A 57,516-nucleotide genomic window follows, 5' to 3' on the forward strand; every position below is an offset into this window, starting at 1 on the left:
CAGTTTATATCGATATAAACTGTTCTGATGTAACAAAAGATCCATGGAGTATAAAAATAAAAACGTCAAAGTTAATCCTAATCGCTACAATGCTGATGCCAATCTCAGCTAACGCTGGTTTCAATGCTTTTATAAATGGCCAGAAGCTTCACGACAAGTCAACCGTCTATAAAAGCGGTGATATAGACAATGCGGAGCTCTATGATGCCGGAGCTTATGTTTATTATGTCATGGGTGTTGTTGACGCAACTATTGGGTCAGGTTTATTTTGTCCACAAAATATCACTTCAGATCAAGCTGCAAATGTTGTATCTAAATACCTAAATGAGCATCCAGAATTATGGAGTTCAAGTGCCGAGTCACTTGTTAAAGATGCACTCATGAAAGAATGGCCTTGCCCAAAGTAATCGTAGATGTAAAAAAGACAAGATTGACGTGAGCACTTAGCTCATCACTAATCATATTTAAGTATATAAAGAGGGGCAACATTGAGTTTGCAAAAGACGGGGTCAGGCATTATTCCGGCCAGAACTCAGGATTCATGATCTGATTGAAGTCCCAAGGGCAAGATTCAGGAAACACGTTCAATATCCCGGTTTCGTTCTCTGCAATGCGTGCAGCATCGGCCCATGACTCCGACCAAAAATCAGGATTTTCAAGGTCGGGTTTTAAACTAGGAGTTTTGCTGAGTCTGCGCATAAGCATAGTACGCTGGTCTTTGATGGTTCGTTCCCAGCTTTTACCTCGATGGCTTGGCTGATACCGCCATTTAATTAAGTGCGCAAGTAACACCGCCATTCTGTTTTCAAATTCACGTTGCTCACTTTTGCCCACGTCTTCAATCTCATCCGCAATATGTTCAAGGTCGAGCAAGTCAAAGCGACCAGAACGAATAAACGCCGCTTGTTCATTTGCCCATGCTATTACGTCAGTTTCGTAGTTTTGCATCAATAATGCCCTCTGTGTCTCGATAGAGTTTAGACCTTTTCAGAATACCATCCGGTCGCAAGCAAAACAACCCTATTGAGACACGAAAACTGTCTCGTAGCAGCTGTGCTAATTAGGTATACCTATTTGGTACAAGGCAGTCTAATTTCATTTGCAATTAATGTGAGTCGGCGAAAATGGAATGCAAGCCGGTGCCGATCAATGCAAGCTCATTTGCAGATAATGTGAGCCCAAGGGCTTTTTCATTTGCAATTAATTCGAGCCCAAAATTGCGCTAAATGCGAGCCCGACTGTTTTCAAATGCAAGCCGTTACAAATAGATGAACGCCTTCCACCTTGTCCGTATTTTTTGACATCATGATTTAAATCAATGAATTGTGAAATTCCAATATGTGCATTGACTTGCGTATTTGATCGTTTGGCGTAATCATTTAATCGGAAAGTTTCTATATCAACTAAGGAAGCCAGTCCTTCATCAGAGATTAGCACCCCCTCACGTTTATCGATTACAAGATGCGACAATGCTTCTAGCACCTTCTTATCTTCGTGCCATTCTGCGATGTTCCCCCAATTGTTCCAGCGAGCTCCCGGTATCTTTTTGACTGCATTACGGAAAGACTCGTTGTCAATCAATTCAAGTTTATTTGTAAGCGCCCAGCCGCCGCGCCATCTAATCAAGTCCAATAAAAACTGGCATCCTCTGTATTTTTTGAAGAAAAGACGGCAAAAAGACGGGGTCAGGGGTCAGGCCTTACATTTGACATGAAATAGCGTGGAGAATGTCAAATGTAATAAGGCCTGACCCAAGCAGTTTGATGATTCGATAAAAAATCTTGCAACTCTTTGTTTATAAATCGTGTGAGTTTGCTACATAATATCAAAAATGAGCAGTCTTGAAGAATTGGAACAAGCTTTCAATCAGGCAACGCAGGCTTTAAGGCTGTAGTAGTGTAAGCATAAAACCGAATTTTACCTGACAGACACTTTTAAAAAATCAGTAACTGTCAGAGTAGGTTTTAACTACTACATTTTAGGTTCTGAGGGAACCATGTGATTGCGCTCTACACCGCCAAACCAAACCACTCGCCAGATGCGTACATCGTTGGGGAACTCCTTGATTCTTCGGATTGCTTTTCGCATGATTGTTACTCACTAGCCTTTAGCGGTGTAGAATACAAATTAACGATGTTCAGTACGATTTAGCATTGGAATTGTCAGTCACGGCTATACCACAGGACATGCTCCCGCCAGCTTTTGTATCACACCTTTAACGTAACAGATTTCAGATAACACTTTCCGCAACCAAACCTCCAACTGATTCTGGTCATTAAGCATAAACACTAGACATTTGAATATTCTTCGGGGTCCTTCAATCTAAATTTTTACAGCTAATCTGAATTCGTTGTGGACGCAAATTTATTCGCCCGCTACCAAATCAAATCATCAGGAACCTGGTACTGCGCATAAGCATCATCGACAACATCCTCAGCTTTATTTTGCTCATTAAAAACAATTACATCGGCAGCATCGCGCTGCTGTATTTTTCTTGCCGCGTCGGCCGGGACCACTTCATAGTTTGCGCCGAGTTTTACGATGGCCAACCGTCCCTCGGCAATCTGATCGCGCATCGTCTCCGAGACATACAGCCGCTTGACCTTATTATTATCGGTAAAATTATAGGCCAGTCCTTCAGCATCTCTGGGTAGGCGGTTTAATTCAATAATCTGTTTTATTTGAGCAACCAACTGTTTTTTCTCGTCCTGCTGCTGGCGCAACTGATTAAGCTCCCTGTCCCTTTCGATTTTTTCAGCCTGGGCTTTTTGAGCCAGATTTTTAGCCTCATCAACCACCTCGACATTATTCTTGCGCTGCTGCTGGGTTTGTTTGCGCTTATCGGATTTAACGCTTTTGGCTTGAGCAACGCTGACTAAGCCGGATTTTAATAGTTGCTCTTGCAGTGATAATTTTGCCATTATCTATTCCACTGTAACCGACTTCGCCAGGTTCCTAGGTTGATCGACATCCGTGCCTTTTAAAACAGCGACATGATAAGCCAACAGCTGTAAAGGAATGGTGTACACAATCGGTGAAATTTCATTGTCGACTTGGGGTACTTTCACAATCTGTACATTTTCATCATTGACTGTGGCTAAGGTCTCATCCATAAAAACAATCAATTGCCCGCCTCTGGCGCTGACTTCCTGAATATTTGATTTCAGTTTTTCCAGCAGGCTGTTGTTTGGCGCTACGGTCACTACAGGCATGTCGGCATCGATTAAGGCCAAGGGGCCGTGCTTCAACTCGCCAGCCGGGTAGGCCTCGGCATGGATATAGGAGATTTCCTTTAATTTTAACGCGCCTTCCATGGCTATCGGGTAATGGGTACCCCTGCCTAGAAATAAGGCATGCTGTTTTTCGGCAAATTGCTCGGCCAAGACTCTGATTTCATCATCCAGCTTTAACACTTGTTCAATTTTTCCGGGCAGGCCGAATAATTCCGAGGTAATTTTTTGCTCGACTATTTCGGTCAGATGAAAACGTCTGCCCACGGCAATAACTAACAGCATTAATGTTGCCAATTGTGTAGTAAATGCCTTGGTTGATGCGACGCCGATTTCAGGGCCGGCGCGGGTCATTAACACCAGGTCGGATTCCCTGACCAACGAGCTTTCAGGCACGTTGCAGATGGCTAATGAATATCTTGCACCCAACTTTTTGGCCTCCAGCAATGCCGCCAGGGTGTCTGCGGTTTCGCCGGATTGCGAGATCGTGACTATCAGGGTATCCGGTGCCAATACCGGATTTCTATAGCGAAACTCACTGGCTACTTCAATGTTACAGGGGACATGGGCTAACGTTTCAAACCAGTAGCGCGCCACCAAACCGGCATGGTAACTGGTGCCGCAGGCTAAAATCTGAATGGCTTTTATGTTGTCGAACACTTCAGCGGCATTATGTCCGAATGCATTTTCCTGCAGACGATTGTTGACGAATCGACCTTCCAGCGTTTGTGAGATAGCAAACGGTTGCTCATAGATTTCTTTGAGCATGTAATGACGGTATTCACCTTTATCAACCGAATCCGCGGTCAATTGGCTTTGTTTGATCGGACGTTTGACGAGTTGGTCTTGCGCATCATAGATCAACAGTTCGTTGATACTTAGCTTGGCAATGTCGCCTTCTTCGAGAAAGATAAAGCGTTGCGTAACCGGCAATAAAGCAGCAACATCAGAAGCAATAAAGTATTCACCAAAGCCGACGCCTATCACTAGCGGACTGCCTTTTCTGCAGGCTATCAAGGTATCGGGTTCATCAACACTCATTATCCCCAGAGCATAGGCGCCTTCCAGTTTTTTAAGGGCCTTTTTAACGGCACTCAGCAATCCATCCGTAGATTCCATGGCGTGATTAATTTCATGCGCGATAACTTCAGTATCCGTTTCCGAGGTGAAAACGTAACCGTTTTTCTGTTGTACTTCTCTTAAATGCTCATGATTTTCAATAATGCCGTTATGGACGACAGCCACTTTATTCCGACAAATATGCGGATGTGCATTAGCCGTACTGGGTTTTCCGTGGGTAGCCCAACGGGTATGCGCTATACCAATATTGCCTGAGACGGGATCGGCCTCCAGCAACAATTCAAGGCCTTTTACTTTGCCCAGTTCTCGTTTCCGATAGATTTGCTGATTGTTGATGACCGCAAGTCCCGCTGAATCATAACCGCGATATTCCAGCCGTCTCAAACCCTCCAGTAAAATAGGGACTACATTTCGTTGCGCTATACCGCCTACAATTCCACACATATTATTTTTCCTCGATAATTGTTTTCGACATTACACTCGGCAACTGCTCCTGCGTTGCTCTCGATCGCTGTTCCAGACGCGATTCTACCTCCCCCATCTTTGGGGTTGCACCTCCTCCATCCCTGGCGTCGTGCTTGACGGGTCGTTGCCATCCTGTAACAGAAATCTGTTTGGCTCGGCTTAAGGTCAATTGATTCTCAGGACTGTCTTTGGTGATGGTTGATCCTGCGCCTATCGTGGCATTTTTGCCTATAATAACCGGGGCAACCAACTGGCTATTTGATCCTATAAAAGCGCCGTCTTCGATAATGGTTCTGAACTTATTAACGCCATCATAATTACAGGTAATGGTTCCTGCGCCAATATTGACTTGTGTGCCCACCGTGGTATCGCCGATATAACTTAAGTGGTTTATTTTACTGCCTGCGGCAACCGATGATTTCTTGATTTCCACAAAATTTCCGATATGGACATTTTCTGCCAACACGCTTTCAGGCCTTAATCTGGCGTATGGGCCTATTTTACTGCCTTGCCCAATGACGGCATCTTCAATAACGCAGTTTGCTAAAATTTCTACATGATTACCGATAATGGAATTTTTAATCTGGGTGTTGGCACCTATTTTGACATGGCTGCCGATACTATTGCGCCCCTCTAAAATCACATTAATATCGATTATTATGTCCTGTCCCAAGCTTGCTATTGTACCTCGTTGATCAAAGCGCATCGGGTCTTTCAGGGTGACGCCCTGCTCCATCAAGCTTCTGGCCTGCTCTTGCTGATACACGCGTTCCAGATGACTGAGCTGTATACGGTTATTAACCCCCAGCACTTCATCTTCGGTTTCCGGCTGGCTGGTAACGATAGCGATGTGATCGGCAACCGCCATTTCAATCACGTCGGTCAAATAGTATTCGCCCTGGACGTTGCTGTTATTTAACTGGCTCAGCCACTTTTTTAATTGCTTGCCCTGCACCGCCATGATGCCGGTATTGACTTCATTAATCTGTTTTTCAGCCTCTGTCGCATCTTTTTCTTCGACAATTTTTACAACCTGCCCGGCCGTATTTCTGACTATTCTGCCGTAACCGGCCGGATTAGCAAGATTTACGGTGAGTAAAGCCAGAGACCGGTCGTTGACATTGTTTATCAGTAACCCAACGGTTGCCAATTTCAACAAAGGCACATCGCCATACAATATCAACACATTATCAGAATCGGCAATTTGATCACTGACTTGTTGTACAGCGTGACCTGTGCCTAGCTGCTGAGTTTGTTCTACCCAACCGGCATCCAAATTCTTTAAGGTTTCAGTGACCAACTCTGCACCGTGACCGACAACAATCTTGATGGTATTATTTTCCAAGTGCTTAGCTGTGTCGTATACATGCTGTAATAATGATCTATTGGCAATTTCATGCAAAATTTTGGGAAGTTCCGAGCGCATACGGGTTCCTTTACCCGCAGCCAGAATAATAGTCGTTATTTTCATTTGATATTCCATTTAAACCAAAAAAGCCCGACAGCGTATGAATACGTTACCGGGCTTTTTCAAAAAGGGTAAAATGCGGTGTGCAATATCTCAATTACCCGCCGCGCTTTCTAAGTCTATCCAAGGTTCTTAATTGCATGACGGCTTGATGCAATTGCGCCTGAGCTTTCACAAAATCAATTCGACCGGATTTGTCTGCTAATGCTTCTTCAGCCCTGATTTTGGCTTCTATCGCGGCCGCCTCATCAATATCTTTCGCTCTTATCGCCGTGTCAGCCAGGATGGTAATCATATGCGGTTGTATCTCCAGCATACCTCCTGACACATAGAACGAATAAATTTCCTTGTCGCTGACTTTTACCCGAACTTCACCGGGCTTAAGTCTGGATATTAATGGCGCATGCCGAGGCGAAATGCCCACTTCGCCAAGTTCAGCAGGGGCAAATACCATTTCCGCCAATCCGGAAAATATTTCCTTTTCTGCACTAACGATGTCTACATGTACGGTCATGGTCATAATTATTGTCTACAAGTTTTATTTCATGCCTTTTGCTTTCTCAAGCGCTTCGTCTATGGTTCCCACCATATAAAAAGCCTGCTCAGGAATAGCATCATACTCACCAGCGATAATACCTTTAAAACCGGCAATGGTATCTTTCAGTGACACATACTTGCCGGGAGAACCGGTAAATACTTCGGCAACGAAGAAAGGTTGAGACAGGAAGCGTTGCATTTTGCGTGCTCTTGATACCGTTAATTTATCTTCTTCGGATAACTCATCCATACCCAGAATCGCGATAATATCACGTAATTCCTTGTAACGTTGCAAGATTCCCTGAACATTACGAGCGACGTCATAATGCTCTTGTCCAATGACCAAAGGATCCAACTGACGACTGGTAGAATCCAATGGATCAATCGCAGGGTAAATACCCAATTCGGCAATTTGACGAGACAATACCACGGTCGCGTCCAAATGCGCAAAAGTCGTTGCCGGCGACGGATCGGTTAAATCATCCGCTGGTACATAGACTGCCTGGATAGAGGTAATAGAACCAGTCTTCGTTGAAGTAATACGCTCTTGCAATACACCCATTTCTTCGGCCAATGTAGGCTGGTAACCCACGGCAGAAGGCATACGGCCTAATAGAGCCGACACCTCGGTACCCGCCAATGTATAGCGATAGATGTTATCAACAAAGAATAGTACGTCACGGCCTTCATCACGGAAATATTCCGCCATGGTTAAACCGGTTAACGCAACACGCAGTCTGTTTCCTGGCGGCTCATTCATCTGACCGTAAACCAGCGATACTTTGTCGATTACGTTTGAATCGGTCATTTCGTGATAGAAGTCGTTGCCTTCACGAGTACGCTCACCGACACCGGCAAACACCGAGTAACCACTGTGCTCAATCGCGATATTTCGAATCAGTTCCATCATGTTAACGGTCTTGCCAACACCGGCACCACCGAACAAGCCGACTTTACCACCCTTGGTAAACGGGCAGACTAAATCGATAACCTTGATACCGGTTTCCAATAACTCGGTTGCCGCCGCCTGCTCAGCATAACTTGGCGCTTCACGGTGGATACCCCATTTTACTTTTTCGCCGATAGGGCCTTTTTCGTCGATAGGCTCGCCCAGAACATTCATAATGCGACCTAATGTTTCCTGGCCGACCGGTACTGCAATAGGCGCATTGGTATTACTAACATTTAAGCCTCGACTTAATCCATCGGTAGTACCCATGGCAATAGTTCTGACCACGCCATCACCTAATTGCTGCTGAACTTCCAGCACCAAGCCTTTGCCTTCTACATTTAAGGCGTCATATACTTTGGGCAGGTCTGCACGTGAAAATTCCACGTCAACGACCGCGCCGATAATCTGAACGATTTTACCCGAACTCATTGAGTTGTCCTCTTGTGTTGTGTCATTTTACTTGGGCTTAAACAGCTGCGGCACCGGCAACAATTTCTGAAATTTCCTGCGTGATAGCGGCTTGTCTGGCTTTGTTATAGACCAGCTGTAACTCGCTGATAATATTTCCGGCATTATCCGATGCACTCTTCATCGCCACCATTCTGGCTGCCTGTTCGCAGGCATTATTTTCAACCAATCCCTGGTAAACGATGGATTCGATATATCGGGTTAGCAGATGATCCAGAACTTCCTTGGCATCAGGCTCATAAATATAATCCCAATGACCTTTCAGATCGTCTTCAAGCTCACCGGCCACGACAGGTAATAATTTTTCAATAGTAGGCTTCTGAGTCATGGTATTAACGAATTCATTGCTAATCACATGCAACTCATCGATTCTGCCTTGCTCATACGCATCTAACATGATTTTAATAATACCGACAATATCATGCTGGTGCGGAGTGTCACCTAATTTAGAAACCTGACCTACCAGATTTGCTTTCAAATTACCAAAAAAACCGAAAGCCTTGGTACCTATCGTGCAAATGTCTACTTCAATATTGGCGTTGTCCCATTGTATGACTTGGGTCAGCGTTTTTCTGAATAAATTCGAATTCAGTCCGCCGCATAAACCCCTGTCAGAGCTAATTACAATGATTCCAACCCGCTTAACCTGGCGTTCAACAAGAAAAGAGTGTTTATACTCAGGATTTGCTTGAGCCAGATGTTTGATAATCTGGCCAATTTTTTTTGAGTATGGCCGTGTTGCCAACATTTTCTCTTTTGTTTTACGCATTTTACTCGCGGCAACCATCTCCATTGCCCGGGTGATCTTTTGAGTATTTTTGATACTCCCGATCTTGGTGCGTATTTCTTTACCAACAGCCATCTTAAGACCCTTTTACCAGCTATGTGTTTTGACGAAAGTCTGGATAGCTGTAAGCATACCCTTTCTTATGTCATCACTAAAATCGCCAGTTGCATTAATATTGTTCATTAATTCAGAATGCTCTGACGTCATGTACGACTGTAAAGCAGCTTCAAAATCAAGTACCTTGTTAACTTCTAAGCTATCAAGAAAACCTTCATTAGCAGCAAACAATGAAACCGCCATTTGCGCGACTGACATCGGCGAATATTGATTCTGTTTCATCAGTTCGGTTACGCGTTGACCGCGTTCGATCTGCTTACGGGTGTTTTCATCCAAGTCGGATGCAAACTGGGCGAAAGCCGCCAACTCACGATATTGCGCCAAATCAAGACGCACACCACCACCTAACTTCTTGATGATCTTGGTTTGAGCTGCACCACCGACACGCGATACCGATAAACCGGCATTCACCGCCGGGCGTATGCCGGAGTTAAACAAATCACTTTCCAAAAAGATCTGACCATCGGTAATGGAAATTACGTTAGTCGGTACGAAAGCCGAGACGTCACCGCCTTGAGTTTCAATAATCGGCAATGCCGTTAATGACCCTGTTTTACCTTTTACCTTGCCGCCGGTTAATTTCTCAACTTCTACTGCATTAATGCGTGATGCTCTTTCCAACAAACGGGAATGCAAATAAAACACGTCTCCCGGGTAGGCTTCGCGACCTGGCGGACGGCGCAATAACAGGGAAATCTGACGATAAGCCCAGGCTTGCTTGGTTAAATCATCATAAATGATCAACGCATCTTCGCCACGGTCTCTGAAGAATTCGCCCATCGAACAACCGGTATAAGGCGCGATAAACTGTAGCGCGGCCGATTCCGATGCAGATGCCGCAACCACAATAGTGTGAGCCATTGCGCCATGCTCTTCGAGCTTACGAACCACGTTGGCAATCGATGCGCGTTTTTGACCGATAGCTACATAGATACATTTAATGCCTGTACCTTTTTGATTGATAATCGCATCAATCGCGATAGCCGTTTTACCGGTTTGTCTATCGCCAATGATTAACTCGCGTTGGCCACGGCCTACCGGAATCATCGCATCGATAGATTTCAATCCCAATTGAACGGGCTCGTCAACCGATTGACGAGCAATTACACCGGGAGCAATTTTTTCAATCGGCGAAGTTTCGGTGGTTTCAATAGCACCTTTGCCGTCGATAGGATTACCCAGCGCGTCAACGACACGACCCAGCAATGCTTCCCCAACAGGTACTTCCAGAATTTTACCGGTACATTTTACGGTATCGCCTTCGGAGATATGCTGGTATGAACCTAATACCACCACACCCACGGAATCTCTTTCAAGGTTAAGCGCCATGCCGAAGGTATTGCCGGGAAATTCCAGCATCTCGCCTTGCATCGCTTCCGAAAGACCATGTACGCGTACAATACCGTCAGTCACACTGACTACGGTACCTTCTGTATGAGCCTCAGCGCTCAGGTCGAAGTTTTCGATCTTCTTTTTAATCAGATCACTTATTTCAGATGGGTTTAATTGCATGTTCTTTTCTCGCTCTAGTTTAGAGTCGTTTTGCTAATTGTTGAAGCTGGCCTTTAATGGAACCGTCAATCACTCTGTCGCCTGCACGTACCAGCACGCCACCAATTAATGATTTATCCACGGTCACATTCATATGGACTTTTTTGCTTAGCGTTTTTTCCAGCGCTGAAGTAAAACGTTGCTTTTCTTCTTTGGAGAAGGCGTAAGCCGTAGCGACTTCAACGTCGACATAACCTTCACTTTCTGCCTTATAGACTTCGAATAGCTTCGCAATAGCCGGCGCCAAAGTGAGTCGGTTGTTTTGAACCAGCAATTTCAGAAAATTTGCACCTTCTTCATCTACCTGCCCCTGACAAATATCGAGCATCAGCGCCGATAACCTCTCTTTACTGACTTTTGGGTTATCCACTACAACAGAAATTTCTTTGTCATTCAGCACAGCCGCTATAAACGCCAAACCTTCCGACCACTTTTCAGTAGTTCCGGTTTCTTGGGATCGTTTAAACACCGCCGCTGCATAAGGCCTTGCCAATGTTGCCAGTTCGCTCATTATGCTTAACCCAATTGATTAGAGATTTTGCTCAGGATGTCCTGGTGCTTGGTTTTATCGATTTCTGCACTCAGAATCTGTTCCGCTGCCCGCAAAGCCAAGGCTGCGACTTCTTTACGCAAACCTTCTTTAGCCTGCTGTTTTTCTTGCTCAATTTGCGCCTTTGCTACAAGAATCAAACGCTCGCCTTCTTTTTTAGCGGTGTCTTTTGATGCTTCAACAATTTCAGTGGCACGTTTTTGAGCCAGATTTACAATCTCTGAAGATTGTTCTTTAGCTTGTTTTAAAACACCCGTGGCTTTTTTCTCTGCCAAGTGCATTTGTTCCTGACCTTTTTCAGCCGCAGCCAAACCATCAGCAATTTTCTTTTTACGTTGTTCTAAAGAGTCAAATAAAGGCGGCCAGATGTACTTCATGGTAAACCATACCAGAAGTGCAAAGGTAATCATTTGCCCAATCAGAGTAGCATTGATGCTCACGATGCGTTCCTCTTGTTGCTAATAAAGTTAAACAGCCTGTTAACCCGCTGCCGCAGCTGTTACAGCAGACAGGAATGGATTAGCAAAAGTAAAGAACAGCGCCAAACCAACACCGATCATGGTTACCGCGTCCAACAAGCCCGCAACAACAAACATTTTTACTTGCAGCATAGGTACCATTTCAGGCTGACGGGCTGCGCCTTCCAGGAATTTTCCACCCAACAGACCAAAGCCTATCGCCGTACCTAAAGCGCCCATACCTAGAACCAGACCCACTGCAATAGCAGTCATGCCTTGTACATCAGCAATTAATCTTGCAATTTCCATGAAACCTCCAAACGGTTAGTTAATGATAAAAAAGTTAAAAAATTAGTGATCTTCGTGCGCCATGCCCAGATAAACAATGGTCAATACCATGAATATAAAGGCCTGAAGCGTGATAATTAAAATATGAAAGATAGCCCAGGGAAAACTCAACACCGGCTGAATATACCACGGCAGCAAGGCAATCAAAATAAAGATCAACTCACCCGCATACAGGTTTCCGAATAAACGAAGCGCCAGTGAGATCGGCTTGGCAATTTCTTCGACTAATTTCAGCAGCAGATTAAAGGGCAACAACCAGGGGCCAAACGGCTGAAACATCAGCTCTTTGGCAAAGCCCCAAGGGCCTTTTATTTTGATGCTGTAGAAAATGATCAAACAGAAAACGGAGATGGACATCGCGAATGTCGCATTTAAATCGGTGCTTGGCACAACGCGCAAATATTCAATGCCCATCAGCGAACCGACTAACGGCAATATATCAACCGGGAACAAATCCATGAAGTTCCACAGGAACACCCAGCAAAAGATGGTCAATGCCAATGGAGCAATTAACTCATTTTTACCGTGGAAACTATCTTTAACCTGATTATCGACAAATTCAATCAGCATTTCTGCAAAATTTTGCACCAAACCCGGCACGCCTGCTGTCGCTTTATCTGCTGCCATCTTAAAAAACCAGACAAACAGGCCGCCCAACACTGCGGAGAAAAACAACGTATCCAGATTCAACGCCCAGAAACCCTCGCCCACAGTCAGCGGAGTTAAATGGTGAATAATATAACCGGTTGCACCTTCGGCGGCATGAACTTCGGTAGCCATCGTTCCTCTCTAAATATATGTGTGTCAGCGCATCAACAGCGCAAACCAAAAAACCGATAATGCTGCTATGTATACTGCCAGCAGCGGTAATATTTCTATGTTTGGAAGTTGGAAAATCATGAAGAACAGCGCGGCTGTTAACAATAACTTGCCTGATTCTCCCGCATAAAAAGATCTTACAATCTTTCTTGCTTCCTGCCCCGCGGATTTATGTATGCGCAATGCAAAATACAGATTGGGAATAAATGCCGCCGCTCCGCCTAAAGCGGCCGATAGGGCGTAAGATCTTCCTCCTGCCAGGGCAAATCCTGCTGTCATTATTATTATCATCAGAATTTGATAACTTATAATTTTACTGACAGCAGAGCGATTTCTAGCTGTCACGCCCAACTCCATACCCAACAGCTCGGGAATTATAGCTATCGACCTCCATTAAATCAAGGAAGATTAAATTTAACTTACAAATTTTATTGTTTTTCATTTACAGGTTCATTAGCTATCACACTATTTAATTTGCCCGAGAATTCCATCCAACTCTTCTAAACTGGAATATGCGATGACCAGCTTTCCGGTGCCGTTTTCTTTATGATCAATCAGCACTTTTGCACCCAGTTTTGCGGTCAAATCTTCCTGCAAACGTAAGGTGTCTTTATCAATTTCCCTGGCTTTAGTTATCTTAGGCTCGGACTGACTGTCTTTAACCAGACGCTCTGCCGCCCTGACCGTTAAGCCTTCTTTGACAATCTTGTTAGCCGCTGCCACCTGTTTTGGTCCGTCCAGAGACAGCAGCGCTCTTGCATGCCCCATTTCCAACTGCCTAGAGATCAATAACTTTTTCACTTCAGGGTGCAAATCCATCAATCTCAATAAATTAGTCACTGTGGCGCGTGACTTGCCAACCGCATCAGCAACTTGTTGATGGGTCATTGCAAACTCTTCCAGCAATCTTTTTAAGGCTTCCGCTTCTTCCAAAGGGTTCAGGTCTTCTCTTTGGATATTTTCAATCAGCGCTATTGCCATCGCGGCGCGATCGTCTATTTCTTTGATGACCACCGGCACCTGCTGCAATCCGGCTAATTGCGCAGCCCGCCAGCGGCGTTCTCCTGCCACTATCTCGTATTTTTCCAGCCCAATTTTACGCACTACAACCGGCTGTATGACTCCCTGTGCTTTTATAGAATCCGCCAGCTCCTGAAGTTTTTCAGGGTTCATATCTTTTCTTGGCTGATACTTGCCTCGCTGCAGATACTCGATAGGCAAGGTGTGCAGCTGATGGATTTCACCATCGTCTCCATGATTACCTTTATCAGTAATATTGCCTAATAAAGCATCCAGTCCTCGATTTAATCCCCGTTTTTTCACAGCCATAACTTTTAACTTTTCTCTTTATTTAATCATTTAACCGGCTAATGCCACTTTCGCTGATTTATGACTGATCAGCACGGAGTATCGACTCAAACTCTTCAATCAATTTTTTTAAAGCCTCCGCTTCTTCCAGCAGAAGCAGGTTTTCTCTTTGTATATTTTTAAATAACGCAACCACCATTCCCGCTTGCCCATCCACTGCCTCAATTATCTCAGGCTTAGACTGCATTTCATCTTTAACTGGCCGATTATCAGCCGACGGCTTCGTTTGCGGCGGATGTGTTTCTTTTTTAGCAGAATCATCCGCTAGCAAGGCTTCAAGGCCGCGCCCTAACCCACGTTTTTTTAAAGTCATGTGCTGCTGTGCTTTTCTTTTCTGATCATTTCACCCGCCAAGGTAATATAGGCTACAGCTCCTCGCGAGGACTTATCATAGCTCAGCACCGGCAAACCATGGCTCGGAGCTTCGGCCAAGCGGACATTTCTGGGGATACAGGTTCTAAAAACCTTATCGCCGAAATAGCGAATCAACTGCTCGGAGACGTCTTTGGTCAGCCGGTTCCGGTCGTCATACATGGTGCGCAGGATGCCTTCCAAATACAGCTCCGGATTGACGGTGTCCTGAATATTCTTCAAGGTACTCATCAATGCCGACAAACCTTCAAGGGCATAATACTCGCACTGCATCGGAACCAGCACACTGCTTGCCGCGACCATCGCATTTAAGGTCAGCATATTCAATGAGGGAGGACAATCAATCAGGATATAGTCGTAATCCGATTTTATCGGGATTAAGGCATCGGCAAGCCGCCGCTCCCTGTGATCGGCCTGCATTAACTCCACTTCAGCCGCAGTAAGGTCACCATTACCGGGAATCACCGAAAAACCGATATCCGGAATCTTAATGACTGTTTCTGACGCAGGCACTTCTTCCATCAACAAATCGTAACTGGAATATTTAACCGCCTGTTTATCGACGCCGCAACCCATAGCCGCATTGCCCTGCGGATCAAGATCTACCAGCAACACGCGCCGGTTAGCCGCAGCCAGTGAGGCTGCCAGATTTACGCTGGTGGTAGTCTTTCCTACACCGCCTTTTTGATTGGTTATTGCAATTACTTTTCCCACTACCTTACCTCTGCCTCTTCAGGCAATTCTATTCGCACTAAACATCTGTCAACATCAGTTCCAGGAACACTGACCGAAATAACCGTTTTTTTTGCTGCTATCGGTTCCAGTTCCGCATCCAGATTCTGCCCTTTCATTGCCAGCAATACACCCTTCCTGGCCAACAGATGCGAGGTCAACTTCACTATGTCGGACAAGCCGGCAAACGCCCTGGTAAGGACTGCATCATACGCTGTTTCGGGATGATAATTTTCCGCACGACTATGAAGAACTTGCACATTTTTAAGCTTTAATTCCAAGACGACCTGCTGCACGAAACGGGTTTTCTTGGCATTACTATCGAGCAGAGTAAAGTGGATTTCAGGCAAGCATATCGCCAACGGAATACCCGGCAATCCTGCGCCGGTACCGATATCGATGATCCGCGCGCCTTCAATATAAGGAAGGATCGCCAGGCTATCCAGTATATGCAGCCGAGCCATCTCCTCCCTATCCCGTATCGCGGTCAGATTATAGGCTTTATTCCATTTTTCAATCAGCTTTATAAAACTCAGTAACTGTTCTATCTTCTGATCAGTTACGTTTAAATTTAATGCGGCTATCCCGGAAACCAGGATTTTTCGACAGTTTTCCATCAGGCGCTTTTCTTCTTTAAATAAACCAATAACAGGGAAATAGCGGCCGGTGTAATACCAGGGATACGTGATGCCTGCCCCAAAGTTTCAGGCCGCTGTTTTTTAAGTTTTTCACTCACTTCATTGGAAAGACCGGGGACACCGTTATAATCAATGATCTCCGGCAAGCGCAGGTGATCGTAACGCAAGGCCCTGTCTATCTCGGTTTGCTGCCGGTCTATATAGCCTGCATATTTGGCTTGAATCTCAACCTGTTCGGCTACCTGCAGATCCATATCCTCAACGCCGACCATAAATGACAACAATTGCTTAACATCGACTTCCGGGCGACGCAGCAAATCCATCAAATTGGCTTCCCGCAATAACGGCTTACCCCAATATTGCTCGACCTGAGTTGCCTCTACCGTTTCCGTTCTGACCCATTTCTTTTTCAGATCGTCCTGCAATTGGGATACGGCTGCCCGTTTAATTTCGAAAGCCTGCCAGCGTTGATCATCAACCAAGCCCAATTCCCGGCCTTTTTCGGTCAGGCGCAAATCGGCATTGTCTTCCCTTAACAGTAACCTATATTCCGCGCGACTGGTGAACATCCGATACGGCTCCTGGGTGCCGCAGGTAATCAGGTCATCAATCATCACGCCGATATAGGCCTGATCGCGTCCCGGACACCAGCTGTCCAGTCCCTGAACCAAACGCGCCGCATTTAATCCTGCGATTAAGCCTTGCGCCGCCGCTTCTTCATAACCGGTGGTACCGTTGACTTGCCCGGCAAAAAACAGCGCATCCATATGCTTGGTTTCCAATGACGATTTCAAATCCCTGGGATCGAAAAAGTCGTATTCAATCGCATAACCGGGGCGCACGATTTCGGCATTCTCAAAACCCAGCATCGAGCGCACAAACTCATACTGCACATCGAAAGGCAGACTGGTTGAAATGCCGTTGGGATAAATCTCATGGGTATTCAAACCCTCCGGTTCGACAAAAATCTGGTGCGAATCCCGGTCGGCAAAGCGCACGATTTTATCTTCAATGGACGGACAATAACGCGGTCCGATACCCTCAATAATCCCCGAATACAGCGGCGAACGATCCAGGCCGGAACGGATAATATCGTGAGTTTTACTGTTAGTGCGGGTGATATGACACGGAATTTGCCGGGGATGCTGCTCTCGTTTGCCGATAAACGAAAATACCGGCACCGGATCGTCACCATGCTGCTCTTCCAGCTTGCTGAAATCAATCGTCCGGCCGTCGATACGCGGCGGTGTGCCGGTTTTTAAGCGGTCGATTCTAAACGGCAACTCCCTTAAACGCTCGGACAGAGCAATCGAGGCCGGATCGCCGGCACGACCGCCGCTGTAGTTTTCCAGGCCGATATGTATTTTGCCGCCTAAAAAAGTGCCGGTGGTTAAAACCACGGCTCTTGCGGTAAAATTCAAGCCCATTTGGGTTTTAACGCCGACAACCCTGTCGCCCTCGACCATCAAATCGGATACGGTTTGCTGAAATAAAGCCAGATTGGGCTGATTTTCCAGCGCCGTTCTTACCGCCTGCTTGTAAAGCTGACGATCTGCCTGAGCGCGAGTCGCCCTGACTGCAGGGCCTTTGCTGGCATTCAAGGTACGGAACTGAATACCGCCATGATCGATAGCCCTAGCCATCACCCCGCCTAAGGCATCAACTTCTTTAACCAAATGCCCCTTGCCTATGCCGCCAATGGCAGGATTACAGCTCATTTGTCCCAGCGTGTCGATATTTTGCGTCAGCAACAAGGTGTTCGCTCCACATCTTGCCGATGCCAGCGCGGCTTCTGTTCCCGCATGTCCGCCACCCACCACGATGACATCAAAGTCTTTTCTAAATTTCACTAGCGCTATGTACTCTTAAAAAATGGTATATTATTATCGTGTGGGTTCACACAAACTTGTCCTATTATAAGAGGTAAATGATGAAAAAACGTAAAAATCAAACAGGAACCGATGGTGTTCCGAACCAAAACCCGGTCGCGAAGTACGCGCACCGGTTTAATAAAGCGCAAACTTTTTGCGATAAAAGCAAATACAGCCGCAAAGCAAAACACACAAGGCAGAAGGCTATTCCAATGGTTCTGGACAGAATTATCGGAATAGCTTCTTGTTTTATCGTTCAGGCCTGAAGTACCCAACAGGCTCTACACTATATATGAAGCCATATACGATCATCGACAAATGGACTGGTTGGCTGATCGTCCCTAAGCTGAACAAACACAAGTAATCGTTATTATTCTTTTGGATAAAAATTTTTTCTGCCGCACCCTTTAGGCATCAACCTTCTGCGCACACCGCAGGTAAAGATAAAATACGCCGACATCCTTACGCAGGCCGCTTAGTTCGAAAACTGAAATACCTCTCGTTCCCACCCGCAGCGTTGAAAGATAGGCCGCAGCGCAGAAAACCGGCTAATGATTTGTTGACAGATAATGGCAAAAATTGATGGTGAAAACAGCCGATGGCAATAAATATAATTCATTTTATTAAAGACGATATTTGGCTGCTAACCGAGCATGAATTTCCCCTGCTTAAAGCAACCTTTATAAAGTCGTTAAAAATAGTTTTATTGGCTTGCCAAGGATTTATGCGCGACCTTTGTTCGTTGCGAGCCTCCGCGCTAACACTTTATACCTTACTTGGCGTTGTGCCCGTCATCGCCATGCTGTTTGGAATCGCCAAAGGTTTTGGTCTTGAAAAAATGCTGGAGCAACAGCTGCTTGAACAAATACCCCATCAAGATACTACCGTACTCAAATTAATTGGCTTTGCTCAAAATCTCTTGGAAAAGACCCAAGGCGAAGTGGTTGCGGGGATTGGCGTGGTTGTGCTGCTTTGGTCGGTGACCAGCATGATTGGCAATATCGAGGATTCGTTCAATTATATTTGGAAAATCAGCAAAGGCAGGCCATTAAATAGGAAATTAAGTGATTATATGTCGTTTATGTTATTAGGGCTGGTCTTATTAACATTATCGAGCAGTATTACGGTATTTCTAAGAACCAAAATAACGGGGTTGAGCACGGTCATTGCCTTACCGGAATTTAGCGAGGGTTTGTTGCTTGGCGCCTTGAGCTTATCACCCTTGTTGCTGATGATGAGCTTATTCTCGATTACCTTTATTTTTATGCCTTACCAGAAGGTAAACCCTGTTGCGGGTATCATTGCCGGTATTGTAACTGGGATTATGTATCAAGTTATACAGTGGCTCTATCTAGGTTTGCAGATTGGCGTATCCAGCTATAACGCAATTTATGGCAGCTTGGCCGCGCTCCCGTTATTCGTGATATGGGTGCAAATAGGCTGGATGATTGTTTTATTCGGTTGTGAACTGGCTTTTTATATCCAGAATTACCCGAGTTATCGGCATAATCATACATTTTCGGAATTCAGTTTCGCCTTAAAAAAAATTGTCGCGCTACATGTCACCTGTTTGATTGTTAAGAATTTTGTTAATTTAGGCAAGCCGCTAACTGCTGATGAAATTGCTTTAGAGTTGTTGCTCTCCAAAGCCGTTGTGCAAAGTATTTTAGACTTTCTGGTCGCGAGTCATCTTCTTATCCGGCTAAAAACCGAAGATGGCGATGATGTTTATTTGCCCATTGTAGATACCAATAAACTGACAGTTGCTTTAGTCATTAATGCCCTGGAACAGTGCGGTCAAAATAACCTTCCGGATTTCAAACAAGAACCCTCGTTTGTCAATATGCTTAACAATTTCGGACAATGGCTGGAAACTTCAGAACAAAACCGTTTGCTGAAAGATATTTAACAGATGTAATGTCAGCGACACCGAAAACACCCACTTGATTGGGTTATTTCCATTTCGGCGGTGACGGACCTGTAACATATTTATTCACGTTTTTCAGCCATGACCTCTAAATCATTACGAACATTTTATTGGATGTTAGAATACGGTTAAAAACGTGTATTGGATCGAATAGCGGTCATCTAAAAAATGCACAAAACGGGCATCGTCAACAACAATTTTCTATATTTAAAGAGGACACTATGCGGAACCTGAAGCTTTTACCCGCGCTGATTGGAGCGACACTTGTAATTGCTATCATTTTATATGTCGCCTTTTATTTCATATTTCTTGATCTGTTTGTTGACTTATGGTGGTACCAATCATTAAAACTCGAAGCCTATTTCTGGTTAAGATTGCTGTACAAGTTTTTTCTTTCCGGGGGAGTGACCCTGGCGTTCTTTATCATTTTCTTTTTTCATTTTTGGATTGCCTCACGTTATCTGGGCCTAAACCCACCGGATGAAATTCTCAGCAATGCCAATAAACGTCGGCGCTTCCAACGCTTTGCCGATACCTTCATGAGCGGGTCGGCAAAAATATACACGCCGATTTCCTTAATTCTAGCCTTTTTTATCGCTATTCCTTTTTATCATCAATGGGAAACCGCGTTGCTTTACTTTTTCGGCAGCGCTTCGGGAGTGACCGAGCCGGTTTACGGTCAGGACGTCAGCTTTTATCTGTTGTCCTACCCGATCTACATGCTGATCCAGCAAGAGATGCTAATCACCGCCAGCCTGATCTTCTGCATGGTCGGCGTATTGTATTGGCTGGAGCATATTTTTGTGCCCAACCAGAGCAAGGAATTCCCTTTGGGCGCAAAAATCCATTTGGTCATTCTCATAGGCTTTGTGGTTTTATTCGTGGTCTGGGGGTTCATGCTGCAACGCTTTTCGCTGCTTTATACCGACAGCCACGAACCTGTCTTTTACGGTCCCGGCTTTACCGAACTCCGTTATCAATTGCCGCTGATTTGGCTAGGTATCATTACCTTTCTGGCGACCGCCATTTCCGCCGGTCTGTTTATTTTTTCAGAAAAACACCGCATTAAAGCGCCGTTTTTAATATCACTTGCCGTTTTTCTCGTTGTCCTGGGTCTACCCAAGGTTCAGTTTATCCCTAATTTAATCCAAAAATATATCGTCAACCCGAATCCGGTTAGAACGGAAAAGCCGTTCATGCAGCACAATATCGATGCCACCATCGATGCCTATGATTTAAAAAACATCAAAATCGTTGACCTCCCGATCAAACTCAATGCCTTTGACGACATTGAAACATGGAGTACGCAAAAACATTTTGAAAACATTCCGGTTTGGGACAGGGAAATCCTGATTGATACTTATAAACAGTTGCAATCGATAAGGCCCTATTACACCTTCCTGTCTGTCGACGAGGATCGTTATTTCCTTCGCGACCACGTCAGACAGGTCAACCTTGCCGCCAGAGAAGTCAATATATCGAAATTGCCGCCTGAAGCGCAGAACTGGGAAAACACCCATTTGCGCTATACCCACGGCTACGGCGCCGTGGTCACGCCTGCCGCACAAGATGCAGGTCGGCCTCTGCTCTGGTATTTGCGCGATTTAAACCTGAGCTCAAATATCGGCTTAAGCGTTAAATATCCGGACATTTATTATGGTCAGGAAGAATACAAGTACGCCATCGTACCTAACAAGCTGAACGTGGTCGGCATTTCCGGCAGCCTGACCGACCCCGGCATGGAAGGCCCTTATAAAGGCAAAAGCGGCATACCGATTCCCTCTCTGTTCAGAAAAGCGTTATTTGCCTTCTATTTCAGGGATCCCAAAATATTCTTTTCCACCAATATCTCGAAAGAAAGCCGGTTATTAATACGCCGAAATATCACCGAGCGCATTAATACCCTGACCCCCTTTTTGCGCCTGGATAGCGACCCCTATCTGGTCATGACCAACGACCGGTTTTACTGGATACAGGACGCCTACACCTTGTCTAACCGCTATCCCGTTTCCAAGCCTGCAAGCGACGATTTCCTGGACGGCAAACAGGAATTCAACTATATCCGCAATTCTGCCAAGATAGTGGTAGACGCTTTTGATGGCGATATTCAATATTATATTTCCGATCCCTCGGATGTGATCATTCAGGCTTACAACATCGCCTATCCCAGCCTGTTTAAGAACATTGAGGAAATGCCCGCCGACCTGAAAGCGCATTTGCGTTATCCCAGAGATCTGTATTATCTACAGATGAAGGTGTATGCCAAATATCATCAACAGAAACCCGAATTATTTTACGAGCAGGCAGAAACCTGGCAATTTGCTAAAGTCCGGGGTGAGCCGGTAAGGCCTTATTATCAAACCATCGATTTTGGCAACTGTAATAACGCAGAAGAATTTGTCATGCTGAACCCCATGACCCCGATTAACAGCAACAACCTCAGCATGATAGGCGTCGCCGGCATATTGGATAGCCAGACCTGCAGCACCGACTATAAACCCGGCATCACGCTGTATAAATTCCTTAAGGATGTCCAGGTCAACGGGCCGGCACAGGTTGAATCGCTGATCGAGCAAAATCCGGAGATTTCCGCGCAATTCACGCTCTGGGACCAGGGCGGCTCTAATATTCGCTTGGGCCGCATGATCATTATGCCGATGGGCAACAGCGTACTCTACGTGCAGCCGGTTTACATAGTCTCAATCACAAACGGCATCCCCGAGCTCATCAGGATTATCGTTTCGATCGGAAATGAAGTGGTCATGGACACCAACTTCTGGTCGGCGTTTAACCGGTTGAAACAAATTCATCTCAAAAATGCCACCGAAAGCGATGGAACAGGGACTTCTAAAGCAGTTATAGAGTTGAAACAGAACTAAGAAACGTTCATGAAATAACGTGCGCAGACAGGTGAAATAATTTTTCGGTACAGTTGCGAAGAAATTTGCAACTACAGTTATTCAACTTATTTCGTACACACTGCTAAGCGGAAACCCATTAAAATATAAGGTAATCTTATAACTATCTCAGTCGTTATCCCCAGCTACAATCGCCGTGGCCTGCTGAAACGCGCGCTATTATCCGTCTATTCCCAAAGCTTATTACCGATAGAAGTTACGGTCATTGATGATGGCTCCACCGATGATACTGCCATCATGCTCCAACAGGAATTTCCTCAGGTAAATTATTACCATCAGGAAAATCTCGGCGTCAGCGTAGCGCGCAATCTCGGCATTCAACAAGCGACCGGCGACTGGCTGGCTTTTCTGGATTCCGATGATGAATGGCTGCCTGAAAAACTGGCTAAACAGATGGCGGCGCTGGCGGCTCACCCTGAACTCCGGATTTGCCACACCGAAGAAAATTGGATTCGCAATGGAACCCAGGTTAACGTACCCAAAAAATACGCCAAAACCGGCGGCTGGATTTTTAGCCATTGCTTGCCGCTCTGCGCGATGTCGCCGTCCACGGTGTTGATACACCGTTCGGTATTTGCAGATATTGGCCTGTTCGATACACAACTGCCTGCTTGTGAAGACTACGACCTGTGGCTCAGAATCACTGCAAATTATCCGGTTTTATTGCTTGAACAGCCGCAAATAATCAAGCATGGCGGTCATGAAGACCAGCTATCCAGTGCATACTGGGGTCTGGATCGGTTTCGAATCAGCGCCTTGCAAAAAATCATTGATGCCGGTCAATTGTCTGAGCAAAACCGACAGGCGGCAGTCAATATGCTGCTAAAAAAAGCCGGTATTTATCTTAACGGCGTTACCAAGCGAGGCAAAACGGATGAGGCAGACTATTATCAGCGGCTGATTAAAAAATATGAAGGCTAAAGGCAAAAAAACCACTTTCAGCCCCAGTATTTCGCCCTTTGTCTTTCGTCTATTTAATTCTAAAGCTACAGTGACAATCGCCCTTAGCCATGCAGCTTATCTGCTCAACTTTCTTGTCCAGCAACGAAGACATCAGCGCTAAATCAAACTCGCAAATCTCATGATGTTTCTGCGCCAAGTCGTGATAAATACAATTGCAAGCCTGGATATTTGGACATTCAGTTTCGGGTTCTACGCCAACTTTCACTTGAAAACCAAGATCGGTCATGATTAAGGCCAGCTCATCAATACGTTCATTTAATTTTTTGCCTTCAAACTTGAAGCGCAGCTTATCTGCCATCTTGCCACCCAGTTTTTGCATATAAACTTTGAAGCGTTCAGGGCCTATTTCCTGTTGTAAATCGCTGAGAATCAGTTCTGAAAACCAGGCATATTGCTTCGGAAAATAGTTGTTACCTTTGTCGGTTATGACATAAATCATCACCGGTCGCCCCGCTGTTTTATTGAGCGTATTTTTTTTGATATAGCCATCCCGTTCAAGAACCACAAAGTGCTGCTGTACACCCGTTCTTGAAATATCCAGTAATTTGGCCAGCTCATCAACACTCAAGCCGTTTCGGTTTGCCAACAAGTGTTCAAGTATCTGATGTTGGCGGGAACTTATCTTTTGAGGTATTAGCGGATTCATCCTTTTCGTCATGGTTTTTTGGTTAGTTTACAGAGATAATAGCCTATTATGACGCATATAACTTGTAAAAGTTTTATAGCAAAAATTCATCTGTTGTTATAAACTTCCGCTTGAGCGAGTTTGCTTAAACAAATAAAAATAATTACTTAGATACTACTGGAGACAATAATGAGCGAATCACAAGAAACAGCTTCAACCCAAACACTCTACGAACAACTTGGCGGCGAAGCGGCTGTTGATGCGGCTGTCGATATTTTTTATCGCAAAGTGCTGGCGGATTACCGCATTAACCGTTTTTTCGACAATTCCGACATGGAAAAACAAGCTGCCAAACAAAAAGCTTTTTTGACTATGGCCTTTGGCGGCCCCAATAATTACAACGGTACAGATATGCGTAACGCTCATGCCCGTCTGGTCAAAATGGGCTTGAATGCCAGCCATTTCGATGCCGTCATGGAGCATCTTGGCGCAACCTTAGCCGAGTTAAATGTACCGCCAGAACTGATCGCCCAAGCTGCCGCGATTGCGGAAAGCACGCGCAATGACGTATTAGGCAAATAACTGCAATATCAGGTGGAGGGAGACCCTACATAAAGGCACCTAATAGGTTGTCGTCCAAACCTGCAAAATGCGCAGTCTTGACAACTCTCCACCTGTCTTGGCCCAAGTCGGTCTTAAAGATACCCTGCAAAAGCCAAGTTATTTTCCGCCGTGTTTCTGTCATCCTGAGCAGGATATGACCATTGCCCTGCTCAATCAGCAAGGTGCATCGAATCAATGAGACTGACTTTATCGCCAAGGTAAATCGGCCCACCAACACCGCGGGTCAGCATCGCAATGGCGAAAGTCGGCTTTTCCTGATTAAACACACGGGTTAGCGTTTTAAGGATTGGCAAATCCCGTTTGCCGGAGTTAGGATTCGCTTGCGTGGCAAGGCATCGGCTCTTCGGCATGACCACGTCGAAATTAACCTGACCGATACGAATCCTGCGCCCCACCCAGCTTTGTTCTTCCCATGCCTCCAGACCGTCGATGACGATATTTGAGCGGAAGCGAAGTTCATTGAGATCATTGTCGCCGACAGCGGCACCGACAGCAGCCAAACTTGCGCGGCCATGCAAGGTTATCTGCCCGGCCTCATTGTCCTGATAACGGGGCGTAATCCCGTTACCAACTAATCGCAACGGCAGCCGCTCCGGGTGAGAGGAAAGCGGATTTTCATTCAGCTTGAGTACATAATTTTCAATCGCGGCGGCAATTTTGCTGCGTCCCTTCTCATCCAGTGCCTCATTCACCAAAACCTTACCTTCCAAGCTGATGCATAGTCTACGCTTCTGATGATCGAACTGAAGCTGAAGCCTTGCTATGCCCGGGGTATTCATTAAAGCAACAAACTGGTGTTTTTTACTCCAGGCATCATCGATCACGCCCGAATCGGCAAAACGGACGCCAAGAACTCTATCGCCGACAATTCGCCCTTCATCAAGGACATTGACAACTTCGCACTGTTCGGGCGTGAAACCCTTCACGGGATAACGATACAAAGCAACGACGCGGGGCATCAGGCAATCTCCATCGGAGAAGTTTAAGGGTGGACTAACCTCCGGCTCTCATTGGAGGCAAGCCATCTACTGGGTTTACAATAATTTATGAAGACTGACTGACATTAAACGCATCGACATAAATATCCTTCATGGATGCACCGGCCATAAAAGCTTTCTTCTTGGCTATTTTGACCATTTCAGGATGTCCGCAAAGAAACATGCGCCAGTTCTTGAGATTGGAAATCTGTTGAAAAGCCACATCATCGGCTCGTCCCGCAGCAAAGCCATGGGGCACGTCATCACCGGACAGACAGGGCACATAATTGAAATTCGCATATTGCTGAACCAGATCGTGCAGTTCTCCGGTCAGATAAAGCCCGCTCAAATCGCGGCTGCCGTGAAACAAATGGATAGGGCCAGTATGGCCCTGACTGAGGGCGTCGCGGATGATACCGTAAAGAGGCGCAAGCCCGGAGCCCGTACCGATTAGAACCAAGCCCTGCTCGGTATTGCCGGGTATGTAAAAGCAGTCGCCGCCGGGCCCGCGGATCTCGACGGTATCACCGGGACGTAATTCCTCATGTATCCAGCCGCTTACCCGACCCTGCGGCAAACGGCGGACATGAAGATGAAGATACTCATCTTCGTGCGGCACACTGGCGAGTGAGTAACTGCGGCCGAGCGACTGATTTTGAAATAAGTTGATGAATTGTCCTGCCCTGTAATCAATAGGCAGGTGGCATTCGAGAACCACATGCATGATTTCTGCGTTGAGCAATTTCAGGCTTTTGACGGTAGCGGGAATCACCGCCTGAATATCATCGTCATCCGGCAGGGCAACTTCAAGATCTGCACTAGGATGACAAACGCAAGCGAGAAAATAGTTCTGAAGCTTGAGACTATCCTTTAAACCGTGTTGCGAAATTTCAGGAGGCGTGCCGCCCGTGGCGCGCATCAGACAGGTCTGACAGACTCCGCTGCGACAGGAAAAAGGAACAGGCACACCGTGACCGGTCAAACAATCCAGAACAGATTGGTTTTCATTCAGCTCGAAACTGTCTTTTGCATAACGAATATTAACCATAGCGGTGTACCTGATTCAAAGAGGGAAAGTTAACGGCCCAACACGTCGTTTCGAGTGCTTTCGGCGATGGCCGCAACCTGAGCAATCAGATCTTCACCTACGTTCAACTCGCGGAGAGTAGCGCCAAGGTCTTCGATCACCGCATCGACATGTGAATCATTCAATCCGCGTTCGACCAAATGGGCATGACCAAGACGCATATCGAGTCCGGTGTAATTATGCGGTCCGCCGAAAGCCATGGTCAGGAATGATTTTTGTTTTGCGGCCTGTTTATCCATATCCACGCCTTCGAAAAAGGCACTGATGCGGTCATCGCTCAATACCTTGCGGTAAAAAATATCAACAGCGGCATCAACAGCGGCTTCACCGCCTATTTTCTCAAACAAAGATAGTTGTTCTGACATATTTTTCTCCAAATAATGAAAAGGTGTTTAAAATACATCGTCAATTTACCGGATTTTCAGTGGCCTTGATAATAAGATGCATTTGAAATACATCTTATTGTTCTATCATTAAATCGTCAAGCTCTATCTATTAATTTTAAAGTTTAAAATGGAATACAGATAACTTTAAAGGAGTATTAACTATGCAACTTACGCAATTCACCGATCTTTCGTTACGTCTGCTGATTTATCTTGCCCGCTTGCCGGAACCGGGCATGGCGACCATTGCAGAAATCGCCGAGTATCATCAAGTTTCCCGTAACCATTTGGTGAAAGTAGCGAGCACTCTGGCCAACCAAGGCTTTATTATGACAACCAGGGGCAAGGACGGCGGCATCCAGTTGGCCCGACCCGCGAATACCATTGGTGTCGGTGAAGTCGTGCGAAAAACTGAGCTTAACATGAATCTGGTTGAGTGCTTCGATACTCCGAATAATCAGTGCCGCCTGATCCGCAACTGCTTCCTGAAGGCCACTTTATATGAAGCGCAACGCGCATTTATGACGGTGTTAGACAAATACACCCTGGCTGATGCTGCCAGCTTAGACGCTAACATCGGCCTGTCAGCATTATCTGTAGGTAAACCGTAAACTATGCAACAAAATCCGCCTAAAATTTTTATCTATGCCGCTCTGCCTTGCGAGGCCAAGCCGCTGGTCGAAAATTTCAATTTAAAGAAAGATACGACGATTCAGCCGTTTGCGGTTTATTTGAATAAGGAGATCTGCCTGACAGTCACCGGACTGGGAAAAAGCGCGATGGCTGCCGGCGTGGCTTACACCCAGGCTTTGTTTGCCGGGATTAACCCTCCGGTGCTGCTCAATATCGGTATCGCCGGGCATATTGACCATGCTGTCGGCAGCCTGTTTCTAATCGACAAAATCACCGATGTCGATAGCCGGAAAAGCTATTATCCGCCGCTGGTTTTTACGCCGCCGTGTCCCACCGCCTGCGTCCAAACGGTATCAAGGCCGCAGCTGGTTTATAACATGGAACATCTGTGCGATATGGAAGCGTCTGCATTTTATGAAGCAGCGGTGCGCTTTTCGACCGGCGAATTAATCCATTGCCTGAAAGTTATTTCAGATAATGAATCATCCCCGGCGGAAAACATTCAGCCAAAGCAGGTTGCGGTATTAATAGCCGCGCATGTGGTAACGATTGAAGCCCTGCTGGCAGAGTTAAGCCGTCTGGCCAAGCTGGTTGCAGCGCCGGAACCCAAGCTGTTTGCCCAGTTGATACAACGCTATCATTTTACGGTCAGCGAACAGGGACAACTCAAAAACCAGCTGTCCCGCTGGGCGGTATTAACCAAGACCCCACTCCCTGAATTTGATCAAAGCTCGTTTCACAAGGGCAAGGATGTTTTATGTTGGCTGAATCAACACATCAGTAAAATTGAATTTTCTTTATAGCGATGTTTTTTCCGGCCATTATAAAAAGAAAAATGCATTCTTGCTGACCGCTACTATGCCGATATAAATAAAGCAGGCTAGTGCGCCGGCAAAAGCTTGCCAACGCAGGGCACCCTGACTCTTGATAGCAACCATACCCAAGCCGATATATCCGAATAGCGCTATTATTTTAGCCACAATCCAGCCGAACTCGCCTGACAGCCATTGACCTTGAAATATCAACATAAAACCGGTGATCAGCAAAAAAGTATTAACGATATGCGGTCCGATTTTTATCCATTTTTGCTCCAGCATTTCAGGGCGTTTTTCTGCCATAAAAATCCTGACCACAAAACTGGTAATAGACAATAAAATAAAGGTGAGATGAAGTATTTTAATCATGCAGTGCTCCTGAAGTTGACGGTATTTATGTGGCCCGATAAACAGCTTGATTGTCGATGCTGCCCTAGTATACGCCGGAAAACCAACGGATCTTTTTGCTGAGTCATTTCGCCGGGACGAGAATAATAGTGGTGCTCCAGTCGCGATAGCCAGAAGCGTAATGCCGCCGCCCTAAGCAGGGTCGGCCAGTGTTGTTTTTCCAGCGGTTCCAATGGCCTCAGGCTTTCATAAGCCGCTAACAGCGCCGCAAACTTTTGATCATTAACGGTGCCGTTATCACAGCACCAGTCGTTAGCCGCTATCGCAACATCGAGCAACAAGGTATCGGTACAGGCGCTGTAAAAATCCAACAGTCCGCTGAGACGGTCATCGACAAACAAGGCATTATCCCTGAACAGGTCGGCGTGAATGACGCCTCGTGGCAGAGCGGCCTGACCGTATTGAGCTTGATAAGCCAGCTCATCATCAATCAACTCACGATCTTCTGCCGATAAATGAGCGTCGATTTTATGCAGCACCGTTTTGCACCAGCTTAAATCATTGCCGCTTTTTATCGGGAACACGTAGTCTTGTGTGCAACGATGCAAACTTGCCAGCTGCAAGCCGATTTCCTGACAATGTAAAATGGATGGCGTTGCGATTGCTAAGCCGGATAATCGTTTAAATACCGCAGCAGGCTTGCCATGAAGCTGACGCAAGGCATTTTTCTGCCGGTCGCTTTGAGGACTGGGGCATAACAGACTGCTTTTGCCCAGGTGCGCCAGTAATTTTAAAAAATACGGCAATTCATCGAAAGTCAGCGACTCAAACAGGGTCAGAACGAAGCTGCCCTGCGTGGTTGTTACAACATAATTGGTATTGTCTATGCCGTCCGTTATACCCTCAAAACTAATGACTTCACCAAGGGTATAAGCACTAAAGAACTGATCGAGTTGCGGACGGGTTATGCGCGTAAATACAGACACTGCTTTTAAGCGACTACCATTCCAACAGCTTCCACATATTGATTTCGGAGCCTCTATCCAGATCGCTGCGGCGTACATCCATTTTGCCGTCGCCATTGGTGTCGAGAAAATAATAAGGCGGGCCGATGGCCGGTACCACTTTGATCATATAAAGCCTGCCGCCACGGCGATACTCCTGTATGGTCTCCTTACCTTTACGAATAATGGTAATATCCGGCTCCATGGTTTCACCGTTTTGCACAGGCAAAGGCGGCTCAGGAACCTCCGGCACAGCCTCAAGCGTCGGCGGTTGCTCGTCGACAGCATAGACCGGAAAGGCAAGCAAACTCAATAGAATAAAACGTCGCATAAAGTGACTCATTAAAAAAATAAAAACTGCTGTTAGTTTATTACAGTTTCTACCCGCTTGCTTAACTAAAATAACTCAGCGATTGATACTATCAATGTTAGGTTTTGCTCCCTAGTCAAACCGCACTCTTTAGCAAGGCCAGCCTTTTCTTTTTCGCGCGCTCCGCTTTCTCAAGCTCTTGTTTTTCCTTACGCAAACAGCGCGCATCATAGCGCCGTTTCGCCTGTGCGGATTTTTGCGTCCTTAGGACTTCGGTAGGGTTGACCGGTGCGGGCTGCATGATGATGCAATCTACCGGGCAAGGCGCCACACACAATTCACAGCCGGTACATTCCGAGGCGATAACCGTGTGCATGAATTTTGCCGCCCCCAGTATCGCATCGACAGGACAAGCGGCGATGCATTTAACGCAGCCGATACAGTCGTCTTCGATGATAAATGCTACGCTTGCGGGTTTGTGCTGACCGAATTTGGTATTCAGCGGTTTGGAGGGGACGCCTAATAAATCGGCCAGATCGCTTATGCCTTGATCGCCGCCCGGAGGGCATTGGTTGATGTCCGCCGCACCGGAGGCTATGGCCTCGGCGTATGGGAGGCAGCCTTGGAAGCTGCATTGGCCGCATTGAGTCTGCGGCAGTAATGCGTTGATTTGATCAATCAAGGTAAGGGTTTCTGGTGAAACAGGCATGTTCCGGGTATTCTCGTCGCGTCGATTAGGCAAACAAATTATTAATAGTTCCCACGCTCCGGCGTGGGAATTCAGTCCCGCAACACTCCAGCGTTGCGGGATGCCGGAGCGTGGGAACGATAACGACGTTATTTAACCCGCATACCAGGCTCAGCACCTTCATCGGGACTCAAAACCCAAATATCCTTGCCGCCGGGACCTGCCGCCAGCACCATGCCTTCGGACAGGCCGAAACGCATTTTTCTGGGCGCAAGATTGGCGATGACCAGGGTTAACTTGCCTTCCAACTCTTCCGGTTTGTAGGCGGATTTAATCCCGGCAAAAATGTTGCGGGTTTCGTCGCCGATGTCCACGGTCAGTTGTAAGAGCTTGTCTGCACCTTCAACATGATCGGCTTTGATGATTTTACCGATACGCAAATCCAGTTTGGCAAAATCGTCAAAGTCGATAGTGTCGGCAATCGGTTCGTATTTTTTGGCTTGCACAGGCTCGGCGGTTTTTTCCAGATTTTCTTTGGAGGCTTCGATAATCGCCGCGATTTTATCGGCATCAACCCGTATCATCAACGGCTTAAATTCATTGATGGCATGGTTTAACAAAGGTTTGGCATCAACCGGCCAAGCTTGCGCTTCGATATTTAAAAAGCTTTCCGCATTGCCTGCCAAAACAGGAAGAACCGGTTTCAAATAAACGGCCAGCAAGCGAAACAGGTTAAGCCCCATGGTGCAGACTTCGTGCAGTTCTGCATCCTTGCCTGCTTCCTTGGCGATCAGCCAGGGCTTTTTCTCATCGATATATTGGTTGGCTTTGTCGGCCAGCGCCATGATTTCGCGCATGGCTTTGCCGAATTCGCGGGTCTCGTACAGCTCGGCGATGTGCGTGTTAACAGCAACGAACTCATGGAACAGCGCCTGTTCCGAACACTGTTCGGACAACTTATTGTCAAAGCGTTTGGCGATAAATCCGCTGCAACGGCTGGCGATGTTGACCACCTTGCCGACCAGATCCGAATTAACCCGCTGGCTGAAATCGTCAAAATTCAAATCCAGATCATCGACCCCGGCGCTGAGCTTGGCGGCAAAATAATAGCGCAGGTACTCGGGATTCAGGTGATCCAGATAGGTTCTGGCTTTAATAAAGGTGCCGCGCGATTTGGACATTTTTTCGCCATTCACGGTTAAAAAGCCGTGCGCAAAAATCGCGCTGGGCGTCCGAAAATGCGCGCCGCTCAACATCGCAGGCCAGAATAACGCGTGAAAATAGATGATGTCTTTGCCGATAAAATGGTACAGCTCGGCGTCGCTGTTTTTCGACCAAAACTCATTAAAATCCAGTCCCTGCTTGTCGCACAGGTTTTTAAAGCTGGCCATGTAACCGATCGGCGCATCCAGCCAAACATAAAAATATTTGCCGGGCGCATCGGGAATTTCAAAACCGAAATAAGGCGCATCGCGGCTTATATCCCATTGCTGCAAACCGCCGTCCAGCCATTCGGCCAACTTGTTGCGGACTTCGGACTGCAAATGACCGGCGTTGGTCCAGTCGCGCAACATGTCGCTAAAGTTAGTCAGGTCGAAAAAATAGTGCACCGAATCTTTTTCAATAGGTTTTGCGCCTGAAATAGCGGAAACCGCATTTTTCAGTTCGGTCGGCGAGTAAGTCGCGCCGCAAACCTCACAGCCGTCGCCGTATTGATCGAGTGCTCCGCATTTTGGGCATTCGCCTTTGATAAAACGGTCGGACAAGAACATGTTCTTAACCGGATCGAAAGCCTGGGTAATGCTGCGTGAGCTGATATGCCCGGCATCGCGCAACCGTTCGTAAATCAGCGTTGAATACGCTTTATTTTCTTCGGAATGGGTGCTGTGGTAATTGTCGAACGCTATGCCGAATTCGATAAAGTCCGCCAAATGTTCCGTGCCGACCTGAGCTATCAGCTGTTCCGGGGTAATGCCTTCGCGATCCGCCCTGAGCATGATCGGCGTGCCGTGCGTGTCGTCCGCGCAAACGTAATAGCAGAGATTGCCGCGTTGTTTCTGAAAACGTACCCAAATATCCGTTTGAATATATTCAACCAGATGGCCGAGATGAATCGGGCCGTTGGCATAAGGCAGTGCGCTGGTGACGAGAATTTTTCTAGCTGACATAGTGTAAAAAGTGCAAACAATTCGAAGGCAAAAATAGCTTTGTATTATGGCATAAAATAAAGGCAATCAGTGATTATCAAGCCGCTAATAAGTGCAATAGTGCGTTGAAATCGGTAAAATAACCCATATCTTGAGTCTGGTACTTGGTTATTAATCAGGCGTATTTTATTACAACTAGGGAGCATGGGCATGGCGAGCATCGAAAAAACTGATGTAGAAGATCTACTGCAAACATTTATCGACCCCCACAATGGAGCCGATCTGGTTTCTGCAAAATCGGTCAAAGCCATTACGGTAGATGGCAACAATGTCAGCGTAAAACTGGAGTTGGGCTATCCGGCCAAAAGCTATCTGGCTCAACTTAAAGCCGAGGTTGAAGAACATCTGAAAACCTTGGTCGGTATCGGCGATGCCAATGTTGAAGTGACCGTAAAAATCGTATCCCATGCCGTGCAACAGGCCTTAAAGCCGCTGCCCAACGTCAAAAACATTATCGCGGTGGCCTCCGGCAAAGGCGGCGTCGGCAAATCGACGACGGCGGTCAATCTGGCTCTGGCGCTGGCCGCAGAAGGCGCTAATGTCGGCATTCTGGACGCGGACATTTACGGACCCAGCATCCCGATGATGCTCGGACTTTCAGGCTATCCTGAAAGCAAAGACCAGAAAACCATGATGCCTAAGGTCGCTTACGGCATACAGACCATTTCTATCGGCTATCTGGTGGAAGCCGATCAAGCCATGATCTGGCGCGGCCCGATGGTCACCACCGCTTTGCAGCAGCTGCTTAAAGACACCAACTGGGACAATCTGGATTATCTGATTGTCGATTTACCGCCGGGTACCGGCGATATTCAGTTAACCTTGTCGCAACAGATTCCGGTCAGCGGCGCAATTATCGTCACCACACCACAGGATATTGCGCTGATCGACGCCCAGCGTGGCCTAGGGATGTTCGAGAAAGTCAACGTGCCGGTGTTGGGTCTGGTTGAAAACATGAGCATGCATATTTGCAGCAACTGCGGTCACGAAGAAGCCATTTTCGGTGCAGGCGGTGGGCTGGCGATGGCAGAGCGCAACCGGATCGAGTTTCTTGGCTCCCTGCCTTTGGACATAAGTATCCGGCAATTTGCCGATTCCGGCAGACCGACTGTCGTTGCTGACCCTGACGGTCGAGCTGCGCAAATTTACCGACAAATCGCCCGTAAAACAGCAGCAAGATTGGCGTTAAAGGCCAAGGATTTCACCACGAAGTTTCCCAAGATCGTCGTGCAGAACACCTGAAAAACAGGCGCAAGGCGCAAGGATGAAAGGCGCAAGGAAAACACGGTTGCTTTCGCCTTTCGCCTTTCGCCTTGTGCCTATCGAATCTCTGTGTGAAAATTGACCGTTTTAACACTGAGTAGTTAGTACAGCATGAGCATTAAATCGGACAAATGGATACGCCGCATGGCGGAACAACAGGGCATGATCGAGCCGTTTGAAAGCGGCCAGGTCAGGGATTCGGAACGCGGCCGGGTCATTTCCTACGGCACCTCCAGTTACGGCTATGATGTCCGTTGTTCAGACGAATTCAAAATTTTCACCAATATCAATTCCGCGATCGTCGACCCCAAAGACTTCGACTCGAACAGCTTTGTCGATGTTAAGTCCGATGTCTGCATTATTCCGCCGAACTCATTCGCCTTGGCCAGAACGGTCGAATACTTCCGTATTCCGCGCGACGTATTAACAATTTGTCTGGGAAAATCGACTTATGCAAGATGCGGCATCATTGTCAATGTAACGCCTTTAGAGCCCGAATGGGAAGGCCATGTGACGCTGGAGTTTTCCAATACCACGACGCTACCCGCAAAAATCTATGCCAATGAAGGCGTGGCGCAAATGCTGTTTTTCGGCGGCGATGAAGTGTGCGAAACCTCCTACAAAGACCGGGGCGGCAAGTATCAGGGCCAGACCGGGGTTACCTTGCCGAAAGCGTAAAGGACTGCATCGATCCACGAAAAACACGAAAAGCACGAAAATATTCAAGCTGCCGACTGCATGGAGTAGCGTACCGGTCTGCCATAGTCGTCATCCATAGGATGAAAAATTACAACATATTGCTTTATTTCGTGTCTTTCGTGTTTTTCGTGGACAAATCGGATTATAAAAAACTATTGAATAGTTAACGGCGCCGACATATTGTTCGGCGGCAGCTGCACAAAAAAACCTTTCGCCGTCAGACTATCGATAACTTTCCCGGCTTCTTCCTTGGCCAGTTTGCGTTCCGGCGTCAACTCCAAATCCATCACAAATTCCATTTTGCCAAAGCTGTTGAACAGCGTTTCCGGCACCTTCGAAAAGTCGTCTTTTTTATCGACATACAGATAAAGATGTTCTTTTTTCAGGCTTTTATAAATAAAACACAGCATAGGGTCAGTCGCAGTAATGAATCAAAACGGCTATTTTAACCATTTTTGATTAGAATGTGGTTTTCTTACTGCGCTGACTGCACCAATAAAACCCATGGATAAATCTTCGTTCAACCCCGACGATTTTTTTAAAAAGGCCTGTTCTTTTGAAGCGACGCTGATTCCGGTTGCGATAGCGTTAGGCTGGGTCGCAAACATCAACCCTTTCGCTTACCTGCATTTTTCAGAAACCGCCATCGCTTACGGCGTAATAGGGGCTATGCCTTTATTTTTATTATTTTTAAGCCTAGAGCAGATGCGGATAGACTCGGTAATCAAGATTAAAAACCTGCTGTTTGAAACCTTAGGCCCCAGCTTGCAGCGTTATCACTGGGCTGATTTATTGATGCTGGCATCGATTGCAGGGCTTTCCGAAGAGCTGCTGTTTCGCGGCGTTATCCAGCCCTGGATAGAATCGTCCTGGGGAATGACCGCTGGCCTGATCGGCAGCAATATTATTTTTGGACTGGCTCATGCCGTGACCCCGCTTTATGCGGTGCTGGCAACTTTAGTGGGGATTTATTTAAGCTTAGCGATGGATTATAGCGGCGACAGGAACTTATTAATTCCCATAGTGATTCACGGCTTGTACGATTTTCTGGCATTTGTCGCCTTAATGCGCGCCTATCGGGCCAGTCGCCTAAGCTGAAAGCTTGCCATTAAACGATTTATGGTAATGTAGAAATATAATTTTCCAGGCAAATTCACGCCATCGGACGGGCAACATGCAATATAAAGATTACTACAAGATCATGGGGCTATCCAGAACCTCGACTCAGGACGACGTCAAGCGTGCCTATCGTAAACTGGCGCGCAAGTATCATCCCGATGTCAGCAAGGAAAAGGATGCCGAGGCAAAATTCAAGGAACTGGGCGAGGCTTACGAAGTACTCAAAGATCCTCAAAAAAGAGCCGCTTACGATAAACTGGGTACGAACTGGAAAGCCGGCGAGGAATTCAGGCCGCCGCCAAACTGGGATGAGGGCTTCGAATTCAAAGGCGGCGGCTTTACCGGCGGCGACGCCAGCGCCTTTAGCGATTTTTTTGAACAATTATTCGGTCGCGCCGGATTCCGCCCATCCGCTCAGGGGCAACGTGGTTTCGATCAGCGTGGGCAGGACAGTCATGCAAAAATTTACATCGATCTGGAAGACAGCATTCACGGCTCGACGCGCAATATTTCCCTCAGCACCCCGGGAATGGATGCGCAAGGCTATGTACAGGTCAAGCACCGTAGCCTGAACATCAAAATTCCCAAAGGCATTAAACCCGGACAACACATACGCCTGTCAGGTCAGGGCGACCCCGGATCGGGCGGAGGCAAAGCCGGTGACCTGCTGCTTGAAATAGCCTTTAACAGCCACCCGCTGTATCGGGTTTCAGCAACCGACATTTATCTGGATCTGCCGGTCACGCCTTGGGAAGCGGCCTTAGGCGCTAAAATTAAAGTACCGACACCGGAAGGGAATATTGACCTGAAAATCCCGCCCAATTCCCGGCAAGGCACAAAACTGCGCTTAAAAGGTCGTGGACTACCGGCCAAAACACCGGGCGATTTTTTTGTAGTGCTGCAAATCGCGCTGCCGTCTGCCAACACCGAGCACGCCAAAGTCATCTACCAAAAAATGCAGCAAGAACTTGATTTTAATCCGCGTCTATCTCTGGGGGTATAACGCCAATGAATTCACATGACTTATTGCCAGTACATACCGGAACCGTCATTGAAGATGACAGCCTGACATTGGAACAATTGTGTCAGGCTTGCGGCGTCCATGCAGAATGGGTTATCAGCCTGGTTGAAGAAAGCATTATCGAGCCGCAAGGGGATGAGATACATTTATGGCGTTTTTCAGGAGCCAGCCTGGTGCGGGTGCGTTCGGCGCTAAGGTTACAGCATGATCTGGGCGTTAACCTGGCCGGTATTGCACTGGCGCTGGACTTGATCGAAGAGCTTGAAAACCTGCGCGCCCAGCTAAAAGTAATGGGCCATGACTGAGAATAGCGGTTCTGTAGATAGCCAGTCGGCATTTACACCACGAACTCTGTCTTCCTGGCTTTCATTCATTAATCACAATAAATAGTTTATACTGAGTGGTAACAATTGTAATAACATTCCCGAGGTGATTTATGGAATTAGCGATTCGCAGCATTGGTAATTCGGCAGGCGTGGTTCTCCCCAAAGAAGTACTTAATCGTTTACGCGTCGATAAGGGCGATAAACTGTATTTAACGGAAACAGAAGACGGTTATAAATTAACGCCCTACAACGAAGAATTTGCTAAACAAATGAGTGTCGCTGAAGACATCATGCGTGAAGACCGTGACATCTTAAAAGCTCTGGCAAAGTAAATGTCCTGGCAATGGATTAGCGCAGAATTAGCATTGGCTATTCATCAACGACAGCTGGCGGAACATAGCGGCTTGTCCGGCATTAGAGATAAAGGCTTATTGGATTCCGCTCTGGCTCGTCCGCAAAACCTACATGCTTATGGCGAAAATGATTTATATGCTTTAGCGGCGGCTTATGGTTTTGGCATTGCGCGTAACCACCCGTTTAACGATGGAAACAAGCGCACTGCATACATTGTTACCCGATTATTTTTAAAACTGCACGATAACGATATGCCAGGTACACCGGAAAATCGAGTGCGGATATTTGAACAGTTGGCGGCAGGTAATATTACCGAGCCGGAACTGGTCGCTTGGCTGAAGAACGGAGGAGCGTAGGTAGTGCTTGCGGCGTCCATGAGGAATGGGTCGTCAGTCTTGGTTGAAGAAAGCATTACCAAGCGGGACGGGGTTTGCAACCCCGTTCCTAACGTTTCTGCGATGTCTGAGCTAAGCGGCTACACTTAACCAACGCAAAACGTTTCGGACGGGGTAGCTGTCCAGCGTGGTGCATCATGTTGCAAGCAATTTGATAAGGAGCGGCGAAGCCGGGTTGGCCGATGACCAAAGCCAATGTTCAGGGCGGTAAACATAACCTTTTCGTACCGGGTTTTCGTGGATATAGTTAAGCTTTTGAAGATAGAAAGCAGGGTTTTCGATCTTCTTCGGGGCATTAGTTTCCATCCAAAACCGATAACTTCCCTGTGCGTCAACAAACAGTTTCAAAACACTCGGCTCCGTGGTTTCGAGATTGGTCTTGAATTTAGCGGTAGTGAATCGCTTGAAGTCCCGTAAAAATCCCGCCATATCCGGCGAAGTAACTATGAGATGGATATGATTCAACATAAAAACATAACCGTTTAATTCCAGCCCTTTGTTGTCTTGGCAATAACGGATCGAATCGGACATAATCTGCCAGCGGTTATAACGGTCAAACAGATAATACCAACGTTGAACGGTTAGAGTGAGATAGTAAGTTCCGGCATTAAGCTCGGCGGCTACGCGTCGGGACGGCATGGCGCTTCCTTTTTAATTGGGTCGTGAGCAATTGTATCAGAAGCCGGTATGCGGGTATGTTTCCTCTTCCGCAGGGTTTCTCGCATGGCATAAAGATAACGGCAGCATCAAACGTTAGGAACGGGGTTGCAAACCCCGTCCCGCGTGTTAGGACTCATTACAAAAAAGCCGCACTGGATACCCGGTGCGGCTTTTTATTCCGGCATCCCTAATCAGCGCCTTGCCGAACGATTTTAAAACACTCGATCGTTCCGTTCATTTCATTGGCCGTCAGCAGATAATGCTCACCATCCACGACAAAATGGGCGATGCCTTCGGGCGACTTGTCTTCATCGCCGCTAATCTTGCCCAAAGCGACGACTTTAGGATGAACAGGGTCAGCCAAGGAAATCAATTCAACCGCACCGGCTCTTTCCATGCCAACGGCAACATACGGTATGCCGTCCAGATCGAAAGCAACCAGCATTTCCGGTTCCGAGCCTTTTTTGTTGCTGCGAAGCTCCGGGTAAACTTTATTAGCGAAGGCAAACTCATCAAGCTGGTTGCCGGTATCGCCTAGCAAGACTCCTGTCGCCGCATCGAAAACACTGACCGAACGACCGCCGCCGGTCGGCTGGCCGTCCATTGGCATAGAAATATCCGAATCGCTGTCGCCTTCATCGGCGGTGACAAAATAACGGCCATTGCCCACCGTGGTAATTCCATCGGGTTCACGCAAGCCCGCCATCGAGTCATCAAAATTTATCCAGCCGTCATAGCGGGCATCGGTTTTATGTTCCGTCACGCCCAGGCCGTAATAGCTGATAACCTGCTCGTTGACTAAATCCACCACCGCCACCGCATTATTTTCCTGCAAGGTTACATAGGCTTTTTTTGAATCAGGGGTAATGGCAATATATTCCGGCTCTAATAAAGCTGGCGAACGGTTTTTTATCGGAATGAATATTTTCTTTTCGCCCTTTGTTTCGGTACCAAACACATCGTGTCCTTCAAAATAACCCAGGGTAACTTTTTTATTTTCAATAACTCCATTACCATCGAAATCCATGCGCTTGCTGATGATGCCATCGCCATTCCAGTCGATTTCCCTTTCCAGGAAGCGCCCGCCTTCGGTGATGACAAAACCCTCCTGATTGGTCATGTTAGCCAGCTCCAGGTTTTTGTGGCTCACAATATGCCCGGATTGACTCAGCCGCACGATTGAAACACTGCCTTCCGGGGTAAAAAATTGCTTGCTTGACGGCTCAAACAAAAAATCTTCGCCTTCATTGGCGATCATCGCAAGCTTGCCGTCTTCGGAAAAAACCACCGCATCCGACCCAAAGCCGACGACGATACGATCCACCAACAGCCCTGTCGTTGCCGAACGAATCTCCAACCTGCCGGGACTGTTGCCGGCATCGATAACCGCTGCAAATATATCCAACGAAGGATGAAAGGCAACCGAAGTCAGTTCTTCGTTCTTGCTCAGCTTAAGATTGAAACGGGCTTTTCTGTGTACGCGCTGAGGATGACTGACATCCAGTACATCCACTTCGCCACTGTCGAAGTTGCTGAGCACCGCCCGCAACGTGGATTGCTGCACACTGACGATTTCTGTGCCTTTTTTATACCCAGAATCATAGTGGCTGACCGGCTCTATAGTCCAATGGCTAGTGGAGTTAACAGGAGCCAATGTGCATCCCGCCAAGTATAAAACCGGTGCCCATTTAAGTATGCGACTAATTTTCAATGCTAACCTCGCTGATGACAAAAAATTTGGAGTGATGTTTAACAACTTAACCATCCTAAAAACAAGCCATCATATACGAAATCTTATGCATAAAAAAAGCCGCACTGATAAATCAGTACGGCTTTCTAGTTAATGTAACGGCTTAGAAAACGGGCTTTAGAATGCCAATTGTCCGCGAACCATAAACATATCCAGACTATCCGGCTTTCCACCGCTAACCGTCGTTAATGGAGACTGGCTAATATCTAACACTTTATTGTAGTCTGCCATAAAGCGGATATTATTGTTTACGTACCAGTTGAGCGCAACAGTAAGATTGCTCATCTGTCCGCCGTTAACAGCACCACTGTTTAAATCAGCTTCCGCATAACGCGTCGCCACTTCCCATGCGCCCCATCCGCCATTTTTCAAACTGAAATTCTTGTTAGGCTCCACTTTATAGAATTTACCTGTTTTGTACTTACGCGATTCGCCGGTTATTGTCCATGAGGCTTCTCCATACCAGCCATCAAACTCCATATTGTTAGCGCCATCTTTTCGATCAAGCCAGGTATGGGTGTATTCACCGCCCAATGCAAAAGGTCCATACAGACCGTTAGCTTCCAGTCCCACCATTTTGATGTTGTTAATGTTGGCGATATGTCCGGTATCAATCAGTTTCAGATTAGACATATGAGAAGTTTCATAGGAATACTTTAAATCGCTGTCATTGACTTGATCTTTAGCGTCCGGAGCCTTGTAATTACCGGCGACCCCTAAATGTATAACCTTGGTTTTTTCATTGATCGGCGCATACGTCCAACGGGAGTTAATTGCCCAACCCTCGTCCGCTTTATTACTTTCAGCATTAGGAGTAATTGTATCGCCATAAATACCGACTTGGCCTGTCCAGTTTTTGTTGAGACTGGCGATATTCAGACCGATCGCACGATCCACGGTCGGTTCGTTAAGCACATTCATTAACGAGCGCTCCATAAACATCATATCGTTCGAACTTTCCTGCAGCTCACGGCTAAATGCCTGCTTTTGTTGACCGAAAGTGATCGCTAAAGGAAGAGTCGCAACATTTAAGCCGTTATATTGCACAAACATATCCTTAACCGTCGCTTTATTATCGGCGAAATCAAGCTGACTTTTAAATTCCCAGTCTTTATAGAAAACGCCTAAAAATTCCATACGTCCACGGCGGATTTCTGTGCCGTCATTGGCTTCAACATGCGTTCTTGTGCCTCTTTTAACCAAATTATCATCGCTGCTGTATGAGGCATCGGCATGGATACGGCCACCCAATCTGAAGTTAAAGTTTTTATCCGCCGTCTCAAACTGTATGCCTTTTTCATTCAGTTTGAGATTCACTGATTTCGGCCCCGTAGATTCTTCTTTGTGCTCTTGTAATGCTTTAATCGCATTATCTTTTAAGGCCAAATCTTCGCGAATAGCTTTAATTTCCGCTTCATCTAATTTCTCAGCTACTTTCGCAGGAGCATCTTGAACCTTCTCGAAAGCACCCATCAGTTCCCGTCCACGGCCCGGTTCTGCAAAAATTTGCTTGGTTTTGGTATCTACATAAAGATCCATGGCAAAAGCGCCGGATGTAACGCTCGCACCTAAAACGGTAGCGATTGCCAATGTAAGTTTAGATATTTTCATTTTTTGCTCTGGTTGTTGTCGAAAAGGTCGGGGCAAGAATAAGAAAATTAGATGACAGCTTAATGACAGCTTTGTTACAGTTTTGTTACAGAGCAACAACTCATCAAATAATTTGCAAATCTACAACAACCCAAAACTCGTTGTTCGGCTTTATTGTGATTCCTAGTAAAAAAAACAGCACGTTACTTATTCTCTTTTCAACAACAAAAAATCTGTAGCTAGAATGAGCCGTTGCGTCAACATGACGTACTCGAAAGATTGTGAAAGGTTATTGAAAGCTTAAGGGGCTAGGATGATGGCCTTTAACGGTTGCCTGCCAAAGACTCACTACCCCTTCAAGAATAACCCGGGGCATCAATGTACGCCCTCTTTAGAACTAAAGGATTATTAACGCGATACACAAATACGCTCAATACGACTACTGTCATCTAAATATGATATTCCTTCCGGAATCCTGGTGTTCTTGGTCGCAATACCATTGAGGCAAACAGCAGCATTACTGCGAGTAAAGCCAAATTTATCGATCATGTCATTATGGAAACAATTGAGGATTTTCTAGTCACCGCACCGAATGACAACATTACGGTTGAAGTCATCGATTTATACGGTAAAGAAAAGATACACACATAAGAGCCTCTAGTGGTGCTGAATGAACGAATTAACACTTAAGATATATGGCATCACTAGACAACCATCATTAACAATGTGCTTCGGGCCTTTTCACATCCCGACCCTGAAACACTACCCATCAATTTAATGGATTTATATTGAACCCAAAATTTTCTGTCCAACCCACTAATTTCAGTTCCATGACGCTGTTTGGCTTGAGCTTGTGTAATTATGCGCTGATGTATTGGGCTAATATTTTTCTGGCTAGACATCTGGCTATCGACGCTTTTGGTGATTACAGTGTCGCTATTTCCACTGTCACGCTGCTGTCGACGCTGGCAACCATGGGACTGGAAAAGTACGCCCTGCGTCTGATCGCCCTGTATATCGAGCGCGAAAACTGGCCGCGTCTGCGTGGATTTTTGCTGTTTTCAATGCGGGCTATCTTTCTGTTCAGCATGCTGTTGCTGGGCATACTCGGCTTGGGATTGGAAACCTTTTTGGCCTTGCAAGAGGCTGATTTTCACATCGCAATTGTCATTTACGCCGGCTTTTTGCCGGTGATTGCGCTGTGTTTGTTTTTGATTGAAGTCATTACTGTCTACGGTGTACAAATCCTGGCTTTGGCTTTGTATCGTTTTTTTCTGCCTTCAGTATTTTTGCTGTTGATTATCGCTTTACCCTATGCTCAGCTTAAGGTAACCGCCGTTTCTGCGGTGCTGTGTTTTGGCACGGCCTGGTGTTTGACGCTGATACTAATGCTGATTACGGCGCGAGCTGCCAGTCCAAGAGAACTTAGACAGGCAAAAGCCAACTCAAAAGGTCGGCGCTGGTGGCTGAAAAACTCGCTTCCATTGTTGATAAGCAGCTTAATGATGACCTTGCTCACCAGCGGCGGCATTATCATCCTGGAAATATTATATCCCTCACAGGCGGAAGTCGGGACGTATGCTGTTGCGATGAACACAGTAGCCCTGATTTCTCTGATCGGCACCTCGACCAATCGTTATTATCTGCCGATGCTGGTAGTTTTACTCGAGCGTCGCGATCAGGGTGCTATCAAGGCTTTACTGGGTAAACGCATGCGTTTGATTGCCTGCTTCATCGCAGTTTTCCTGAGTATTATCGGTATTTGGGGACAGGAAATAATTGATCTGTTTGGTGCCAATTATTCTCAAGGCTATCAGGCTTTATTTATCAGCACATTCGGAGCCGCATTTAGCACCCTGTTTTCCGACTCGCCGTATTATTTGCAATTTATGGGGCGCAATCGTTTAGTCGTTAGTTTAATGTCACTGGCTGCGCTTAGCATGATAGCCCTGAGTTTTATTCTGGGGGCTCGCTACGGTTCAACCGGTGTTGCTATCGCTTACGCCGTGCCTACCTTGCTGTTATTTTCCAGCCTGAAATGGCTGGCCTATCGGCATATGTGCGTGCTGTTTGCCGCACAAAAATCGCTGTGATTTAAACTTCCGAACGTTAACAGCCGCTAACCAGATGTTAGCGCTTAGTTTCTTTTGACAAAAAACTAGATACTTATAACTTTAGAACTCATATTTGATTAGGAGCCTGTTCATGGAAATTAAATCAGAACAACCGTTAAACTACTCAGCGAAAACACCCAAGCCGGCAAATGCGTCTTTCGGCATGCAGGTATCGCCACAAGCCACTGCCGACCGTATTGTACGGTTTAGTACGGCTTTTTTTGGTCAGTACCAGGTAACCATTCAAACCTAAGCACTGAGGAAGCCCTGGACTCATTTACCACGTTAATTAGCGGAGGGATTGAACCCGCAATAACGGAATCTGACACGTCGGCTTAAGTTGTGCAACAATGCGATGGCAGACATCAATTTTTGTGCGCATTATGTGTAAGCAAGCAGTGAACGAATGTTATTTTTTTCAGGAGTGGAACATGCAGCAATTTACCTTAAAAATAAGTCGAACCATGGCCTTTGTTATCGCAGGAATGTTGGCGGCCGGCTCGGCTCTTGCCGACAAGCCTTCACGGGGCGATCATGGTAAAGCCGAAAAACATCAGCAGCAAAAAAGCCAAAAAGGTAGTAGCCGTGACCGAGATCACGATGATCAGTCATTGTCTAGAAAAAGCTCGGATGGCTTTAGAGAACAGCGCTATTTCGGTGACCAGCATCGAGCCGTGATCCATGACTACTATGTCGGACAGTTCCGTAGCGGTCGCTGTCCGCCAGGACTCGCTAAAAAACACAACGGTTGCATGCCTCCCGGACAGGCAAAACAGTGGACTCTAGGTCGACAGCTACCTCGTAACGTCGTTTACTACGATCTGCCGCAGACGATCCTTATGCAGCTGGGACCGCCTCCTCCCCGGCACCGTTATGTGCGTGTGGCGAATGACATTTTGTTAATCACGATTGGAACGGGAATGGTTATGGATGCCATTTCGGATCTGAGCTGGCGTTAACTGCCTTGTTCGGCCTGCTTGCCGTATAACTTGCAGGCGAAGCCTGCACTCATCCTTAAGCAGAAAGTTCGTTAGACAGATTGATTAATGCGTTGCATTTCCGAACCGATTGCAGTCGCGTAAGTTGGGTAACAGCTTTTTGTTGCCCAACCTATCGGCATCCGGTGATGGGAAAACCCGAAATTCGCCGTCATATCAAAGCATCGCAATGTTAAGCCACGTGCATGCAAGACCAACATCTAATGCACAATGAAAAACCTGCCCCTTCTTTTGTGTGAGCCAATTCTCTACTCTGCCCTTGTTTCCCAAAATCAACGACACTGACTCATTGATTTTCATATTTAAGTCGATAATCAATTTTTCGTGCATTTGCCAAGTTTATTATTTTCTGCTTTTGCTGTTCTGTTGCATTGCTCCACTGAAGAATTTCATCAATGCTGCGAAAGCAACCAAGGCAGACATCTTGCTCATTCAGGCAGCAGTTCCTTATACACGGCGAGATTATATTTACCAATGAGAATCCTCTTTGTAGTTCTCAAGAAGCTGCAATACGTGATCGCAAGATCTGACCCCGCTTGCCTTTGGTAGTAGCGGGATTTATGATGCTTGGCTATTAATGCAGCGCATCCCAAACCGGCTGCAACAGACTCTGGCATTGCCGCTCAAACGACTCGCCCAACACCAAGCCCATATCCGCTACATTACCGTAAAGCCGCCCGAGTTCCGGCTCGTAGGGTTGCTCTACCGCTCTGGACAATTGCTCGATTGCCGTATCCAGCGCCGACTTTGTGGCCCGGCTGCTGGTTTTCAGTTTGTAAGCCTGTTTGATATACGCCAAAGCCGGCTCCACAAAAAATGCATCGGGCTGTTTTCGGCCTAACCGGTATATATCTATCAATGCAGTCAGATGATCCGGTTGGCAATGTTCCGGCAACAAAACCATATCCTCATCAGTGCTGAGTAAAATCGTTGATTGTTCTTGAACTTGGTTAATAAGGAGGTGGTGCAGCAAGGCGCAGATAAAATCCTTACCCTTTAGATCTGCATAGCGATAAAACAGGCTACCCTGCTGATAAATGTTGCCGAGTTTGCCGACCAGACGATATGAACTCAGGGTTATGTCTACCGGCAAATCGTCTAAAGGCGCACCCAGATTTTTGGCCTTTATTCGTTCGACAAAGTCATTAACTACCCTCTGTTGCCGGTCGAACTCCAGCTCACCCGGTACGCCCGCCAACCACCGTCCTTGCGCTTGCAGTTTTTTTACCGTTACCGACTTGCCGTTTAACGCCTCGTGTATCCATTCATGATAAATGGCATAACCCTCCAGCTTGGCGATGCTGAACGGCTCACGTTCTTCGGCATCGGCTTCCATACCGGTAAAGCGAAAATCCAGTTGTCGTTGCATAAAAAAGCGTTGCGGATGCCGGAAAAAACTGAACAACTCATTCAGTTCAATCACTTCGACTTCCACGGTGTCTTCTGGGAGTATTCCTTGCCACCACAAACTCGCAGGATTGATCGACCGTTCATCTCTAGCGGACAAAGCGCTGGCGGTTTCACAATCGGCTTTTGAAAAGCTGAATAAACCGGCTGAACCGTCAAAATATCGCCGGCTGAACGACTGCAAGGGATGTCGGGTAATCAGCTCGCCGCCACCCTGCAAAACCTCCAGCAACTCACTGATCACCACCGACGGCGGAATGGCGTCGTTGTGGCTGATCGACTGGCCGATATAGGTCATAATCAGCTGCTGTCTGGCCGACAGCAGGATTTCCAGAAACTGATAGCGGTCGTCGCTACGGCGCGAGCGGTCGCCTTTGCGAAAGTTGTGCGCCAGCAAGTCAAAGGTCGGATGACGGTCGATTTTGGGGAACTCGCCGTCATTCATACCCAACAAGGCAATCACCTTGAACGGGATCGAGCGCATCGGCAGCATCGAACAAAAGGTCAGCTGGCCTCGCAAGAAGCCGTTGGACGATTTGCGCTCGGCGACCATACCTTCCAGCCAGCTGATTACCACGTGCAGCTCGACGTCATCATGATGCACAGCGGCCAGTTCGGCGGACAATTCCGCCAGCAGTTCGTTAAGCTGCTGGCGTTCAACCGGTTCCGCCATCGCCAATAACTGGTCGGCATAATAATAAAGCTGTGCGCTCCAGTTTTTTAGCGGTTTCGCCTGTTTGAGTTCCTTGCCGGCTTTGAATAACAGCTGCATAAAATCGCACAAGCCGCCCAAGGCCAGCGCCGAGGAGCCTTCAATATCCCGGTAGGGCAACACGCCGGCAACAAAATCCTGATCGCTACCTACCGCATAACCCATCAGCAATCTGTCCAATGCTGCCTGCCAAGTGTTTTCGCTGAGTTCGGGTAGTCCAAGTTCCTGTTTGTGTTGTGCCGACTTGCCCCAACGCACATGGGTATCCTGCACCCAGTGTTTGATCAAATCCAGGTCAACCTCGGACAAACCGAACCCCGGATACACCACCGGCTGCTCCAGCAAATCCAGCACAGTCTGCCAACCGAAACGACTTTGGCTTAAGTCTAAAAAACGGATAAAGGCGTCCAGCGCGTTGTTGCTAAGACGCAAGCTTCGGTCGGCGATGGCGTGTTGAATATCGTCGAACACAGCGGAAATAAACGGCTCGTATACCTGAATATCCGGCGCCATTACCACAATATCGCGCAGCTCCAGCGTCGGGTCGTTTTCCAGCGCTTGCAGCAACTGGTTTTTCAATACCTCCACCTCGCGCATTCTGGAATGACAGGCATGAATGCTGATCGAGTCGTCTTGTTGCAAAATCGGCTCGTCCAGCAGGTTATTTAAAATACCGTTTTGTAACCGGTGCAGATTGCTGTGCGCCTCGCTAGGCTCAAAGCTTTCCGGCTCGAAATCGAACTGTACTTGTTCCAGCAACATCTCCTGAAACTCGCGTCCCTGCTGGCCTAATGTTGACAGCAACGGATGCCCGCTAAAGTTTTCGTCGCTGCTTCGCTGTCTTTTGGTGGCCAAATCAGCCCAAAAATCTTGCGCCGGATTGAGCAGGAAAAGATGCAGCTGGCAATGTTTGGACAGGCCTTCCAAATAACTCAAAAATAACGGCGGCAGGGTATTCAGTCCGAACACCGAAATCCGCTCCGGCAATTGCCGACTAAACGTGCCTTGCTCTGCAGCATTCAACTTGGCGATCACATCCAGCCATAATGAACCCCGATGCCGGTTGCCGGTCTGTTCTGTTATTTGCAGCCACAGCGCTTGTTGCCAGCGTTCGGTTGCAGTTTGATACAGCAACTGCCCTTTTTGCCAGGCCGCCAGCATATCCGGTCGCATCATCTGGTACTGGTCGAAAATCTGCGACAGCTGCTGGGCTAACTGATAGCGTTTTAAGGCGATATTTTCGCCGGACAGGTATTGCGTTAACGGCAAAAACTCCTCTCCGTTCAGTCTGCGCAACAATGCCTCAATCCGCCAAAGCATCAAATTACGCTCAAAAGCCGCATCGCTTAAGCGGCTGTCGATTTTCTGCGCCAGGAAGCTAAAAAACTTGCCCGGAAATAAAAATTCGTAATTGCCCCAGACCTTAAATTGACTGGCTAACTGCTGCGATAACCACCGCTCCATGCCCTGACTTTGAATCAAAAAAACTTCCTTGGCAAAAGGCGATGCCAGCGGCGCGTTTTTAATGACTGCGGTCAGGTGAGCAACCAGGTTTTCGGTTTTATTGGAGCTGTGCAGAATGAACATGTCGGCTTTAATTTATTTTTGTTAAAAATCAGCTGAGTAATCTTGGGTTCTACGGTATTATCACACACACTTTACTTACCTTTAACGAAAATCAGGATAGCTTCATGACTCAAGATGAATTAAAACAAAAAGTGGCTCAAGCCGCTTTACACTATATTAAAGATGTTGCCATAATCGGCGTGGGCACGGGCTCTACCGTTAATCACTTCATCGATTGTTTGGCCGATTTTAAGGCAGATATTGAGGGAGCCGTTTCCAGTTCAATCACGAGTACCGAACGCTTAAAAAAAATCGGCATTCCGGTATTTGATTTAAATGCAGTGGGCACGCTGGATGTTTATGTGGACGGAGCCGACGAAGTCAATCCGCACAAATACCTGATTAAAGGCGGCGGCGGCGCATTGACTCGCGAAAAGATTATTGCAGCTGCCAGCAGGAAATTCGTCTGTATTGCTGATGAAAGCAAATGCGTCGATGTGCTGGGTGCATTTCCACTGCCGGTTGAAGTCATTCCGATGGCCAGAAGCTATGTTGCCAGAGAGCTGGTTAAATTAGGCGGTCAACCGGTGTGGCGGGAAAATTTTATTACCGATAATCACAACGAGATTCTCGATGTGCATAATATGAATATTGTCGATCCGATCAAACTGGAACAAATCATCAACAACATTACCGGCGTAGTTACCGTCGGTATTTTTGCGATGCGTCCTGCCGATGTGGTGTTAATCGGCAAGGGTACTGAAGTCACTACGCTCTAAAATAACCGGCAAACCGGGGCACAATGCACCCGGTTTGTGCTCCTGCATAATACGCAAACTTATTGCAGGCGCTTTTAGGCGACATACTTGATCATTTTTTATCCGCTATTCTACGGTTGAACTTTCCGAAACAACGGCTTTATCCTGATAAATTCCGGTCAATTTGCGCTTGAATTCGTCGGTAATCAGCCGGGCATCCTGCCGGGTGCCGACCACGCGCGGGGTAATCAACACCACTAATTCAGTTTTGTTATTCTTTTTAGTCGTGGCGCCAAACAACGGGCCTATCAACGGCAGATCATGCAAAAAAGGTATGCCGGATTTATTATCGGTGTTGTCATCCTTAATCAGTCCGCCCAAAACAATAGTTTCACCGCTTTGCACCGCAACGGAACTGGTGATTTCCCGTGTTGCTATCGTAGGCGAATCAATGTTGCTGCCACTACCCCCCTCTTTAACGTTCTCGACACTTTGCTCAATGTCCATGATAACCAAACCGTTCGCGTTGACTCTGGGTTTAACCATTAATTTAACCCCGGTTTTACGCTGCTGAATGGAACTGGTTTGCAGAAGATTATTGACATTGACAGGGTCACCTGTTGTGGGAATAGGAGATGACTGGGAGGTTCTTAACGGCACTTCGTCACCGACCTGGATATTAGCCTCCTGATTGTTCAACACCATCAACGACGGAGAGGAAATTACATTGACATTGCCATTGGTGGCTTGCGCACTTAATAAGGCTTTAATAGACCCTGAATTCTGCAACAAACTCAGCCCGCCTGTTGCCGAGGCCGCAGCGCCTGCAACGGCAATATCGCTAAGTGAAGCTCTCCCTAGGCCGCTACCGATACTCGTATTGCCTTCTTGAAGAAACCATTGGATGCCATATACCAATTCATCAGTCAAAGTCACCTCGGCTATGGTTGCATCAATCAACACCTGCAACGGCATCACATCCAGCTGATTGATAACCGGCCGGATCGCTTCATACTCCTGAGCGGTGGCGACAATAATGACCGAGTTATTGGCTTCATCGGCGATTATTCTGACCTCGCCGACATTGGACACTTTGGCGTCTCCGGTTTGGGCATTACCGGCGCTTGTTTTTTGGGTATCCGTCTGTTTTTTGCTGCTTATTTCAACCGCTTTTGATCCCGGCGCCAGCTTTGCCGCTTTGTCCTTTTTTTGCGCACCGGCAAAAATTTCATTTAAGGTATCTGCCAGTTCCACGGCATCAACGTGCTGAACCTTATAGACATTAACGCCGCCGCCGGAAGCGGCATTGGCACGATCCAAGCGGGTAATCCAGCTTTCAATATCCCTTAAATACCGGGCCTGATGAGTGATCGCCATGACCGCATTCAAACGTTCGATAGGGATAAAGCGAAAAAAGTCAGATTCATCCTCTTTGGCTTTTTTATTAAACACCTCTTCCAGCTCTTTAATAATGGTTTCCGCATCAACATGCGTCAACGGAAACAAGCCGAATGACCGCCCCTTCAACACATCGATATCAAAGGTGCTGACCATATCCATGACCCGCGCCAATTCATCCGGGGTGCCGGAAGCGATCAGGATATTGCGGGTGCCATCAACATTGAGTATGGTCTTTTCCTGCACCAGTGGTTTGATCACATCGATAAGGTCTTGTACGGCGACATTTCTGATCGGGATAACTCTGACTTGAAAGCCCGTCCTGCCGGTCGCACCGGCCGCCGCAAAACTGGAGCTGTACAGGGCTTCGTTGGCAGGTTCGATATGGTAAATACTGGCATCTTTAATCAGCACCGCATTGTTCATGCGCAACAGCATTTCAAGCGTAGGGATTAGCTCGTCTTTACTTAGGGGGTCGGTGGTTTGCAAAGTGACCTTGCCTGCCACTTTGGGGCTGAGCACATAGTTTTGCCCCAGTATGTCGCTTAAGATAACTTTGGCCACTTCGCCAAGATCCGCTTCATCAAAGTTCAGGCTGTAGGTGCCTTCGCCTCCCCTTTTGGTTTTTCTATGCTGCATGGTCGTGTCCGGTACAAACCTATTGGTACCGGGAAACAATTCAGGCTTGGTCTGCGCTGTTTCAGTAACAGGTGCTTTGTTTTGCAGCTCGTCATAAACCACATCGATTTGCTCCTTTTTCACCGGCGTCAACGGTAATTTGGCGGTCTGCTTGGGGCCGAGTAATTCACAACTTGACAGTGTCAAACCTACGACCACCAAACAGCAAGCTGTTGTCATTTTTTTAACATTAGTCATTGTCGTTACCTTCCGGTGTATCTTCAGTAGTGTCTGCTGGAGGAGCAGGTGCAGGTGCAAGTGTAGCCGGAGCAGGAACTGGCGTAGCCGGTATTGCGCCGTTTGTTTTTTGTGGCAATGCTTTTAATTTTGGTTTTCGGAGCAGCAGTTCTTTCTCTTTATTGCCTTGTTTGAGCATAGCCCTGTCCTTATTTATTTCAGTCAGTTTCCATCCGTCAATCTCATCCCCTACGGTTATTTTTCGAAAGTTGTCTTTGGCAACTCTTGCTTTAGACCGGCTAAATAGTCCCGATACGTTTTTTTGGGTACCGTAAACTCCGGTCAACTCCCAATCAAAACTTTCCGATTTGGTGCCCGCTTGCTCTGCTGCAGAACTCGGCTCATCTACAGGTTTTCTGCCTTTAATAAATAACGGCCTGGCAACCAGATCGGCATAACTGTCATTCGGCAGTTTTGTCAGTTCTATTTCGGGTAACTCATCTGTCTTGTAGTCTTGCAGTTTTACCTCGCTTATCGAGGCCAGCAAGCGGTGTCGTGCATGACTTGCGTACACCCATTCCCCGACAATAATCAAGCACAGGCCGATGCAGATAAATACCAGCAATTTTATGAGTTTAGTATTCATTCCGGCTGCTTCCGCATAAAACTAACGGCCTGAAAATTGATATTTAATTCGTTGCTCGGTTCGATCTGGCGCGTTGTCCTGCTTCTTACGCCGCGCATCGGCCTTATGTCTATTTGATTAATAATAATCAGCGGGGTTGATGTTTCCAGCTTGTACAGTACCGTCCGCAACACTTCGCTATTGCCCGTCATCCTTACGCTGACGGTTATCCGGCTAAATTCATTTTTGGTACTAAGAGGAAGCGCCTGAGTACTGCTCAATTGCCCGCCTGCCTCCACAATGGTTTTTTTAATGAACTCCTGAACCTCGGCGGACGCTAAAGCGCCGGTACTCTGTCTGTTCAAAAGCCCGCGCTGTTGATGCTGTTCTTTTATGGCGCTCATGCTTGCAATGACAGCGTCTTTTCTTGCCAAAATCCGCCGGTATTGTTGTAACGTGAAAACGAGATTATTTTTGGTTTCGTGCAACTCCAGGCCTTTGTTAACCACCGGCACGATGACAACCAAACCGACTATCAGTATTGCCGCAACCAGCAGGACTACTGCCAACCATCGCTGCATCAGCTTACTTTTGATTTGAGTCATTTGCGCCTCCCTGTTTCGACTGCGCGACGGGCGCGGTAACATCAACAGTAATCTGGAAGCGCTCTTGTCCGCTGATTTTATCCTGGGTGACCGGTGAGACGAACCGGGCATTGGCAAACAATTCAGAGTCTTCCAGAACGCCGATTAATGCTGAAGCGGCGGGCGACTCGCCCTGTATTTGCAGATGCCCGTCCGAGTATTGCGCATAGGACAACCAGGTATCGTCTTTCATTAACGCACTTAAGCTATTCAGCATATCGACTACTGTCGGAGCCGCACTTTTCTCGGCTATCAATAGTCGCGTTTCGTCTATCATCGCATCGATCTCCAGTTGCAAGGCCTTAACGTCCTTGGCATCCTTTTCTAGGGTATCGATTTTTTCCTGTAAGGCGTTGACCGTCCGATATTCAAACCAGACCGGCGACACCAGCACCGCAGCCAGCAGTAAAAATACCGCCGCAATCAGCCCCGAATAAATCAGGCGCGGTGTATTGGCGGTTTTTTCCCTTAGGGTATCCCGTAATAAATTGTAGCCCTCATAGCGGTGCTCAAGATCATTTGGCATCGCTTCATAATCAACGAATAGCGGCGACATACCCATAGCCTTGACGTCTTCATACAGCGCATCAAGCATTTCTCGGGGCGTTAACACCAGCATGACTCGAATTTGCCCCGGTTCATGCTCAGCTTCCAGCTGTTTAACCGAAAAATAAACCTGTTCCGCCTTAAACGGCGTATAGCGATCAAGTTCATAGGTAACAACCTGGAACAGGTTTCCTTTTACGGCGGCCGGCAGGACAAGCTCCTTTTGAATAGCCTGTTGCGCTGTTAGCCGGAGTATTAAATTCGCTTTAGCCAGTCTTTCATCTTTGGCCAGCAAGGCTTTATATTGCGCTATACCCGATGCGTTGCGCTCCAGTATTGCCAAAGGCTCGGCTAGCTCGTTCGCCACATAAGTCAGCGCTAACTGATTGCCTTCGGGACGAACGATAATGAAACCCTGTTTCTCGTTAACCAATTGTCTGATTTTTTCAGGCACCAGAAAGCCAAGTTCGCGCAGCCACCAGCGGAAGAACTTGTTAACATCCAGATTAATTGTTGAATTCAGGTTCGGCATACTGTCCCACTAGTAAATCATCTTTTTCGTCTGTAAATAAGGAACCATCGTCGTCGGTATTGCGCTGCCATTTTAAAACCAGAAACGGCGTCGACGCCTGACTATCCGATTTTTTTATCAGCGCCTTGATAATGGCCGTTGTGCCATCATCCAGCAGCGCTTCGATAACAACCGTAATCGCACCTTTTTGTTCTGTCCCGTCATTGACAGCTGTTGCGGGCGTGCTCTGACCCGTTTGCCCGGCCGCCATGCCTGGATTAGAGACTACCGGAACTGCCGGGGCCGGCAAGCCGTTTATCGCGCTTTCCCGCCTGGCTGCAATATAGCCGTCTATTAATCCGGCATCCATCCCCGGCAACACCTGCAAAACTTCTTTGGCCGCCTGAGTCAAATCAACCTTGGGCTGTTTCGAGTAGACCGTGACCAGGCCTTCAAGCCACTTAAAGACCTGTTCATCCATGCCCAATACCAGCTGTAATTCCTCAATAGACTGAAACGGCTGGTTGCGGGGCTGGTAGCTTAATCCCGCCTCTTTATAGTCTTTTTTCTCCGCGCCCTCTATGCGCACCAGATCATCCGTATCACGCCAATCGAGAATCGAATTGACCAGCTTGGTTTGTGCCTCAGTCTCCACAGGTGCGTAAGCTATAAGCCCTTGCAACAGTATCTGATCCGCGCTGTTTATATCCACCTTTCCGGTCTCAGCTAACAACCGAATTCGGACTTTAGACTCTGCATAATCAATTTGGTAAATACTGCCGTCGGTATGCCAGCGTTGACGCTGATCGGGATTCAATAACATCAGCTCGGCAATCGCCAGACCCGATTCTGCAACAGCCATAGCCTGAGCATTAGTACGGCTGCCAGTCACAATAGCCGCCTCCCGCCGCATACTCAGAGCAAAACTCCCGGCCATGATAGTTAACAGGCTCAACACCCATAAAACCAGAACCAGGGCGAAGCCCTTTTGCCTGATCAATTGCTATCCGGTGACGATACGGCATCATTTGCCGTATTGGTTTCAACGCCTGCGCCTGCCACGTTAAGCGCGAAAATCATGTCCGGCCAATAAATGCCATTGCCAGTATTGATACTGATTTTGACCAATCGGGGTTGAGCGTCTTTTTCCAACCATTCATCCTGCCAAACCCCTACACCTGAATCATCAACGCCAAAATAAGCCAACGTAAAATTACTGACATCTCTTAATAAAACCACCTCTTCCCGATGCCATTCTTCACCCTCGGCCACCGGATAAAACGGCGTTAAAGTCACCTTAATATCCTGCTCGCCATCTTGTTGCTGAGGTTCTATTGAAAACAGCTGCATACCTGTTCTCCTGGCACTTGCCGGGAAAACCGAGACAAACTGCAAGGACTGTTTTTTGCCCTGGAAAGAGAAAATTTTATCCTTGTTTTTAGTCGTCGCGCCAGTTCCGGACTGGCTTGCGGCATTCGTACCATCCCTGGCGATCGCCGCGCCGGCTCCCGGCCGGCTTGCGGCATACCCCCCATCCCTGGCGGTAAAATCGTCCCATAAAGGGATGGCCGAGGATAAATGCCGCTGAAAAAAGTTATAAACGACTGCGGCTTCATTCACTTCGGCTATCTTGTTTTCTCCCAGCTCCCAACTTCTGGCGCAAATTCTCAAGCTGCTGAACAATAACACCACCATGATACTTAATAGCGTCATGGCGATCAAAACTTCAATCAGCGTAAAGCCCGTCACATATCTTAATCTTGGTGTAGTAAAACGGTACGCGATGCGTACCCTACCGCTTGGAATGGCATTTGAATAAGGATACTTCACCTTTCGCCCTTCGCCTGGCTTTTACTGCTCATAACTCTTTATCAACTGGCTCTTTATTAACCAGCTTTAAGGTAATTAACTGAACCTGCCTGCGATCGACGCGGGCATTATGATCACCCCAGCTTACCGTAACCTTAACCTTAAAAAGCTCTGCCGCTATCGTCGTGACATCCAAATTCTCCGTCGTAAATTGAAATGGACTGACCGACACCCGCCAATGGTATTTTTCATTTTCCAGCCCGGTAGCTTCATTCGGCTGCAAGCGCGATTCTACACCGGTTTTGGCCATTAACGATTCGGCAATTTGCACGGCGGCGGTATATTCCTCGGCAACACCGGCGGTATTAACACCGGCAGAAAATATCTTCAGCAAAATCCCGAGTGAAAGCGCCAGGATTGAAAACGCAATCAGGATTTCCAGTAAAGAAAAGCCGCGCTGTTTATTTGCTTTCAAGCTCAATCTGCCCGGTTAACCAGTTTATATCGATTTTCCACGACGTCTGTCCTCGTTCCAGCGTGACTCTTCCTCCGGTTGAGGATCCATCGGCAAAAAAACGAATGTTCGCCGAGCCCTCACCGCTTAATTCAGTTTGCGCTGTCACCACGGTGACATCAATGGTCTCGGGTATTTTATACAGCTTACTCTTACCGCTGACCGTGTAGCTGTTGTCACCAAGATCAAGAGCAACCGTGGCTTCCTGATGAGTCATTAAAGCCTGACCTCTGGCATAACGTAGCGCTGAGACTATATCCCTGGCCGCCGCTTTGATTTCGGTGGAATCACTGCCTGATGACAGATTAAGACCGATTACGGAAAAACCCAGCACCACGACAAAAAGCACCACGACCAACTCCAGCAGAGTAAAGCCGCGCTGCGCTTTGCCTTTCGTCTTATAAATCACTCCCAACTAGCAATATCCTGATCTTCGCCTTCACCGCCTTCCTTGCCATCTGCCCCTAAGGTATTCAAATCGAATTTCCCGTGCTCACCGGGAGCCACATAACGATATTCCTGTTGCCATGGATCCAACGGCATTTTGGATTTACGCAAATAA

General features: G+C 47.1%; 62 protein-coding genes (1 of these 62 cut by a window edge). 19 read left to right on the forward strand and 43 right to left on the reverse strand.

Annotated features, from left to right (window positions below; translation table 11 throughout):
• The first annotated feature begins 89 nt into the window (after positions 1–89).
• Entirely contained in the window at positions 90–407 is a 318-nt protein-coding gene (locus RW114_RS01165) for a Rap1a/Tai family immunity protein (RefSeq protein ID WP_340120888.1), read from the forward strand.
• 109 nt (positions 408–516) lie between these two features.
• Here the strand turns inward: RW114_RS01165 and RW114_RS01170 are convergent, their stop codons facing one another.
• The 19 genes from RW114_RS01170 to mnmG all read right to left on the reverse strand — a co-directional run bounded on the left by RW114_RS01170 (position 517) and on the right by mnmG (position 17,790).
• Positions 517–948, reverse strand: a complete 432-nt coding sequence (locus RW114_RS01170) for a DUF29 domain-containing protein (protein ID WP_340120889.1) — start codon at positions 946–948, stop codon at positions 517–519.
• Positions 949–1,200: 252 nt separating this feature from the next.
• On the reverse strand, positions 1,201–1,632 hold the full coding sequence (locus RW114_RS01175; RefSeq protein WP_340120890.1) for a hypothetical protein: 432 nt from the start codon (positions 1,630–1,632) through the stop codon (positions 1,201–1,203).
• Positions 1,633–2,375: 743 nt separating this feature from the next.
• The gene (locus RW114_RS01180) at positions 2,376–2,921 is read right to left on the reverse strand and encodes a DUF2058 domain-containing protein (RefSeq protein WP_340120891.1); all 546 of its coding nucleotides are present in this window, start codon (positions 2,919–2,921) and stop codon (positions 2,376–2,378) included.
• A 3-nt stretch (positions 2,922–2,924) separates the two neighbouring features.
• Positions 2,925–4,754 carry a glutamine--fructose-6-phosphate transaminase (isomerizing) gene (glmS, locus tag RW114_RS01185; RefSeq protein ID WP_340120892.1) on the reverse strand — a complete coding sequence of 610 codons (1,830 nt, stop codon included), beginning with the start codon at positions 4,752–4,754 and terminating at the stop codon, positions 2,925–2,927.
• A gap of 1 nt (position 4,755) precedes the next feature.
• Complete coding sequence (gene glmU / locus RW114_RS01190) at positions 4,756–6,246, reverse strand: bifunctional UDP-N-acetylglucosamine diphosphorylase/glucosamine-1-phosphate N-acetyltransferase GlmU (protein ID WP_340120893.1); 1,491 nt, start codon at positions 6,244–6,246, stop codon at positions 4,756–4,758.
• 94 nt (positions 6,247–6,340) lie between these two features.
• Positions 6,341–6,763, reverse strand: coding sequence for a F0F1 ATP synthase subunit epsilon (locus tag RW114_RS01195; RefSeq protein WP_340120894.1), 423 nt, complete (start codon positions 6,761–6,763; stop codon positions 6,341–6,343).
• An 18-nt stretch (positions 6,764–6,781) separates the two neighbouring features.
• The gene (gene atpD / locus RW114_RS01200) at positions 6,782–8,161 is read right to left on the reverse strand and encodes a F0F1 ATP synthase subunit beta (RefSeq protein ID WP_340120895.1); all 1,380 of its coding nucleotides are present in this window, start codon (positions 8,159–8,161) and stop codon (positions 6,782–6,784) included.
• 37 nt (positions 8,162–8,198) lie between these two features.
• Entirely contained in the window at positions 8,199–9,062 is an 864-nt protein-coding gene (gene atpG, locus RW114_RS01205) for a F0F1 ATP synthase subunit gamma (RefSeq protein ID WP_340120896.1), read from the reverse strand.
• A gap of 12 nt (positions 9,063–9,074) precedes the next feature.
• Entirely contained in the window at positions 9,075–10,616 is a 1,542-nt protein-coding gene (gene atpA, locus RW114_RS01210; protein ID WP_340120897.1) for a F0F1 ATP synthase subunit alpha, read from the reverse strand.
• A 19-nt stretch (positions 10,617–10,635) separates the two neighbouring features.
• Positions 10,636–11,166, reverse strand: a complete 531-nt coding sequence (locus RW114_RS01215) for a F0F1 ATP synthase subunit delta (RefSeq protein WP_340120898.1) — start codon at positions 11,164–11,166, stop codon at positions 10,636–10,638.
• A gap of 5 nt (positions 11,167–11,171) precedes the next feature.
• The gene (locus RW114_RS01220) at positions 11,172–11,645 is read right to left on the reverse strand and encodes a F0F1 ATP synthase subunit B (protein ID WP_340120899.1); all 474 of its coding nucleotides are present in this window, start codon (positions 11,643–11,645) and stop codon (positions 11,172–11,174) included.
• A gap of 39 nt (positions 11,646–11,684) precedes the next feature.
• Complete coding sequence (atpE, locus tag RW114_RS01225) at positions 11,685–11,972, reverse strand: F0F1 ATP synthase subunit C (protein ID WP_422614774.1); 288 nt, start codon at positions 11,970–11,972, stop codon at positions 11,685–11,687.
• A gap of 42 nt (positions 11,973–12,014) precedes the next feature.
• Complete coding sequence (atpB, locus tag RW114_RS01230; RefSeq protein ID WP_340120900.1) at positions 12,015–12,791, reverse strand: F0F1 ATP synthase subunit A; 777 nt, start codon at positions 12,789–12,791, stop codon at positions 12,015–12,017.
• Positions 12,792–12,815: 24 nt separating this feature from the next.
• On the reverse strand, positions 12,816–13,175 hold the full coding sequence (locus tag RW114_RS01235) for an ATP synthase subunit I (RefSeq protein WP_340120901.1): 360 nt from the start codon (positions 13,173–13,175) through the stop codon (positions 12,816–12,818).
• Positions 13,176–13,295: 120 nt separating this feature from the next.
• On the reverse strand, positions 13,296–14,159 hold the full coding sequence (locus tag RW114_RS01240; protein ID WP_340120902.1) for a ParB/RepB/Spo0J family partition protein: 864 nt from the start codon (positions 14,157–14,159) through the stop codon (positions 13,296–13,298).
• A 58-nt stretch (positions 14,160–14,217) separates the two neighbouring features.
• Positions 14,218–14,511 carry a hypothetical protein gene (locus tag RW114_RS01245; RefSeq protein WP_340120903.1) on the reverse strand — a complete coding sequence of 98 codons (294 nt, stop codon included), beginning with the start codon at positions 14,509–14,511 and terminating at the stop codon, positions 14,218–14,220.
• Positions 14,508–15,284 carry a ParA family protein gene (locus tag RW114_RS01250; RefSeq protein ID WP_340120904.1) on the reverse strand — a complete coding sequence of 259 codons (777 nt, stop codon included), beginning with the start codon at positions 15,282–15,284 and terminating at the stop codon, positions 14,508–14,510. Before RW114_RS01250 ends, RW114_RS01245 begins: the two co-directional genes overlap by 4 nt.
• Positions 15,284–15,919: a 16S rRNA (guanine(527)-N(7))-methyltransferase RsmG gene (gene rsmG / locus RW114_RS01255; RefSeq protein ID WP_340120905.1), complete on the reverse strand. Its 636-nt coding sequence runs from the start codon at positions 15,917–15,919 to the stop codon at positions 15,284–15,286. Before rsmG ends, RW114_RS01250 begins: the two co-directional genes overlap by 1 nt.
• Positions 15,919–17,790, reverse strand: a complete 1,872-nt coding sequence (gene mnmG / locus RW114_RS01260) for a tRNA uridine-5-carboxymethylaminomethyl(34) synthesis enzyme MnmG (RefSeq protein WP_340120906.1) — start codon at positions 17,788–17,790, stop codon at positions 15,919–15,921. The genes rsmG and mnmG overlap by 1 nt, the downstream gene beginning before the upstream one ends.
• 80 nt (positions 17,791–17,870) lie before the next feature.
• On the opposite strand from mnmG, the gene RW114_RS01265 reads away from it, so the two are divergent.
• The 4 genes from RW114_RS01265 to RW114_RS01280 all read left to right on the forward strand — a co-directional run bounded on the left by RW114_RS01265 (position 17,871) and on the right by RW114_RS01280 (position 23,577).
• Entirely contained in the window at positions 17,871–18,077 is a 207-nt protein-coding gene (locus RW114_RS01265; protein ID WP_340120907.1) for a DUF7230 family protein, read from the forward strand.
• 332 nt (positions 18,078–18,409) lie between these two features.
• Entirely contained in the window at positions 18,410–19,720 is a 1,311-nt protein-coding gene (locus RW114_RS01270; RefSeq protein WP_340120908.1) for a YihY/virulence factor BrkB family protein, read from the forward strand.
• Positions 19,721–19,959: 239 nt separating this feature from the next.
• Positions 19,960–22,617, forward strand: coding sequence for a UPF0182 family protein (locus tag RW114_RS01275; protein ID WP_340120909.1), 2,658 nt, complete (start codon positions 19,960–19,962; stop codon positions 22,615–22,617).
• Between the two features lie 156 nt (positions 22,618–22,773).
• The gene (locus RW114_RS01280) at positions 22,774–23,577 is read left to right on the forward strand and encodes a glycosyltransferase family 2 protein (RefSeq protein ID WP_340120985.1); all 804 of its coding nucleotides are present in this window, start codon (positions 22,774–22,776) and stop codon (positions 23,575–23,577) included.
• A gap of 49 nt (positions 23,578–23,626) precedes the next feature.
• Here RW114_RS01280 and RW114_RS01285 read toward each other — a convergent pair whose 3' ends face one another.
• Positions 23,627–24,277, reverse strand: a complete 651-nt coding sequence (locus RW114_RS01285) for a helix-turn-helix transcriptional regulator (RefSeq protein ID WP_340120910.1) — start codon at positions 24,275–24,277, stop codon at positions 23,627–23,629.
• Between the two features lie 156 nt (positions 24,278–24,433).
• Here RW114_RS01285 and RW114_RS01290 point away from each other — a divergent pair, with 156 nt between their 5' ends.
• Positions 24,434–24,826 carry a group I truncated hemoglobin gene (locus RW114_RS01290; RefSeq protein ID WP_340120911.1) on the forward strand — a complete coding sequence of 131 codons (393 nt, stop codon included), beginning with the start codon at positions 24,434–24,436 and terminating at the stop codon, positions 24,824–24,826.
• A 191-nt stretch (positions 24,827–25,017) separates the two neighbouring features.
• Here RW114_RS01290 and RW114_RS01295 read toward each other — a convergent pair whose 3' ends face one another.
• The 3 genes from RW114_RS01295 to RW114_RS01305 all read right to left on the reverse strand — a co-directional run bounded on the left by RW114_RS01295 (position 25,018) and on the right by RW114_RS01305 (position 27,297).
• Positions 25,018–25,827: an MOSC domain-containing protein gene (locus RW114_RS01295; RefSeq protein WP_340120912.1), complete on the reverse strand. Its 810-nt coding sequence runs from the start codon at positions 25,825–25,827 to the stop codon at positions 25,018–25,020.
• Between the two features lie 85 nt (positions 25,828–25,912).
• Positions 25,913–26,893: an FAD-binding oxidoreductase gene (locus tag RW114_RS01300; RefSeq protein WP_340120913.1), complete on the reverse strand. Its 981-nt coding sequence runs from the start codon at positions 26,891–26,893 to the stop codon at positions 25,913–25,915.
• A 29-nt stretch (positions 26,894–26,922) separates the two neighbouring features.
• Positions 26,923–27,297, reverse strand: coding sequence for a group I truncated hemoglobin (locus tag RW114_RS01305; protein WP_340120914.1), 375 nt, complete (start codon positions 27,295–27,297; stop codon positions 26,923–26,925).
• 182 nt (positions 27,298–27,479) lie between these two features.
• Between RW114_RS01305 and RW114_RS01310 the strand changes: the two genes are divergently transcribed.
• Positions 27,480–27,926: an Rrf2 family transcriptional regulator gene (locus RW114_RS01310; RefSeq protein ID WP_340120915.1), complete on the forward strand. Its 447-nt coding sequence runs from the start codon at positions 27,480–27,482 to the stop codon at positions 27,924–27,926.
• 3 nt (positions 27,927–27,929) lie between these two features.
• Positions 27,930–28,751 carry a 5'-methylthioadenosine/S-adenosylhomocysteine nucleosidase family protein gene (locus RW114_RS01315; protein WP_340120916.1) on the forward strand — a complete coding sequence of 274 codons (822 nt, stop codon included), beginning with the start codon at positions 27,930–27,932 and terminating at the stop codon, positions 28,749–28,751.
• 18 nt (positions 28,752–28,769) lie between these two features.
• Here RW114_RS01315 and RW114_RS01320 read toward each other — a convergent pair whose 3' ends face one another.
• The 5 genes from RW114_RS01320 to metG all read right to left on the reverse strand — a co-directional run bounded on the left by RW114_RS01320 (position 28,770) and on the right by metG (position 33,281).
• A complete protein-coding gene (locus RW114_RS01320) occupies positions 28,770–29,132 on the reverse strand; it encodes a SirB2 family protein (protein WP_340120917.1) in 363 nt (120 codons plus the stop codon).
• A complete protein-coding gene (locus tag RW114_RS01325; RefSeq protein WP_340120918.1) occupies positions 29,129–30,097 on the reverse strand; it encodes a homoserine kinase in 969 nt (322 codons plus the stop codon). The genes RW114_RS01320 and RW114_RS01325 overlap by 4 nt, the downstream gene beginning before the upstream one ends.
• A gap of 13 nt (positions 30,098–30,110) precedes the next feature.
• A complete protein-coding gene (locus RW114_RS01330) occupies positions 30,111–30,446 on the reverse strand; it encodes a DUF2782 domain-containing protein (RefSeq protein ID WP_340120919.1) in 336 nt (111 codons plus the stop codon).
• A 115-nt stretch (positions 30,447–30,561) separates the two neighbouring features.
• Positions 30,562–31,134, reverse strand: a complete 573-nt coding sequence (locus RW114_RS01335) for an RnfABCDGE type electron transport complex subunit B (protein WP_340120920.1) — start codon at positions 31,132–31,134, stop codon at positions 30,562–30,564.
• Positions 31,135–31,262: 128 nt separating this feature from the next.
• Positions 31,263–33,281 (reverse strand): methionine--tRNA ligase, encoded by a 2,019-nt coding sequence (gene metG, locus RW114_RS01340; RefSeq protein WP_340120921.1) that lies wholly within the window; start codon positions 33,279–33,281, stop codon positions 31,263–31,265.
• 189 nt (positions 33,282–33,470) lie between these two features.
• Between metG and apbC the strand changes: the two genes are divergently transcribed.
• Together apbC and dcd are read left to right on the forward strand one after the other, a co-directional pair.
• Positions 33,471–34,562, forward strand: a complete 1,092-nt coding sequence (gene apbC / locus RW114_RS01345; RefSeq protein WP_340120922.1) for an iron-sulfur cluster carrier protein ApbC — start codon at positions 33,471–33,473, stop codon at positions 34,560–34,562.
• A gap of 132 nt (positions 34,563–34,694) precedes the next feature.
• Complete coding sequence (gene dcd, locus RW114_RS01350; protein ID WP_340120923.1) at positions 34,695–35,261, forward strand: dCTP deaminase; 567 nt, start codon at positions 34,695–34,697, stop codon at positions 35,259–35,261.
• Positions 35,262–35,434: 173 nt separating this feature from the next.
• Here dcd and RW114_RS01355 read toward each other — a convergent pair whose 3' ends face one another.
• Positions 35,435–35,692: a YcgL domain-containing protein gene (locus tag RW114_RS01355; protein WP_340120924.1), complete on the reverse strand. Its 258-nt coding sequence runs from the start codon at positions 35,690–35,692 to the stop codon at positions 35,435–35,437.
• A gap of 94 nt (positions 35,693–35,786) precedes the next feature.
• On the opposite strand from RW114_RS01355, the gene RW114_RS01360 reads away from it, so the two are divergent.
• From RW114_RS01360 to RW114_RS01380, 5 genes are all read left to right on the forward strand, one after another.
• Positions 35,787–36,380, forward strand: a complete 594-nt coding sequence (locus RW114_RS01360) for a CPBP family intramembrane glutamic endopeptidase (protein ID WP_340120925.1) — start codon at positions 35,787–35,789, stop codon at positions 36,378–36,380.
• Positions 36,381–36,456: 76 nt separating this feature from the next.
• The gene (locus tag RW114_RS01365; RefSeq protein WP_340120926.1) at positions 36,457–37,404 is read left to right on the forward strand and encodes a DnaJ C-terminal domain-containing protein; all 948 of its coding nucleotides are present in this window, start codon (positions 36,457–36,459) and stop codon (positions 37,402–37,404) included.
• 5 nt (positions 37,405–37,409) lie between these two features.
• Positions 37,410–37,727, forward strand: coding sequence for a chaperone modulator CbpM (locus tag RW114_RS01370; protein WP_340120927.1), 318 nt, complete (start codon positions 37,410–37,412; stop codon positions 37,725–37,727).
• Positions 37,728–37,858: 131 nt separating this feature from the next.
• Complete coding sequence (locus RW114_RS01375) at positions 37,859–38,080, forward strand: AbrB/MazE/SpoVT family DNA-binding domain-containing protein (RefSeq protein ID WP_340120928.1); 222 nt, start codon at positions 37,859–37,861, stop codon at positions 38,078–38,080.
• Positions 38,081–38,458: a type II toxin-antitoxin system death-on-curing family toxin gene (locus tag RW114_RS01380; RefSeq protein ID WP_340120929.1), complete on the forward strand. Its 378-nt coding sequence runs from the start codon at positions 38,081–38,083 to the stop codon at positions 38,456–38,458.
• Between the two features lie 174 nt (positions 38,459–38,632).
• Here the strand turns inward: RW114_RS01380 and RW114_RS01385 are convergent, their stop codons facing one another.
• From RW114_RS01385 to RW114_RS01395, 3 genes are all read right to left on the reverse strand, one after another.
• Positions 38,633–39,136: an REP-associated tyrosine transposase gene (locus RW114_RS01385; protein WP_340120930.1), complete on the reverse strand. Its 504-nt coding sequence runs from the start codon at positions 39,134–39,136 to the stop codon at positions 38,633–38,635.
• Positions 39,137–39,344: 208 nt separating this feature from the next.
• Positions 39,345–40,868, reverse strand: a complete 1,524-nt coding sequence (locus RW114_RS01390) for a choice-of-anchor I domain-containing protein (protein WP_340120931.1) — start codon at positions 40,866–40,868, stop codon at positions 39,345–39,347.
• Positions 40,869–41,024: 156 nt separating this feature from the next.
• Positions 41,025–42,518, reverse strand: coding sequence for an OprO/OprP family phosphate-selective porin (locus RW114_RS01395; RefSeq protein WP_340120932.1), 1,494 nt, complete (start codon positions 42,516–42,518; stop codon positions 41,025–41,027).
• Positions 42,519–43,285: 767 nt separating this feature from the next.
• Here RW114_RS01395 and RW114_RS01400 point away from each other — a divergent pair.
• The 3 genes from RW114_RS01400 (at position 43,286) to RW114_RS01410 (ending at position 45,570) form a co-directional block, all read left to right on the forward strand.
• Positions 43,286–44,590: a lipopolysaccharide biosynthesis protein gene (locus RW114_RS01400; RefSeq protein ID WP_340120933.1), complete on the forward strand. Its 1,305-nt coding sequence runs from the start codon at positions 43,286–43,288 to the stop codon at positions 44,588–44,590.
• Positions 44,591–44,702: 112 nt separating this feature from the next.
• Positions 44,703–44,864, forward strand: coding sequence for a hypothetical protein (locus RW114_RS01405; RefSeq protein WP_340120934.1), 162 nt, complete (start codon positions 44,703–44,705; stop codon positions 44,862–44,864).
• Positions 44,865–44,994: 130 nt separating this feature from the next.
• The gene (locus RW114_RS01410; protein ID WP_340120935.1) at positions 44,995–45,570 is read left to right on the forward strand and encodes a hypothetical protein; all 576 of its coding nucleotides are present in this window, start codon (positions 44,995–44,997) and stop codon (positions 45,568–45,570) included.
• Positions 45,571–45,895: 325 nt separating this feature from the next.
• Here RW114_RS01410 and RW114_RS01415 read toward each other — a convergent pair whose 3' ends face one another.
• The gene (locus RW114_RS01415) at positions 45,896–46,084 is read right to left on the reverse strand and encodes a DUF1289 domain-containing protein (protein ID WP_340120936.1); all 189 of its coding nucleotides are present in this window, start codon (positions 46,082–46,084) and stop codon (positions 45,896–45,898) included.
• A 99-nt stretch (positions 46,085–46,183) separates the two neighbouring features.
• Positions 46,184–49,315 carry an exodeoxyribonuclease V subunit gamma gene (gene recC / locus RW114_RS01420; protein WP_340120937.1) on the reverse strand — a complete coding sequence of 1,044 codons (3,132 nt, stop codon included), beginning with the start codon at positions 49,313–49,315 and terminating at the stop codon, positions 46,184–46,186.
• 104 nt (positions 49,316–49,419) lie between these two features.
• Between recC and rpiA the strand changes: the two genes are divergently transcribed.
• Entirely contained in the window at positions 49,420–50,073 is a 654-nt protein-coding gene (rpiA, locus tag RW114_RS01425; protein ID WP_340120938.1) for a ribose-5-phosphate isomerase RpiA, read from the forward strand.
• Positions 50,074–50,178: 105 nt separating this feature from the next.
• On the opposite strand, the gene gspD is transcribed toward rpiA, so the two are convergent.
• The 9 genes from gspD to gspG all read right to left on the reverse strand — a co-directional run.
• Positions 50,179–52,326: a type II secretion system secretin GspD gene (gspD, locus tag RW114_RS01430; RefSeq protein ID WP_340120939.1), complete on the reverse strand. Its 2,148-nt coding sequence runs from the start codon at positions 52,324–52,326 to the stop codon at positions 50,179–50,181.
• On the reverse strand, positions 52,319–52,951 hold the full coding sequence (locus RW114_RS01435) for a hypothetical protein (protein WP_340120940.1): 633 nt from the start codon (positions 52,949–52,951) through the stop codon (positions 52,319–52,321). The genes gspD and RW114_RS01435 overlap by 8 nt, the downstream gene beginning before the upstream one ends.
• Positions 52,948–53,535 (reverse strand): type II secretion system protein GspM, encoded by a 588-nt coding sequence (gspM, locus tag RW114_RS01440; RefSeq protein WP_340120941.1) that lies wholly within the window; start codon positions 53,533–53,535, stop codon positions 52,948–52,950. The genes RW114_RS01435 and gspM overlap by 4 nt, the downstream gene beginning before the upstream one ends.
• Positions 53,516–54,652 (reverse strand): PilN domain-containing protein, encoded by a 1,137-nt coding sequence (locus RW114_RS01445; protein ID WP_340120942.1) that lies wholly within the window; start codon positions 54,650–54,652, stop codon positions 53,516–53,518. The genes gspM and RW114_RS01445 overlap by 20 nt, the downstream gene beginning before the upstream one ends.
• Complete coding sequence (locus RW114_RS01450; RefSeq protein WP_340120943.1) at positions 54,627–55,631, reverse strand: type II secretion system minor pseudopilin; 1,005 nt, start codon at positions 55,629–55,631, stop codon at positions 54,627–54,629. Before RW114_RS01450 ends, RW114_RS01445 begins: the two co-directional genes overlap by 26 nt.
• Entirely contained in the window at positions 55,628–56,416 is a 789-nt protein-coding gene (locus RW114_RS01455) for a prepilin-type N-terminal cleavage/methylation domain-containing protein (RefSeq protein WP_422614776.1), read from the reverse strand. The genes RW114_RS01450 and RW114_RS01455 overlap by 4 nt, the downstream gene beginning before the upstream one ends.
• Positions 56,417–56,489: 73 nt before the next feature.
• On the reverse strand, positions 56,490–56,915 hold the full coding sequence (locus RW114_RS01460) for a type IV pilus modification PilV family protein (protein ID WP_340120945.1): 426 nt from the start codon (positions 56,913–56,915) through the stop codon (positions 56,490–56,492).
• On the reverse strand, positions 56,902–57,363 hold the full coding sequence (locus RW114_RS01465) for a GspH/FimT family protein (protein ID WP_422614775.1): 462 nt from the start codon (positions 57,361–57,363) through the stop codon (positions 56,902–56,904). Before RW114_RS01465 ends, RW114_RS01460 begins: the two co-directional genes overlap by 14 nt.
• Positions 57,360–57,516, reverse strand: the 3' portion of a protein-coding gene (gene gspG / locus RW114_RS01470) for a type II secretion system major pseudopilin GspG (protein ID WP_340120947.1). It continues 317 nt past the right edge of the window; 157 of the gene's 474 nt are visible here — the last part of the coding sequence; its start codon lies beyond the right edge, outside the window; its stop codon occupies positions 57,360–57,362. Before gspG ends, RW114_RS01465 begins: the two co-directional genes overlap by 4 nt.

The organism is Methylobacter svalbardensis (assembly GCF_037671525.1).
GTDB classification, from domain to species: Bacteria; Pseudomonadota; Gammaproteobacteria; order Methylococcales; family Methylomonadaceae; genus Methylobacter_A; species Methylobacter_A svalbardensis.

Bases quoted from the DNA above. Each gene is read 5' to 3' on its own strand.
- RW114_RS01165 (WP_340120888.1), top strand. From the start codon at position 90: ATGCTGATGCCAATCTCAGCTAACGCTGGTTTCAATGCTTTTATAAAT.
- RW114_RS01170 (WP_340120889.1), bottom strand. From the start codon at position 948: ATGCAAAACTACGAAACTGACGTAATAGCATGGGCAAATGAACAAGCG.
- RW114_RS01180 (WP_340120891.1), bottom strand. From the start codon at position 2,921: ATGGCAAAATTATCACTGCAAGAGCAACTATTAAAATCCGGCTTAGTC.
- glmS (WP_340120892.1), bottom strand. From the start codon at position 4,754: ATGTGTGGAATTGTAGGCGGTATAGCGCAACGAAATGTAGTCCCTATT.
- glmU (WP_340120893.1), bottom strand. From the start codon at position 6,246: ATGAAAATAACGACTATTATTCTGGCTGCGGGTAAAGGAACCCGTATG.
- RW114_RS01195 (WP_340120894.1), bottom strand. From the start codon at position 6,763: ATGACCATGACCGTACATGTAGACATCGTTAGTGCAGAAAAGGAAATA.
- atpD (WP_340120895.1), bottom strand. From the start codon at position 8,161: ATGAGTTCGGGTAAAATCGTTCAGATTATCGGCGCGGTCGTTGACGTG.
- atpG (WP_340120896.1), bottom strand. From the start codon at position 9,062: ATGGCTGTTGGTAAAGAAATACGCACCAAGATCGGGAGTATCAAAAAT.
- atpA (WP_340120897.1), bottom strand. From the start codon at position 10,616: ATGCAATTAAACCCATCTGAAATAAGTGATCTGATTAAAAAGAAGATC.
- RW114_RS01215 (WP_340120898.1), bottom strand. From the start codon at position 11,166: ATGAGCGAACTGGCAACATTGGCAAGGCCTTATGCAGCGGCGGTGTTT.
- atpE (WP_422614774.1), bottom strand. From the start codon at position 11,972: ATGGAAATTGCAAGATTAATTGCTGATGTACAAGGCATGACTGCTATT.
- atpB (WP_340120900.1), bottom strand. From the start codon at position 12,791: ATGGCTACCGAAGTTCATGCCGCCGAAGGTGCAACCGGTTATATTATT.
- RW114_RS01240 (WP_340120902.1), bottom strand. From the start codon at position 14,159: ATGGCTGTGAAAAAACGGGGATTAAATCGAGGACTGGATGCTTTATTA.
- RW114_RS01245 (WP_340120903.1), bottom strand. From the start codon at position 14,511: ATGACTTTAAAAAAACGTGGGTTAGGGCGCGGCCTTGAAGCCTTGCTA.
- rsmG (WP_340120905.1), bottom strand. From the start codon at position 15,919: ATGGAAAACTGTCGAAAAATCCTGGTTTCCGGGATAGCCGCATTAAAT.
- RW114_RS01265 (WP_340120907.1), top strand. From the start codon at position 17,871: ATGAAAAAACGTAAAAATCAAACAGGAACCGATGGTGTTCCGAACCAA.
- RW114_RS01270 (WP_340120908.1), top strand. From the start codon at position 18,410: ATGGCAATAAATATAATTCATTTTATTAAAGACGATATTTGGCTGCTA.
- RW114_RS01275 (WP_340120909.1), top strand. From the start codon at position 19,960: ATGCGGAACCTGAAGCTTTTACCCGCGCTGATTGGAGCGACACTTGTA.
- RW114_RS01285 (WP_340120910.1), bottom strand. From the start codon at position 24,277: ATGACGAAAAGGATGAATCCGCTAATACCTCAAAAGATAAGTTCCCGC.
- RW114_RS01290 (WP_340120911.1), top strand. From the start codon at position 24,434: ATGAGCGAATCACAAGAAACAGCTTCAACCCAAACACTCTACGAACAA.
- RW114_RS01295 (WP_340120912.1), bottom strand. From the start codon at position 25,827: ATGCCCCGCGTCGTTGCTTTGTATCGTTATCCCGTGAAGGGTTTCACG.
- RW114_RS01300 (WP_340120913.1), bottom strand. From the start codon at position 26,893: ATGGTTAATATTCGTTATGCAAAAGACAGTTTCGAGCTGAATGAAAAC.
- RW114_RS01305 (WP_340120914.1), bottom strand. From the start codon at position 27,297: ATGTCAGAACAACTATCTTTGTTTGAGAAAATAGGCGGTGAAGCCGCT.
- RW114_RS01310 (WP_340120915.1), top strand. From the start codon at position 27,480: ATGCAACTTACGCAATTCACCGATCTTTCGTTACGTCTGCTGATTTAT.
- RW114_RS01315 (WP_340120916.1), top strand. From the start codon at position 27,930: ATGCAACAAAATCCGCCTAAAATTTTTATCTATGCCGCTCTGCCTTGC.
- RW114_RS01320 (WP_340120917.1), bottom strand. From the start codon at position 29,132: ATGATTAAAATACTTCATCTCACCTTTATTTTATTGTCTATTACCAGT.
- RW114_RS01330 (WP_340120919.1), bottom strand. From the start codon at position 30,446: ATGCGACGTTTTATTCTATTGAGTTTGCTTGCCTTTCCGGTCTATGCT.
- RW114_RS01335 (WP_340120920.1), bottom strand. From the start codon at position 31,134: ATGCCTGTTTCACCAGAAACCCTTACCTTGATTGATCAAATCAACGCA.
- metG (WP_340120921.1), bottom strand. From the start codon at position 33,281: ATGTCAGCTAGAAAAATTCTCGTCACCAGCGCACTGCCTTATGCCAAC.
- apbC (WP_340120922.1), top strand. From the start codon at position 33,471: ATGGCGAGCATCGAAAAAACTGATGTAGAAGATCTACTGCAAACATTT.
- dcd (WP_340120923.1), top strand. From the start codon at position 34,695: ATGAGCATTAAATCGGACAAATGGATACGCCGCATGGCGGAACAACAG.
- RW114_RS01355 (WP_340120924.1), bottom strand. From the start codon at position 35,692: ATGCTGTGTTTTATTTATAAAAGCCTGAAAAAAGAACATCTTTATCTG.
- RW114_RS01360 (WP_340120925.1), top strand. From the start codon at position 35,787: ATGGATAAATCTTCGTTCAACCCCGACGATTTTTTTAAAAAGGCCTGT.
- RW114_RS01365 (WP_340120926.1), top strand. From the start codon at position 36,457: ATGCAATATAAAGATTACTACAAGATCATGGGGCTATCCAGAACCTCG.
- RW114_RS01370 (WP_340120927.1), top strand. From the start codon at position 37,410: ATGAATTCACATGACTTATTGCCAGTACATACCGGAACCGTCATTGAA.
- RW114_RS01375 (WP_340120928.1), top strand. From the start codon at position 37,859: ATGGAATTAGCGATTCGCAGCATTGGTAATTCGGCAGGCGTGGTTCTC.
- RW114_RS01380 (WP_340120929.1), top strand. From the start codon at position 38,081: ATGTCCTGGCAATGGATTAGCGCAGAATTAGCATTGGCTATTCATCAA.
- RW114_RS01385 (WP_340120930.1), bottom strand. From the start codon at position 39,136: ATGCCGTCCCGACGCGTAGCCGCCGAGCTTAATGCCGGAACTTACTAT.
- RW114_RS01395 (WP_340120932.1), bottom strand. From the start codon at position 42,518: ATGAAAATATCTAAACTTACATTGGCAATCGCTACCGTTTTAGGTGCG.
- RW114_RS01405 (WP_340120934.1), top strand. From the start codon at position 44,703: ATGGAAATTAAATCAGAACAACCGTTAAACTACTCAGCGAAAACACCC.
- RW114_RS01410 (WP_340120935.1), top strand. From the start codon at position 44,995: ATGTGTAAGCAAGCAGTGAACGAATGTTATTTTTTTCAGGAGTGGAAC.
- recC (WP_340120937.1), bottom strand. From the start codon at position 49,315: ATGTTCATTCTGCACAGCTCCAATAAAACCGAAAACCTGGTTGCTCAC.
- rpiA (WP_340120938.1), top strand. From the start codon at position 49,420: ATGACTCAAGATGAATTAAAACAAAAAGTGGCTCAAGCCGCTTTACAC.
- gspD (WP_340120939.1), bottom strand. From the start codon at position 52,326: ATGACTAATGTTAAAAAAATGACAACAGCTTGCTGTTTGGTGGTCGTA.
- RW114_RS01435 (WP_340120940.1), bottom strand. From the start codon at position 52,951: ATGAATACTAAACTCATAAAATTGCTGGTATTTATCTGCATCGGCCTG.
- gspM (WP_340120941.1), bottom strand. From the start codon at position 53,535: ATGACTCAAATCAAAAGTAAGCTGATGCAGCGATGGTTGGCAGTAGTC.
- RW114_RS01445 (WP_340120942.1), bottom strand. From the start codon at position 54,652: ATGCCGAACCTGAATTCAACAATTAATCTGGATGTTAACAAGTTCTTC.